The sequence below is a fragment of the Aeromonas sp. Y318-3 genome (assembly GCF_027706185.1).
GTDB lineage: Bacteria > Pseudomonadota > Gammaproteobacteria > Enterobacterales > Aeromonadaceae > Aeromonas > Aeromonas veronii.
On record NZ_JAPDCN010000018.1, the window covers coordinates 1 to 56,920 of the forward strand.

The 56,920-nt window shown below is 59.0% G+C and carries 53 protein-coding genes and 1 tRNA gene (1 of these 54 cut by a window edge); 20 read left to right on the plus strand and 34 right to left on the minus strand.

Annotated features, from left to right (window positions below; translation table 11 throughout):
* Position 1 precedes the first annotated feature (1 nt).
* Both OKB77_RS19755 and orn read right to left on the minus strand, forming a co-directional pair.
* A tRNA-Gly gene (locus tag OKB77_RS19755) sits at positions 2-74 on the minus strand.
* Positions 75-252: 178 nt separating this feature from the next.
* Entirely contained in the window at positions 253-798 is a 546-nt protein-coding gene (gene orn, locus OKB77_RS19760; protein WP_042080584.1) for an oligoribonuclease, read from the minus strand.
* A gap of 91 nt (positions 799-889) precedes the next feature.
* Between orn and rsgA the strand changes: the two genes are divergently transcribed.
* From rsgA to OKB77_RS19785, 5 genes are read left to right on the plus strand one after another with little or no spacing between them, the layout of a single operon-like run.
* Positions 890-1,924 carry a small ribosomal subunit biogenesis GTPase RsgA gene (gene rsgA / locus OKB77_RS19765; RefSeq protein WP_041202348.1) on the plus strand — a complete coding sequence of 345 codons (1,035 nt, stop codon included), beginning with the start codon at positions 890-892 and terminating at the stop codon, positions 1,922-1,924.
* Between the two features lie 28 nt (positions 1,925-1,952).
* Entirely contained in the window at positions 1,953-2,825 is an 873-nt protein-coding gene (gene asd, locus OKB77_RS19770) for an archaetidylserine decarboxylase (protein ID WP_265776352.1), read from the plus strand.
* The gene (locus OKB77_RS19775) at positions 2,822-3,091 is read left to right on the plus strand and encodes a VF530 family DNA-binding protein (protein WP_005338981.1); all 270 of its coding nucleotides are present in this window, start codon (positions 2,822-2,824) and stop codon (positions 3,089-3,091) included. Before asd ends, OKB77_RS19775 begins: the two co-directional genes overlap by 4 nt.
* Positions 3,081-3,332: a DUF2960 domain-containing protein gene (locus OKB77_RS19780; RefSeq protein ID WP_265776351.1), complete on the plus strand. Its 252-nt coding sequence runs from the start codon at positions 3,081-3,083 to the stop codon at positions 3,330-3,332. Before OKB77_RS19775 ends, OKB77_RS19780 begins: the two co-directional genes overlap by 11 nt.
* Positions 3,333-3,334: 2 nt before the next feature.
* Positions 3,335-3,724: a hypothetical protein gene (locus OKB77_RS19785; protein WP_265776350.1), complete on the plus strand. Its 390-nt coding sequence runs from the start codon at positions 3,335-3,337 to the stop codon at positions 3,722-3,724.
* A gap of 85 nt (positions 3,725-3,809) precedes the next feature.
* On the opposite strand, the gene OKB77_RS19790 is transcribed toward OKB77_RS19785, so the two are convergent.
* The 5 genes from OKB77_RS19790 to gpt all read right to left on the minus strand — a co-directional run bounded on the left by OKB77_RS19790 (position 3,810) and on the right by gpt (position 8,743).
* Entirely contained in the window at positions 3,810-5,063 is a 1,254-nt protein-coding gene (locus OKB77_RS19790) for a glutamate-5-semialdehyde dehydrogenase (RefSeq protein WP_265776349.1), read from the minus strand.
* Between the two features lie 34 nt (positions 5,064-5,097).
* Positions 5,098-6,201 (minus strand): glutamate 5-kinase, encoded by a 1,104-nt coding sequence (gene proB / locus OKB77_RS19795; protein WP_005338991.1) that lies wholly within the window; start codon positions 6,199-6,201, stop codon positions 5,098-5,100.
* Between the two features lie 178 nt (positions 6,202-6,379).
* On the minus strand, positions 6,380-6,772 hold the full coding sequence (gene crl / locus OKB77_RS19800; protein WP_005339003.1) for a sigma factor-binding protein Crl: 393 nt from the start codon (positions 6,770-6,772) through the stop codon (positions 6,380-6,382).
* A 62-nt stretch (positions 6,773-6,834) separates the two neighbouring features.
* Positions 6,835-8,103 carry an esterase FrsA gene (frsA, locus tag OKB77_RS19805; protein WP_005349360.1) on the minus strand — a complete coding sequence of 423 codons (1,269 nt, stop codon included), beginning with the start codon at positions 8,101-8,103 and terminating at the stop codon, positions 6,835-6,837.
* A gap of 172 nt (positions 8,104-8,275) precedes the next feature.
* Complete coding sequence (gpt, locus tag OKB77_RS19810) at positions 8,276-8,743, minus strand: xanthine phosphoribosyltransferase (protein ID WP_005339007.1); 468 nt, start codon at positions 8,741-8,743, stop codon at positions 8,276-8,278.
* 947 nt (positions 8,744-9,690) lie between these two features.
* Between gpt and OKB77_RS19815 the strand changes: the two genes are divergently transcribed.
* Positions 9,691-11,142 (plus strand): aminoacyl-histidine dipeptidase, encoded by a 1,452-nt coding sequence (locus OKB77_RS19815; RefSeq protein WP_201952622.1) that lies wholly within the window; start codon positions 9,691-9,693, stop codon positions 11,140-11,142.
* A gap of 81 nt (positions 11,143-11,223) precedes the next feature.
* On the opposite strand, the gene djlA is transcribed toward OKB77_RS19815, so the two are convergent.
* Genes djlA through OKB77_RS19830 form a run of 3 tightly spaced genes read right to left on the minus strand, consistent with a single transcriptional unit; the run spans position 11,224 to position 13,752 of the window.
* Positions 11,224-12,057, minus strand: a complete 834-nt coding sequence (djlA, locus tag OKB77_RS19820) for a co-chaperone DjlA (RefSeq protein ID WP_108542563.1) — start codon at positions 12,055-12,057, stop codon at positions 11,224-11,226.
* 19 nt (positions 12,058-12,076) lie between these two features.
* A complete protein-coding gene (gene murU, locus OKB77_RS19825) occupies positions 12,077-12,745 on the minus strand; it encodes an N-acetylmuramate alpha-1-phosphate uridylyltransferase MurU (RefSeq protein ID WP_265776348.1) in 669 nt (222 codons plus the stop codon).
* Positions 12,742-13,752: an aminoglycoside phosphotransferase family protein gene (locus OKB77_RS19830; RefSeq protein ID WP_265776347.1), complete on the minus strand. Its 1,011-nt coding sequence runs from the start codon at positions 13,750-13,752 to the stop codon at positions 12,742-12,744. The genes murU and OKB77_RS19830 overlap by 4 nt, the downstream gene beginning before the upstream one ends.
* A gap of 174 nt (positions 13,753-13,926) precedes the next feature.
* Between OKB77_RS19830 and lptD the strand changes: the two genes are divergently transcribed.
* Genes lptD through OKB77_RS19860 form a run of 6 tightly spaced genes read left to right on the plus strand, consistent with a single transcriptional unit; the run spans position 13,927 to position 20,688 of the window.
* Complete coding sequence (lptD, locus tag OKB77_RS19835; protein WP_005358345.1) at positions 13,927-16,371, plus strand: LPS assembly protein LptD; 2,445 nt, start codon at positions 13,927-13,929, stop codon at positions 16,369-16,371.
* Between the two features lie 26 nt (positions 16,372-16,397).
* On the plus strand, positions 16,398-17,696 hold the full coding sequence (gene surA, locus OKB77_RS19840; RefSeq protein ID WP_069526625.1) for a peptidylprolyl isomerase SurA: 1,299 nt from the start codon (positions 16,398-16,400) through the stop codon (positions 17,694-17,696).
* Positions 17,696-18,691, plus strand: coding sequence for a 4-hydroxythreonine-4-phosphate dehydrogenase PdxA (pdxA, locus tag OKB77_RS19845; RefSeq protein ID WP_150390304.1), 996 nt, complete (start codon positions 17,696-17,698; stop codon positions 18,689-18,691). Before surA ends, pdxA begins: the two co-directional genes overlap by 1 nt.
* Positions 18,681-19,493, plus strand: a complete 813-nt coding sequence (gene rsmA / locus OKB77_RS19850; protein WP_005339016.1) for a 16S rRNA (adenine(1518)-N(6)/adenine(1519)-N(6))-dimethyltransferase RsmA — start codon at positions 18,681-18,683, stop codon at positions 19,491-19,493. Before pdxA ends, rsmA begins: the two co-directional genes overlap by 11 nt.
* Positions 19,494-19,497: 4 nt before the next feature.
* Positions 19,498-19,860, plus strand: coding sequence for a Co2+/Mg2+ efflux protein ApaG (apaG, locus tag OKB77_RS19855; RefSeq protein WP_100654475.1), 363 nt, complete (start codon positions 19,498-19,500; stop codon positions 19,858-19,860).
* Positions 19,861-19,866: 6 nt separating this feature from the next.
* Positions 19,867-20,688: a symmetrical bis(5'-nucleosyl)-tetraphosphatase gene (locus OKB77_RS19860; protein ID WP_005358331.1), complete on the plus strand. Its 822-nt coding sequence runs from the start codon at positions 19,867-19,869 to the stop codon at positions 20,686-20,688.
* Positions 20,689-20,806: 118 nt separating this feature from the next.
* On the opposite strand, the gene OKB77_RS19865 is transcribed toward OKB77_RS19860, so the two are convergent.
* The 3 genes from OKB77_RS19865 to OKB77_RS19875 form a co-directional block, all read right to left on the minus strand.
* Entirely contained in the window at positions 20,807-21,307 is a 501-nt protein-coding gene (locus tag OKB77_RS19865; RefSeq protein ID WP_100646706.1) for a 2TM domain-containing protein, read from the minus strand.
* A 123-nt stretch (positions 21,308-21,430) separates the two neighbouring features.
* Positions 21,431-21,877, minus strand: coding sequence for a bleomycin resistance protein (locus tag OKB77_RS19870; RefSeq protein WP_190973212.1), 447 nt, complete (start codon positions 21,875-21,877; stop codon positions 21,431-21,433).
* A 3-nt stretch (positions 21,878-21,880) separates the two neighbouring features.
* Entirely contained in the window at positions 21,881-22,870 is a 990-nt protein-coding gene (locus OKB77_RS19875; RefSeq protein WP_150390301.1) for a luciferase-like monooxygenase, read from the minus strand.
* 305 nt (positions 22,871-23,175) lie between these two features.
* Here OKB77_RS19875 and OKB77_RS19880 point away from each other — a divergent pair, with 305 nt between their 5' ends.
* A complete protein-coding gene (locus OKB77_RS19880) occupies positions 23,176-23,514 on the plus strand; it encodes a hypothetical protein (protein WP_064338714.1) in 339 nt (112 codons plus the stop codon).
* A gap of 84 nt (positions 23,515-23,598) precedes the next feature.
* On the opposite strand, the gene OKB77_RS19885 is transcribed toward OKB77_RS19880, so the two are convergent.
* From OKB77_RS19885 to rplU, 4 genes are all read right to left on the minus strand, one after another.
* Positions 23,599-24,969: a YjiH family protein gene (locus OKB77_RS19885; protein ID WP_064338715.1), complete on the minus strand. Its 1,371-nt coding sequence runs from the start codon at positions 24,967-24,969 to the stop codon at positions 23,599-23,601.
* A gap of 366 nt (positions 24,970-25,335) precedes the next feature.
* A complete protein-coding gene (gene cgtA / locus OKB77_RS19890) occupies positions 25,336-26,538 on the minus strand; it encodes an Obg family GTPase CgtA (RefSeq protein WP_064338716.1) in 1,203 nt (400 codons plus the stop codon).
* A gap of 200 nt (positions 26,539-26,738) precedes the next feature.
* Complete coding sequence (rpmA, locus tag OKB77_RS19895; RefSeq protein ID WP_005339028.1) at positions 26,739-26,996, minus strand: 50S ribosomal protein L27; 258 nt, start codon at positions 26,994-26,996, stop codon at positions 26,739-26,741.
* 17 nt (positions 26,997-27,013) lie between these two features.
* The gene (gene rplU / locus OKB77_RS19900; protein ID WP_005304210.1) at positions 27,014-27,325 is read right to left on the minus strand and encodes a 50S ribosomal protein L21; all 312 of its coding nucleotides are present in this window, start codon (positions 27,323-27,325) and stop codon (positions 27,014-27,016) included.
* A gap of 242 nt (positions 27,326-27,567) precedes the next feature.
* Between rplU and ispB the strand changes: the two genes are divergently transcribed.
* Entirely contained in the window at positions 27,568-28,539 is a 972-nt protein-coding gene (ispB, locus tag OKB77_RS19905) for an octaprenyl diphosphate synthase (protein WP_265776346.1), read from the plus strand.
* Between the two features lie 81 nt (positions 28,540-28,620).
* Here ispB and OKB77_RS19910 read toward each other — a convergent pair whose 3' ends face one another.
* The 10 genes from OKB77_RS19910 to OKB77_RS19955 form a co-directional block, all read right to left on the minus strand.
* Entirely contained in the window at positions 28,621-28,809 is a 189-nt protein-coding gene (locus OKB77_RS19910; RefSeq protein ID WP_005339036.1) for a DUF2065 domain-containing protein, read from the minus strand.
* 105 nt (positions 28,810-28,914) lie between these two features.
* Complete coding sequence (gene hflC / locus OKB77_RS19915; protein ID WP_005339038.1) at positions 28,915-29,799, minus strand: protease modulator HflC; 885 nt, start codon at positions 29,797-29,799, stop codon at positions 28,915-28,917.
* A gap of 3 nt (positions 29,800-29,802) precedes the next feature.
* The gene (gene hflK, locus OKB77_RS19920; protein ID WP_005341060.1) at positions 29,803-30,954 is read right to left on the minus strand and encodes an FtsH protease activity modulator HflK; all 1,152 of its coding nucleotides are present in this window, start codon (positions 30,952-30,954) and stop codon (positions 29,803-29,805) included.
* A 91-nt stretch (positions 30,955-31,045) separates the two neighbouring features.
* Positions 31,046-32,332 carry a ribosome rescue GTPase HflX gene (hflX, locus tag OKB77_RS19925; RefSeq protein WP_236563159.1) on the minus strand — a complete coding sequence of 429 codons (1,287 nt, stop codon included), beginning with the start codon at positions 32,330-32,332 and terminating at the stop codon, positions 31,046-31,048.
* Positions 32,333-32,395: 63 nt separating this feature from the next.
* The gene (hfq, locus tag OKB77_RS19930; protein ID WP_005339045.1) at positions 32,396-32,659 is read right to left on the minus strand and encodes an RNA chaperone Hfq; all 264 of its coding nucleotides are present in this window, start codon (positions 32,657-32,659) and stop codon (positions 32,396-32,398) included.
* A 70-nt stretch (positions 32,660-32,729) separates the two neighbouring features.
* Entirely contained in the window at positions 32,730-33,659 is a 930-nt protein-coding gene (gene miaA / locus OKB77_RS19935) for a tRNA (adenosine(37)-N6)-dimethylallyltransferase MiaA (RefSeq protein WP_265776345.1), read from the minus strand.
* Positions 33,649-35,520, minus strand: a complete 1,872-nt coding sequence (mutL, locus tag OKB77_RS19940; protein WP_270818281.1) for a DNA mismatch repair endonuclease MutL — start codon at positions 35,518-35,520, stop codon at positions 33,649-33,651. The genes miaA and mutL overlap by 11 nt, the downstream gene beginning before the upstream one ends.
* Before the next feature lie 283 nt (positions 35,521-35,803).
* Positions 35,804-37,492: an N-acetylmuramoyl-L-alanine amidase gene (locus tag OKB77_RS19945; protein ID WP_234915415.1), complete on the minus strand. Its 1,689-nt coding sequence runs from the start codon at positions 37,490-37,492 to the stop codon at positions 35,804-35,806.
* Between the two features lie 23 nt (positions 37,493-37,515).
* Positions 37,516-37,989, minus strand: a complete 474-nt coding sequence (gene tsaE / locus OKB77_RS19950; RefSeq protein ID WP_005339056.1) for a tRNA (adenosine(37)-N6)-threonylcarbamoyltransferase complex ATPase subunit type 1 TsaE — start codon at positions 37,987-37,989, stop codon at positions 37,516-37,518.
* Between the two features lie 10 nt (positions 37,990-37,999).
* Complete coding sequence (locus tag OKB77_RS19955; RefSeq protein ID WP_199415549.1) at positions 38,000-39,511, minus strand: NAD(P)H-hydrate dehydratase; 1,512 nt, start codon at positions 39,509-39,511, stop codon at positions 38,000-38,002.
* A gap of 60 nt (positions 39,512-39,571) precedes the next feature.
* Between OKB77_RS19955 and queG the strand changes: the two genes are divergently transcribed.
* Complete coding sequence (gene queG, locus OKB77_RS19960; protein WP_064338721.1) at positions 39,572-40,726, plus strand: tRNA epoxyqueuosine(34) reductase QueG; 1,155 nt, start codon at positions 39,572-39,574, stop codon at positions 40,724-40,726.
* Positions 40,727-40,837: 111 nt separating this feature from the next.
* Entirely contained in the window at positions 40,838-41,578 is a 741-nt protein-coding gene (gene ppgK, locus OKB77_RS19965) for a polyphosphate--glucose phosphotransferase (RefSeq protein WP_005339062.1), read from the plus strand.
* 104 nt (positions 41,579-41,682) lie between these two features.
* Here ppgK and OKB77_RS19970 read toward each other — a convergent pair whose 3' ends face one another.
* Positions 41,683-42,138, minus strand: a complete 456-nt coding sequence (locus OKB77_RS19970; protein ID WP_164537645.1) for a hypothetical protein — start codon at positions 42,136-42,138, stop codon at positions 41,683-41,685.
* Positions 42,139-42,643: 505 nt separating this feature from the next.
* Between OKB77_RS19970 and metN the strand changes: the two genes are divergently transcribed.
* The 4 genes from metN (at position 42,644) to rfaH (ending at position 45,744) form a co-directional block, all read left to right on the plus strand.
* Positions 42,644-43,687 carry a methionine ABC transporter ATP-binding protein MetN gene (gene metN, locus OKB77_RS19975; RefSeq protein WP_265776340.1) on the plus strand — a complete coding sequence of 348 codons (1,044 nt, stop codon included), beginning with the start codon at positions 42,644-42,646 and terminating at the stop codon, positions 43,685-43,687.
* Positions 43,668-44,321, plus strand: coding sequence for a methionine ABC transporter permease (locus tag OKB77_RS19980; protein WP_005339070.1), 654 nt, complete (start codon positions 43,668-43,670; stop codon positions 44,319-44,321). The genes metN and OKB77_RS19980 overlap by 20 nt, the downstream gene beginning before the upstream one ends.
* 25 nt (positions 44,322-44,346) lie before the next feature.
* Complete coding sequence (metQ, locus tag OKB77_RS19985; RefSeq protein ID WP_005339072.1) at positions 44,347-45,147, plus strand: methionine ABC transporter substrate-binding lipoprotein MetQ; 801 nt, start codon at positions 44,347-44,349, stop codon at positions 45,145-45,147.
* A gap of 96 nt (positions 45,148-45,243) precedes the next feature.
* Complete coding sequence (gene rfaH / locus OKB77_RS19990; RefSeq protein ID WP_005339074.1) at positions 45,244-45,744, plus strand: transcription/translation regulatory transformer protein RfaH; 501 nt, start codon at positions 45,244-45,246, stop codon at positions 45,742-45,744.
* Between the two features lie 59 nt (positions 45,745-45,803).
* On the opposite strand, the gene OKB77_RS19995 is transcribed toward rfaH, so the two are convergent.
* From OKB77_RS19995 to arcB, 6 genes are all read right to left on the minus strand, one after another.
* Entirely contained in the window at positions 45,804-47,780 is a 1,977-nt protein-coding gene (locus tag OKB77_RS19995) for a HAMP domain-containing methyl-accepting chemotaxis protein (RefSeq protein ID WP_265776339.1), read from the minus strand.
* Between the two features lie 39 nt (positions 47,781-47,819).
* Positions 47,820-49,031 (minus strand): EAL domain-containing response regulator, encoded by a 1,212-nt coding sequence (locus OKB77_RS20000; protein ID WP_265776338.1) that lies wholly within the window; start codon positions 49,029-49,031, stop codon positions 47,820-47,822.
* Positions 49,012-53,253 (minus strand): ATP-binding protein, encoded by a 4,242-nt coding sequence (locus OKB77_RS20005; RefSeq protein WP_270818262.1) that lies wholly within the window; start codon positions 53,251-53,253, stop codon positions 49,012-49,014. Before OKB77_RS20005 ends, OKB77_RS20000 begins: the two co-directional genes overlap by 20 nt.
* 223 nt (positions 53,254-53,476) lie before the next feature.
* Entirely contained in the window at positions 53,477-53,680 is a 204-nt protein-coding gene (locus OKB77_RS20010) for a hypothetical protein (RefSeq protein WP_005349248.1), read from the minus strand.
* A 315-nt stretch (positions 53,681-53,995) separates the two neighbouring features.
* The gene (dgt, locus tag OKB77_RS20015; protein WP_265776336.1) at positions 53,996-55,360 is read right to left on the minus strand and encodes a dGTPase; all 1,365 of its coding nucleotides are present in this window, start codon (positions 55,358-55,360) and stop codon (positions 53,996-53,998) included.
* 51 nt (positions 55,361-55,411) lie between these two features.
* On the minus strand, positions 55,412-56,920 hold the 3' portion of the coding sequence (gene arcB, locus OKB77_RS20020; protein ID WP_265776335.1) for an aerobic respiration two-component sensor histidine kinase ArcB. 804 nt of this gene lie beyond the right edge of the window; the window shows 1,509 of its 2,313 coding nt (coding positions 805-2,313); the start codon falls outside the window, past its right edge — the gene reads right to left on this strand; it ends in the stop codon at positions 55,412-55,414.

The following is a 56,920-nucleotide window of genomic DNA, read 5'->3' on the forward strand; positions in this document are numbered from 1 at the left end:
GAGCGGGAAACGAGACTCGAACTCGCGACCCCGACCTTGGCAAGGTCGTGCTCTACCAACTGAGCTATTCCCGCAACTACCTTAAAACAGGCCGTACAGCATTTGGTTGCTTGCGCTACTGTACGGGAGCCGAATTATAAGAGCAGTCATTCCAATTGCAAGGGCTTTTTTGTCTGGTTGCGCGCGTTCGCTCAAAAGCTGGCCGAACTGTCGATTTTAGCAGCCAGCGCATGACAAACCCTTGCCGGGGAATCAGATCTTGAAGACGTGGCTGCGATAGAACTGCAGCTCGGCGATGGATTCGCGGATATCGTCCAGCGCCTGGTGGGTGCCGCTCTTCTTGAACTGATCCAGCAGTTCCGGCTGCCAGCGGCGTACCAACTCCTTGATGGTACTGACGTCAACGTTGCGGTAGTGGAAGAAGGCTTCCAGCTCGGCCATGTGCTTGACCATGAAGCGGCGATCCTGACCGATGCTGTTGCCGCACAGCGGGCTGGTGCGCTCCGGCACCCACTGGCGAATGAACTCGAGGGTCTCGGCAATGGCTTTCGCCTCGTCGTGCTGACTCGCCTTGACCCGGGCCACCAGACCGCTCTTGGTATGGGTGTTGACGTTCCAGTCGTCCATCTTGGCCAGCTCTTCATCACTCTGATGAATGGCGATGACCGGCCCTTCGGCCAGTACGTTCAGATCCTTGTCGGTGACTATGGTGGCAATCTCCAGTACCACGTTCTCTTCGGGGTCGAGACCCGTCATCTCCATGTCGATCCATACCAGGTTCTGCGCGCTGACTGTCATGATTGCTCTCTCTATTGGGAGGAATGGCGGAATTTTGCCAATTTGCATGTATCATACTGGCTTTGGATCTGTTCATAAACTGGCGAATCGAGTGGCAAAGAAAGCAAAACTCAATCTGGGTCAACAAAGGCGCGTCCAGGCCAACCGCGAACGGCGGCTGCAAAAAGATCACACCACAGTGGTGGATGACACCCTGTTTGGCCCCGCCATCGAAGGGGTGGTGATCAGTCGTTTTGGTCAGCACGCAGACGTGGAAGCGGTCGATGGCACCATTCACCGCAGCAACCTGCGGCGCAGCAGCATCAGCAGTCTGGTCTGTGGCGACAAGGTGGTGTGGCGTCCCGGCCTCAATGCCGCGACAGCGGGCGTCATCGAGGCGGTGCATCCGCGCCACTCGGTACTGACCCGGCCGGACTTCTACGACGGTGTCAAACCCATCGCCGCCAATATCGACCAGATCATCATCGTCTCGGCGGTGATGCCCGAGTTCTCCACCAACATCGTCGACCGCTATCTGGTGGCCGCCGAGGATGTGGAGATCCGCCCCCTCATCGTGCTGAACAAGGTCGACATGCTCGATGATGCCGCCAGAGCGCGCATCGAAAGCCAGCTCGAAACCTACCGCAAACTCAATTACGAGGTGCTGCTGGTGAGCTGCGAGAGCGGCGAAGGGCTGGATGAACTCAAGGCAGCCCTGACCGACAAGATCAGCATCTTCGTTGGCCAGTCCGGGGTGGGCAAGTCGTCGCTCACCAACGCCCTGATGCCGGGGCTGGATGTACTCACCGGCGAGATCTCCGAAAACTCGGGGCTCGGCCAGCACACCACCACCACGGCGCGGCTCTACCACTTCCCGAGCGGTGGCGATCTCATCGACTCCCCGGGGATCCGCGAGTTCGCCCTCTGGCATCTGGAGGCCGACCGCATCACCTGGTGCTTCGTCGAGTTTCGCGACTATCTGGGTGGCTGCAAGTTCCGCGACTGTACCCACAAGGACGATCCCGGCTGTGCCCTGCGCGCCGCGGTCGACGCGGGCGCCATCAGCGCCGATCGCTTCCACAACTATCACCGCATCCTGGAAACCATGCAGGAAGCCCGTCACGGTCGCCAACAGGCGCGCCTGTGACCCTAATAAACCTACGTTGATGATGAACATGAGCATTACTGACAACCTGAAAATTGCCGGTCAATACTGTCTGCCCAAGCACGCCCTCTCCCGTCTGATCGGCAAGTTTGCCGCCGCCGAAGCGGGCAACATCACCACTAGGGTGATCGAGGCCTTTATCAAGCAGTATCAGGTCGACATGAGTGAGGCGCTGCACGAGAGTCCAGCCCACTACAAGAGCTTCAACGAATTCTTCACTCGCGAGCTCAAGCCCGGTATCCGCCCCGTGGTAGAAGATGCCCTGACCCTGGCGCTGCCGGTGGATGGCACCGTCAGCCAGCTCGGTCCGATCCAGCAGGGCCGCATCATTCAGGCCAAGGGCCACGACTACAGCGCCCGCGAGCTGCTGGGCGGCTATGAGGATCTGGTGGCGCCATTCAAGGATGGCGACTTCGCCACCATCTATCTGGCGCCCAAGGATTACCACCGCATCCACATGCCGCTGGACGGCGTGCTGGAGAGCATGGTGTTCGTGCCGGGGGATCTCTTCTCCGTCAACCCGCTCACCGCCGAGAACGTGCCTAACCTGTTTGCCCGCAACGAGCGTGTGGTGGCCACCTTCCGCACCCCGCACGGCCCCATGGCGCTGGTGCTGGTCGGTGCCACTATCGTGGCCAGCATCGAAACCATCTGGGCTGGCAGCATTGCGCCAACCAAAGAGAAGAAGGTGGTGCGCTGGGACTACAGGGGCGACGAGGCCATTACCCTGCAGAAAGGCGCCGAGATGGGCCTGTTCAAGCTGGGCAGCACCGTGGTCTGCCTGTTTGGCCCGGGCATGCTGGCCGGTTTCGAGCCGCATCTGGCCAACGGGGTCACTACCCGCATGGGTCAGCCCTTTGCCAAGCTGGCGGAGCAGGCATGAGCGAGCAACCGAACGCCTCGCAGAAGAACAACCCGCTGCACGGGCTGACGCTGGAAGCCATCGTCACCGCGCTGGTCGAATACTACGGCTGGGAAGAGCTGGGGCAGCAGATCAATATCCGCTGCTTCACCGATAATCCCAGCATCAAGTCCAGCCTGAAGTTCTTGCGCAAGACCCCCTGGGCTCGGGAGAAGGTCGAAAGCCTCTACCTCTACGTCCAGCGCAAGCAAGCCAAATCGAAGAAGGAAGGGCAAGATGGCCTTTAAGATTACCTACACCTATAAAAAACAGGCCAAAGAGATCGGCTACGCGAACGACAAGTTCCGCAGCATCTACGACGCCATCGCCGCTGCCGAAGGGCTGGATCTCACCAGTTTTCACGCCATGGAGGCCCAGCTGGCTCAGGTTTGTCGCCGTGACAAAAAGAGCGTGAAGGATTATCAGGAGAACTACTTCAAAGAGTTGGGATTCTCCAACATCGTCATCGAACGGGAGCTTCAGGAGTAACCATGCGCACCTTGACTCTGATGGCCGCTTCTCTGCTGCTGGCGGCATGCAGTACACCGGAACAACATCTGGTGGGCAGCGATCGCGACAGTCACGGCTGTATCGGCAGTGCGGGCTATCAGTGGTCAGCGCTGACTGGCAAATGTGTGCGCCTGTTTGAAGAGGGTGTACGGCTCAATCCGACCGATGCCAGCCAGAACAGCAGCGCCTTCGTGATGTTCAATGCCGACCAGACGCAGGCCGAATTGCATCTGCCAAGCGGCGAGCAGCACCTGCTGACCCGTCAAGGTGCGGAGGGCAACTGGTCGTGGCAGGGCAGCGGCTACACCCTCTTCATCTGGAAGGGTTATGTGCTCAAGCACGGTGACAAGGTGCTCTATCACGGGGAATAACCCGAGCGCCTGATATCTTCACGATATCCACCAAATAAAATGCCGACCCAAGAGTCGGCATTTTTGTATCTGACACAACAGGTTATCAGGCACGGCTGAGGTAATCGGCCTGTCCCACCCACTTGTAGCTGGTGAGCTCGGTCAGCCCCATGGGGCCGCGAGCGTGCAGCATCTGGGTCGAGACCGCCACCTCGGCCCCCAGCCCAAACTGGCCACCATCGGTGAAACGGGTCGAGGCGTTGACATAGACCGCCGCCGAACCGGCCCCATTGACGAAACGTTCGGCGTTGGCCAGATCGTTGGTCAGGATGGCATCGGAGTGACCGGCGTTATGCTCGCGCATATGGGCCAGTGCCTCGTTCACATCCGCCACCAACTTGACCCCCAGGGTCAGCCCGAGCCACTCGGTATCGAAATCCTCCGGCCCCGCCTCGCACAGGTTATCGGCACCCGCCAGCAGCGCCATGGCGTTGGGCGCGGCCACCAGCGTCACCTTGCGCTCGTTCATCAGCATCACCAGCTGCGGCAGGAAGGTGGCTGCCACCTTCTCGTGTACCAGCAGGGTATCGAGGGCATTGCAGGCGGAGGGGCGTTGCACCTTGGCGTTGTCGATGACCGCCAGAGAGCGCACCAGATCTGCACTCTCGTCGACGAAAATATGGCTGATACCGAACCCGCCGATGATGACCGGAATGGAGCTGTTCTCCTTGCACATCTTGTGCAGGCCCGCGCCACCACGGGGGATGATCATGTCCACATAGCGGTCTAGGCGCAGCAACTCGCCAACCAGCGCCCGATCCGGGTTGTCGATGTACTGCACCGCCGCCTCGGGCAGACCGGAGGCCGCCAAGGCATGCTGGATCACCCGCACCAGCTCCAGATTGGAGTGGAAGGTCTCGCGCCCACCACGCAGGATGCTGGCGTTGCCGGTCTTGAGGCAGAGGCTGGCGATGTCGATGGTGACGTTGGGACGCGCCTCGTAGATGACGCCGATAACCCCGATGGGCACCCGACGACGGGAGAGGCGCAGGCCATTCTCCAGCACCCGGCTATCCATTTCGGCGCCGACCGGATCATCCAGCGTGATTACCTTGCGTACATCCGCCACGATACCGGCCAGCCGGGCCGGATTGAGCAGCAAGCGATCCAGCATCGCCTCTGACAAGCCCGCCTCACGGCCGGCTGCGATATCTTTCGCGTTGGCAGCGAGGATCTGCTCACTGCGCGCCTCCAGCTCGTCGGCTATGGCGGCCAGCGCCCGGTTCTTCTGCGCCGTGCTGACGGTCGCCAGCTGATAGGCGGCTTCACGGGCCGCCTGCCCCATTTTCTCCAGACTCATCTCATTTCCCTTTGTTCATGCCGTGCCGCCCTGATTAGAGCAGCACCATGTCGTCTCGATGGATAGCCACAGAGCCGTAGCCATAGCCCAATACCTGCTCAATCTGATCCGAGTGGACGCCGCGCAGCTTATCCAGCTCCAGATGGTCGTAACGGCAGATGCCGCGGGCCAGCTCGGCGCCCTTGGGATCAAGAATGCGTACCACATCGCCCCGAATAAAGTCGCCCTTGACCGCTACGATCCCCTTGGGCAGCAGGCTGGAGCCTTTATCCTTCATGGCGGCGACAGCCCCCTGATCCACATGCACTTCGCCGTGAGGGGGCGGGCCTGCCAGGATCCAGCTCTTGCGCCCTTCCAGCGGGGAGGCCAGCGCCGGGAAGAGGGTACCGATACGCTCGCCCTTGGCGAGACGGCCGATCACCTCCGGCATCTGGCCGGTCGCGATCACCACATTGACGCCGGCGCGACGGGCCACATCGGCCGCCTGCAGCTTGGTGGCCATGCCGCCGGTACCGAGGCCACTGACACTGTCACCCGCCAGCGAGCGCAGGGTATCGTCGATGGTCTGCACCTCTTCAATAAGCTGGGCATCCGGATTGGTGCGCGGATCGGCGGTAAACAGCCCCTTCTGGTCGGTTAGCAGGATCAGCAGATCCGCATCCGCCAGGATAGCGGCGCGGGCGGAGAGGTTGTCGTTGTCACCTACCTTGATCTCGGCGGTCGCCACCGCATCGTTTTCGTTGATGACCGGAATAATGCGGTGATCGAGCAGGGTGCGCATGGTGTCGCGGGCGTTGAGGTAGCGCTCCCGATCTTCCAGATCGGCGCGGGTCAGCAGCATCTGGCCGATATGCAGACCGTAGAGGTTGAACAGATCCTGCCATACCCGAATAAGCTGGGTCTGACCAACCGCTGCCAGCATCTGCTTGTTGGGCAGGGTTGGCGCCAGTGGCGGGTGACCCAGATGTTCACGCCCGGCGGCGATAGCCCCTGATGTGACGACCACGACCCGATGGCCGTGACGGTGCAAGGCCGCACACTGTCTGACCAGCTCGACCATATGGGCACGATTGAGCTGGGAAGACCCCCCTGTGAGCACGCTGGTGCCCAACTTGACGACTATGGTTCTGTTTTCCATGGGAGCATAAAGGCTAAAAAGTAAGGAATATCTTTATACCCACGGCCATGGTGCCCTGCAAGGCAATTAACGCCGGGGTGAGGAGATGGGGCAAAGCCCGGATGATTGCGGTCGGAAGGGGAGATGGCTGACTGATGGCCCGGCAAACAGCGGGATGCTGCTCGCCGGACATCAGGGATCAAGCGGCGGTCACGGTCAACTCATTGGTGACCTGATCCGCTGGCGCTAACTGACACTCCAGAGCCGTCAGTTTGTCGCTGATGAGCTTGTAGAAACGGTTGAGGGTCCGCTCCACTTCTACCTGGTGCTTCTTGGGGATCGGTTTGTCCAGCCACTCACCATCAGCATTGTAGAAACCGAGCTGATAGTGGTAACGGAAGTGGTGATCGTCCTGTTCCAGCACCAGCCACCAGCCCCAGAACTCCCGCTTGTCCGGCGCAGGCTTGGCGCTGACACAGACCGACAGGCAGTCGAAACGATAACGCCCCTCTTCGCAGAGATCTTCGCGCAAATAGGGGCCAATGGCAGCAAACTGCCTCAGCAGTCGCTTGTAGGTCACTCTTTCAGACATGTTAACCTCCCTGTTAAACAAGCCGCGCCACCTCGGGATGGCGTCAGTTCTTTAGCGCAATGTCAGGTACACAAATGCTGTTTCAGCCACTCGACGATTTCGTCCAGCGCCTTGTCATACACCTCCAGCAAAGGCTGTTTGTCGAATACGATGGCCTTGCCGTTACGACTGGCCGCCGCCAATGCCCGTACATCCTGCTCGGGACAAATAAAATCTCGCTTGTGTCCAATACTCAATATCGGCACCGATGTGCGAGTCCCCAGTAATCCTTGCGTTTTAAGTGAAAAAACCTGGCACTTGGTACGCATGCCGTCCCACTGCGCCGCATCAGCCCCCAACCGGTTGGCCAGACTGTCCCGCATCATGCGCGGGCACTTGGCAAACAGCTCCTGATTGGTAAACACCTGATTGACCCCGGCGCCGACACAGACCACGGTGCGCAGCTTGAACGGTTCGATAAAGGCTAGTCTGGCTGCGATATTGCCCGCCAGACGCATCCCCACCATGGCGATACGCTGATGATCGACCCAGGCCACTTCGGAGAGGTAATGGAGCACCGCCTGATGGAGACGGCTGGTATCTTGCACCAGCGGCCAATGCTCGGCATAGCCAACCCCGGGCATATCGAGGGAGAGCATGCCGATACCGTTGGGCTCGAGCCGTTTGAGATAGAAGTTGAGGAAATCGAGCTGCAGGGAGTCGATCCCGCCGCTGATGATCACCAGCGGCACCGGTTTTTCGGTCGTCGGCAGGTGGAGATAACCCTGAATATGCTTGCCGCGAAAAGGCACCTGGATCTCTTTGAGCGGCACCTTGAACAGGCGACCTGCCTCGCGATAGGCCATGTTGCCAAGCAGCTGGGCTTGATCCGCCAGCTCGTCATCCTTGAGATGGGGATAGCTGGCGATGGAGTAGTAGCGCACCGCCTTGAGCAGCTGTTTCAAGGCGCCAGAAGGATCACCCTTCTCGCGCAGTTCGCGGCCCTGCTTGAAATAGTTACCAGCCACCTGACTCCACTCGTAGATCCAGTTGCCGGGCACATAGCCCTTGATGGTATCGAGATAGCAATCGTGGGTGCGCTCGCCGGTCGCCATGGCGATACGGGCCAGGGTCTGCTCCACTTCGATGGGATCAGCCCCCTGCCAGGTCCAGGAGGGGCGGCGCAGCAGGCGATACCAGCTCTTTGACATGGAGCCGTCGATAAACATCTCGTCTGACTCGGCTTGCGCCAGATCAGCCGCACTGGAGTTGGAGATCTCGGATGTTTCCAATACCTTCTTGACGCGGGTAAAGAGCTGTTCGGTCAGGTTCAGGTCTTCGTTCAAGTCCAAGATAGTGTCCCATTCATATCAGGCAATAGCTCATCTTAACCACTTTTACTGCCCATCAGCCACCCTGCAACAGATTGATACACAAAAAAACAGGGCTCCAAATTGGAGCCCTGTGAAACCATTATTGCCGGTCGCGACCAATGGACGCAGCGAGCGTCACATCCCGATCCCGTTACTTTTCGTCGCAGATCGGTGTGGCGAACTCCAGTGCCATATCCCACGGCTGTTCGATCCAGGTATCCTGCGGGATCGCCACTTCGAAATCGTCCAGCAGCGCTTCGCCCATCGGCTTGGCGAAAATCGCGATGAACTTGGCTTTCGGGTAGAGCTCGCGGATCGCCTTGGCGGTAGTGCCGGTGTCCACCAGATCTTCCACCACCAGCCAGCCTTCGCCATCACCAGCGGTGGTGGCAGCCTTCACGACCACCAGCTCGCGCTGGCTGTCATGGTCATAGCTGGAGATGCAGAGGGTTTCCACATTACGAATGCCAAGTTCACGGGCCATCAGGGCTGCGGGCACCAGACCACCACGGCTGACCGCAATGATACCTTTCCACTGGCTGACAGGCAGCTGACGACGGGCCAGACGGCGAGCTTCACGTTGCAGGTTGTCCCACGACACATAGAACTTTTTCGGCATGTTATCGATCTCGAATAGTTATTTAAAAACAATCACTTAAAATAAAAACATCCGCAATTATCCCTGCGAATGCCAGTAAATGGCGGCCCTTGCCCGACTGAATTCAGATTGCACTACGGCTGCCTCAGGGCTAAGCCTCGGCAGCAAATCTGATAACAATGGAAGCAAGATGGGCTTATCCGGCGATCGGTTAGATGATGTGTCCAAACCGCGGACAGGCTGTTGGGCCGATATGATAGCACCGTTTGCAGAGAAAATGCCTGGCAAACGTATGCCAAAAACAGGAAAAATCGGCATCCCCCTCTCCATTCGGCACATCTAGAGCGCCAAACGACTAACCTGCCGTCCCTGCTGCCGAGTCCTAATGGGCTGTACGGCAAATCGCAGATAAAAAAATAGCAGGGGGAGGATTTACCTCGCGCACCTGCTGCTTTCTCGCCTCTGCCTGGTTGGGCAGCTCGTCTTAGCGACGAGTGACGAAGGGGTTAGGGTAGCTGAAACCCTGGGTATACAAAGAAGGGGCAAACCAATAGGTTGAGTTGCTGCCTGGCATATTGAAACTCCTGATTGCTTAACAAGTTACGTACCTTTAATGCGGGCTCAAATCCTTGAACGAACACTCGGTTCCATGGAGGCGCACTTGCTTTGCTTCGGTTCCCTGGAGGCTTTCATCGTCATCCTGACGGGTGGCGAACCACGGGAGCTAATTTACCAGTCGGTGCATTAAATTCAATGTTTTTGTGAGATCGGTCACATATTTTCTTTTCTATCGGTCAGCGTCGTCCGAACCTGACGATCGTACTGCCTGGTTGCCATCAGCCAGCACAAGCTGCCTGCGATTTGCGCTGATTGCTCACATTTTTGTGTGATTGACTGTATTATCGTTATCCTCTTCCCCGGCCCGCTGATGGGGCCCTGTTAATTCCGTGCTGGTAAGGAGTCCCGACGTGGCACAGCTTAGCTCTCTCTCTCCCAAACTGATTTGGCATTTCTTCGAACAGATCTGCTCCATTCCCCACCCTTCCAAACATGAAGCCAAACTGAGCGCCTGGATCATCCAATGGGCTCAAGGGGAAGGTCTGGCGGTCAAGCAGGACAAGGTCGGCAACATCATCATCAAGAAACCGGCCACCCCGGGGATGGAAAACCGCAAAGCCGTGGTACTGCAGGCCCACATCGACATGGTGCCGCAGGCCAACGCCGACACCAAACACGACTTCGCCAACGATCCCATCGATGCCTATGTCGATGGCGAGTGGGTCACTGCCCGTGGCACCACCCTGGGTGCCGACAACGGCATCGGCATGGCCGGTTGCCTGGCTGTGCTGGCTGACAAGACCATCAAGCACGGTCCGCTGGAAGTGCTGCTGACCACAGACGAAGAGACCGGCATGACCGGCGCATTCGGTCTGGAAGCGGGCTGGCTGGAGGGCGAAATTCTGCTCAACACCGACTCCGAAGAGGATGGCGAGGTCTACATGGGCTGCGCTGGCGGTGTGGATGCCAATATCCGCTTCCCGCTCGAGCTGGTTGATGCTGCTGAAGGTGAAGCGTTCGAGCTGGCGGTCAAAGGGCTGCGTGGCGGCCACTCCGGTTGCGATATCCATCGCGGCCGTGGCAACGCCAACAAGCTGCTGGTGCGTCTGCTCAAAGCAGCAGAGCCGCTGGGTGTTCGTCTGGCCGAGATCCACGGCGGCACTCTGCGCAACGCCATCCCGCGCGAAGCCCGTGCCACCCTGCTGGTGCCTGCTGCCAGCGTAAACGAGTTCAAGGCGCTGGTTGACCGCTACACCGGGATCTACCAGACCGAACTGGCCGCCACCGAGCCAAACCTGACCGTGCTGGTCAACAGCGCCGCCAAACCGGCCAAGCTGATGAGCGTCTCCCTGCAGCAGCGCCTGCTGGATGCCCTGATGGCCTGCCCGAATGGCGTGATGCGCATGAGCGATGCCATGCCCGGCGTGACCGAAACCTCGACCAACCTGGGGGTCATCAAGACTCAGGATGGCGAAGTGTACGTCCAGTGCCTGATCCGCTCCCTGATTGACTCCGGCCGCGAGAGCATCGAGCAGATGACCCGCTCCCTGTTCACCTTGGCAGGCGCCAGCTGCGAATTCACCGGTGCCTACCCGGGTTGGGCGCCGAACGTGGACTCCCCCGTCATGGCGCTGGTACGCAACAGCTACCAGACCCTGTTCGGCACCATGCCCAACGTCATGGTGATCCACGCCGGTCTCGAGTGCGGTCTGTTCAAGAGCGCCTATCCGGAGTGGGACATGGTCTCCTTCGGCCCGACCATCCGCGGTGCCCACTCCCCTGACGAGAAGGTACATATCCCGGCGGTCGAACGTTTCTGGCAACTGCTGGTGCACGTACTGGAAGCGATTCCGGCCAAATAATCCAGCCTACGCCACACGGCAAAACAAAGCCCCGCACTGCTGCGGGGCTTTTTGTTGTCTGTTCCAACCTGACGTTGGCACTTACCGGATGCCGCGGGCCTCGCGGATCCACTCCCAGGCTTGCTGGATCTCCTGGGTCTTCTCCTTGGCCATCTCCATCATCTCCGGCGGCAACCCCTTGGCAGCCAGCTTGTCCGGGTGATGTTTGCTCATCTCCTTGCGGTAGGCGCGCTTGATATCCTGATCGCTGTCGCTCTCGCTCACACCCAGCAGCTGGTAGGCATTCTTGAGGCGATCCGCAGAGGGTGCCGCCTGCCGATACTGCTGACCACCGGAATGGCCCCCCTGATACTGGCCATGAGCCTGATTGAAGAAGTTCATCTGCGCCTCGGCCATTGCCAGAATGCGAGCCAGCTCGATGCGGCTGAAACCCAGCTCGTCGGCAATGGTGTGCAGAATGGCGCGCTCGCCCTCCTCTACCCGACCATCTGCAAAGGCCGCCTGCAGTTGTACCTCGAGGAAGAAGCGCAGAATATCGCGCTGCCCCAGACTGGCACGGCGGAACTCGGCCAGGGTTTCGCGCAGCGGGAAGTCGGCCTCTTTACCGAGACGAAACGACTCCTGCGCCCGGGCACGCTGCTCCCCCACCAGCCGCATCCGATCCATCAGGTTGGAGGCAACCCGGATCTCCTGCTCGGTCACCTGGCCGCTGGACTTGGCGATGTGACCCATCACCGAGAAGGTGGCATGGAAAAAGACTGCTTGCTGCTCCTGACTCGGGCCGCGACGAAACGCCCCCTGCAACCCCATGCCACGGTCGAAACGGTGGCCGATCCAGAGGCCAATCAGGGCGCCGATGATATTGCCGAGCAGAAAACCGAAGAAGGCGCCCAGCACCTTACCCCAAATACGCATGGTTCAAGACCTCTTGAAGTTAATGAGTGCGGGCCTGGAGCTGGTCATCCAGCTCGCGCAGACGGTCGACCGTGCCGATATCACGCCACTCGCCAGCGAGCAGGCTGCCGCCCACCCGCCCTTGCGCCATCCAGTCACGCAGCAGGGGCGCCAGCTTGCGGGCGCCGCCCGCGAGACCGGCAAAGGCCGCCGGATCATATAGTCCGACCCCGCTGAAGGTAAACGCTGGCGTATCCACGACTCGCCCTTCTTGCAGGGCAAAATCCCCGTTCGGGTGCTGGGGCGGATTGGGCACCAGCCAAAGGTGGGCCAAATCATCGCCAAGGGGCTGACTGACCAGAGTGTGATAATCGAGATCGAGCCAGGTATCGCCGTTGATCACCAAAAAGGCTTCAGAGCCCAGCAGCGGCAGCGCCTGCACAATGCCGCCCGCGGTCTCCAGTGCGCTCTCCTCGGCTGACCAGTAGATGGTCACGCCAAGCGCACGGCCATCACCAAGGTTCTCAACCAGCTTGTGGCCAAGCCAGGCGTGGTTGATGACCAACTCGGTCACGCCAGCGGCTTTGAGTTTTTCGATGTGATGAACGATGAGCGGCTTGCCCCCCACCGCCAGTAGCGGCTTGGGCAGCAGGTCAGTCAGCGGGCGCATCCGCTCGCCACGGCCAGCGGCCAGGATCATCGCCTTCATGATTTAACTCCTGCATTGGCGATCCCCGGCAACACCACCTGCTCCAACCACTGACCAAAACGGGCCAATACCGGATAGGCACCACCATGAGTGCGACAGACATCCACCACGTAGCCGAGGGTACGGGGAATATCCTTGAGATAGCCGGACTTGCCGTCGCGATGATAGAGCCGGGTAAAGATTCCGGCCGCTTTGAGGTGGCGTTGCATGCCGGTCAGGTCGGCATCACGACGGAAACTGGCATAATCGAGCTCGCCAAGCAGACCCGCCTGTTGCAGGGTGGCAAAGCCGTGGCGCATCCCTTCATCGATCACCTCGTCCGGCCAGCGCACGTAGCAATCTTTCAGCAGGGAGACCAGGTCATAGCTCAGGGGCCCGATGACCATGTCCTGAAAATCGATGATGGCCAGCCGGCTGCTCTCGGGGGTATCCCCGCCACACACCATCAGGTTGCGACTGTGGAAATCCCGATGCATCACCCCCTGCGGCTGGGCCAGATTGCAGGCGGTGAGGCAGGCAAAGGTCTCGTCCAGCAGTTGCTGCTCTTCATGGCTCAGGCGCAGTTGCAGATGATGGCCCAGCAGCCACTCGGGGAAAATGCTGTTCTCCCGCGCCATAAAAGCCGCATCGAAGGGTTCAAGCGCCAGTTCAACTGCCCCCAGGCGGGGCAGCAAATCAATCGCCTTGCCATACCAGGCCAGCACGTTTTGCTCGTTCAGGCAGCTGATCAGCTGAGTATCGCCCAGATCGCTGACCGCCAGCAGCCCCTGTTCGTAGTCCACCGCCTTCACCTCTGGCGCCAACAGCTGACGCGCCAGCAAGGCGGCCGCGTTACGAACAAACTCATGATTCTTTTCGGTTTTCGGATTGGCATCCACCCACACCAGACCACCACCACGAGAGTAGCGGCGGAAGCTGGCATCACCGGAAATGAGGGTCAACTGAAGATTGGCATCACCGGAAATACGGCGTGCCCACTGCAATAGCAGGGAATCGCGATCGTGCATAAGTAGAGGACCAAGGTGGAAAGCAGCACTTGGCTGTTAGCCCTGGCCGCAATAATGCTTTATCATTGCCGGCTAACATAAAGCAATGACATGCAATGTCAACTCGATGAAACCTGTCGTAAAATGCATGCCTTGGATCAACCGTATCTATCACGGATTGCACGAGTCTTTCACATGACAAAATGGACACTGGGGTACCGCTATCCCATCGCCCTGACTATCAGCCTGGCCCCCGCACTCACCCCTATGATGGTGCAGGCGGCCCCGTTCGAAGCGCCGCCAGCCACCGGCATTCTCGATAGTCTCTGCTATGACTATGTTCCCAAGATAGAGAAGCCTGCATCGGATCAGGATGCCAACGCACAGCCGGTCGAGGTTGATGCTGACCGTCTCGAGGCCAAACAGGGCGGCACCGCCGTCTATGAAGGTGACGTCAAGGTTCGTCAGGGTGTTCGCAAGTTTGACTCCGACTATGCCCAGCTCGACCAGAAGAGCCGGGATGTCATCGCCATCGGCAACATCTATTACAACGACGGTCAGGTGACCGTCACCAGCGACAAGACCCTCAAATCCAACCTGGATACCAAGAACTCCGAACTGGAAGAGGGCAAGTATCAGGTGCATGGCTCACCGGTGCGCGGCTTTGCCAAGCGCGTGGTGATGACCAACAACAACCAGAACATCACCATGGAGGGGGCCCAGTACACCACCTGTCCCCCCGGTCAGGAAGTGTGGACCCTCAAGGCGGGCAGTATCGACATCGACCAGAAAGAGGTGTTCGGCGAAGCCTGGAACGCCAGTCTCTGGCTTTACGACTATCCGGTGTTCTACTTCCCCTATATCAACTTCCCCATCAAGGATGAGCGGAAGACCGGTCTGCTCTACCCGGGCTACAAGCAGAGCTCCAGCAACGGCATGGATATCACCCAGCCCTTCTACTGGAACATTGCCCCCAACTATGATGCCACCATCACCTCCCGTTTTATGGACAAACGTGGCCTGATGGAGCAGGTGGAGTTTCGCTACATGCCGGACCCCGCCCACACCGGCACCCTCTATTTTGAAAATCTGGCGGATGACAAGCAGTACAGCCCGAGCAATCCGAGTCTGGCTGGCTTGTCCGATGGCCATCGCTACCTGATGAACGTCCGTCACGGCTCCGCCCTGATGGATGGCAGCCTGCGTTTTGGTATCGACTACACCCAGGTGCGCGACAAGGACTACAACTACTTCAACGACTTCAGCCCGCAAGTGGGCACTCAGGTCGACAGTCAGTTGCAGCAATCCTTTACCGCCGGCTACTACCAGCACAACTGGAACCTCACCTCCGAGGTGCGCCGCTACCAGATCCTGAGCCCATATGCGTTGCTGCCCCACGAGATGCTGCCGCGTATCGACTACAACTACTATCAGCAAGGCAAGTGGTTCGATCTGGCCTGGAACAGTGAACTGACCAAGTTTGGCTATGACAGTGGCAGTGCCGCCACTCTGCAAGCAGGTGAGCGCTATACCGCCACCCGCCTGCATCTGGCGCCAACCCTGACCGTGCCCCTGGTGGATGCACCGGGTTACTACCTGACCAGTCAGTACAAGCTGATGTTTACCTCCTACAACCAGGAGGTACCCGATAATCTGGTTAGCCAGGACCGCAGCCGCTTCACCGATGCAGACAGCAAACAGCTGACCCTGAAAGAGGGCACCATTACCCGTACTCTGCCCTCCTTCCGCCTCAAGGGGGGCGTCAACTTCGATCGGCCGCTCGACTGGTATGATGGCAAGGGCACCCAAACCTTGGAACCCGAGTTCCAGTACCTCTATATCCCTTACAAAAATCAGGACGAGATCGGGATCTACGACTCCACCACCACCCGTCAGGACTACTACAGCCTGTTCAGTGACCGCCGCTTTGCCGGTCTCGACCGCATCAGCGATGCCAATCGGGTCACCGTTGGCCTGACCAGCCGGGTCTATGACAATGTGGGTGATGAACGGTTGCGTCTGGCGGTGGCCCAGGCCTTCGAAATGACACCACCCAAGGTGCGCCTCTACCCTTCAAATCCGGAAAGCACCAACGCCCGCTCCCTGCTCTCGTTCGAGGGGGATGCCCGGATCACCGATGAGTGGTTTGCCCACGCGGGGACCCAATACGATACCTCCGAGGGTGAATTTACGGCTGGCAACGGTGCAGTCGAGTACCGGACCGGCAAGCTGACCACTCAGGTCAACTATCGCTACATCAAGGATGGCAACCTGGACTATCGCTATCCGACCAACACGGCACTGGCAGAAGATCTGAGCCAGGCGGGTCTGGTGATGATGGCGCCGATCGCCGATCAGTGGCAGATGTATGGCGGTTACTACCGTGACATCAAGCAGGATGTGAACATTGACCGCAAGATCGGTGTCAAATACGACTCCTGCTGCTGGAGCATCAACATGAGCCTGGAGTGGCACAATCAGCCGGACAACGTCACCCTGAAGCCCACTTCGGAAAAAGTCATTGGTCTGCAGTTTGAAATGAAGGGACTTGGCAGCGTGGGTACCGGTGGCCGCAGCGTCACCCTGGATACCGAGCTGTTGCCCTATGTTCGCCCGTTTAATCTGAAAGGCCAGCAATGATGCTGGCCCAGCCTTGAGAGATGGATATGAAAAAGACCCTGATTGCCCTGCTGACCGCGGGAATGTTCGGTGCCATGAGCCAGGCCGCACTGGCTGCGCCCGAGCTGATGGACAAGGTGCTGGCCGTGGTCAACAAGGACGTGGTGCTGTCCAGCCAACAGGACGCACTGGTCAACAAGGTAAAACTCTCCGCTCAGGAGAGCGGCCAGTCCCTGCCTGACGATGCCACCCTGCGCAAACAGGCGCTGGACCGGCTGATCCAGGAGAGCCTGCAGCTGCAACTGGCGGAGCGCCAGGGGCTGAAGATCAGCGACACACAGCTGGAACAGGCTATTCAGGGCATCGCCGCCGACAACAAGATGACCCTGGATCAGCTGCGGGCCCAGCTCGCTCGTGAAGGGATGACCTATGCCCAATATCGGGAAGAGGTTCGCCGCGAGATCCTGATGAACGAGGTGCGCCGCAACCAGGTGCGCCGCCGTATCAACATCTCCGAGCAGGAGGTGAAGCAGGTGGTGGAGATCCTGAAGAAACAGGGTCAACAGCAGAACGAATACCACGTTGGCCATATCCAGATTGCCCTGCCGGACAACCCCACTGCCGCCCAGCTGGATGCCGCCAAGAGCAAGATCGAGCGCATTCTGACCGCCCTCAAGCAAGGTGCCGACTTCCGCAAACTGGCCATTGCCGAGAGTAACGGTCCCAAGGCGCTGGAAGGGGGCGACTGGGGCTGGATGAGCCCGCAAGAGATGCCGACCCTGATGGCGGAAGCGGTACAGGGTGCCAAGAAGGGCGACATCGTCGGCCCGCTGCGCTCCGGTGCCGGCCTGCACATCGTCAAGGTGTTCGACACCAAGGGTCAGCAGCAAGTGATGCAGACCGAGGTGAAGGCCCGTCATATCCTGATCAAGCCCTCCATCATCCTGAGCGAAGAGAAAGCCAAAGGGATGCTGGATGGCATTCTGCACGACATCAAGAGCGGCAAGGCAAGCTTCGCCAGCATGGCGGAGAAGTACTCCGAAGATCCGGGCTCTGCGGTGCAGGGTGGCGAACTGGGCTGGTCTGATCCCAACGTCTATGTCCCCGAGTTCCGCGACATGGTCAACCGTCTGCAACCGGGCCAGATCAGTGCCCCGTTCCGTACCAGCCATGGCTGGCACATCGTGCAGGTGGAAGATCGCCGCAGCCAGGATGCGACCGACAAGGCTCAGGAGCAGCGCGCCTACCAGCTGATCTACAACCGTCGCTTCGTGGAAGAGTCCCAGGCGTGGCTGGATGAGCTGCGTGACGAAGCCTACATCCAGATCGAAGGAGCCGGTAGCTGATGAGCTGCCGTCGCCTTGCCGTTACCCCGGGCGAACCGGCCGGGATCGGCCCGGATCTGGTGCTGCAGATTGCCCAGCAGGATTGGCCCCACCAGTTGGTGGTGATCGCCGATCCGACGCTGCTGCGCGAGCGGGCAACCCTGCTTGGGCTGCCCATCGAGCTTGAGCCCTACGATGCCTCCGCCCCTGCCCGCCCCCAGCGGGCGGGCACCCTGACCGTCTGTCCGGTCTCCCTCGGCGCCCCCGTGGTACCGGGCGAGCTGAACGAAGGCAATGGCGCCTATGTACTGGCTACCCTGCAGCGTGCCTGCGATGGCAACATGAGCGGCGAATTTGCAGCCGTGGTGACCGGGCCGGTGCACAAGGGGATCATCAACCAGGCCGGGGTCTCGTTCAGCGGCCACACCGAGTTCTTTGCCCAGCAATCCAACACTGCAGATGTGGTGATGATGCTGGCAACCGAGGGGCTGCGGGTCGCACTGGCGACCACCCATATTCCGCTGGCCTATGTGGCGATGGCCATCACCGAGGATCGCCTCGGCAAGGTGATCCGGATCCTCAATGAGGATCTCGCCACCAAGTTTGGCATCGCCAAACCCCGTATTTACGTCTGCGGCCTCAACCCCCACGCCGGGGAAGGTGGCCATCTCGGACGTGAAGAGATTGACGTGATCGAACCCGCCCTGGCCACCCTGCGCCAGGAAGGGATCGATCTGGTCGGCCCGTTGCCGGCCGACACCCTGTTCCAGGAGAAATACCTCAAGGATGCGGATGCGGTACTCGCCATGTACCACGACCAGGGGCTGCCAGTGCTCAAATACAAGGGCTTCGGCAGTTCGGTCAATATCACCCTGGGGCTTCCCTTCATCCGCACTTCGGTGGATCACGGCACCGCGCTGGATCTGGCAGGCAAGGGCCTGGCCGATCCGGGCAGCCTTGTCACCGCGATTAACCACGCCATCAAGATGGTAGAGAAAAAAAGATATGAGCAGTAAGGTGCACATGGGCCACACGGCCCGTAAGCGTTTCGGTCAGAACTTCTTGCACGACCGGTATGTGATCGATCAGATCGTCGCCGCCATCAACCCGCAGCCGGGTCAGAATCTGGTGGAGATCGGTCCGGGTCTGGCCGCGCTGACCGAGCCGGTCGCCGCCCAGATGGACAAAATGACCGTGGTCGAGCTTGACCGGGACCTGGCAGCTCGCCTGCGCGAGCACCCGACCCTCAAAGACAAGCTGACCGTCATCGAAGCGGATGCCATGCGTTTCGACTTCGGCACCCTGATGGGTGAAGGCAAGGGGCCGCTGCGCATCTTCGGCAACCTGCCCTACAACATCTCCACCCCGCTCATCTTCCACCTGTGCGAATTTGCCGACCGGGTTGAAGACATGCACTTCATGCTGCAAAAGGAAGTGGTCCTGCGTCTGGCAGCAGGCCCGGGCAGCAAGGCTTATGGCCGCCTGAGCGTGATGACCCAGTACTACTGCCAGGTAGTGCCTGTGCTGGAAGTGGGCCCGGGTGCCTTCAAACCGGCGCCAAAGGTGGACTCTGCCGTAGTTCGCCTGATCCCGCACAAGAATCCGACCATAGTCGCAAAAGACATTCGTTGTCTGAATCGCGTCTGTACCGAGGGCTTTGGCCAGCGTCGCAAGACCATCCGCAACAGCTTCTCCAACTTCATCACCGACGCCCAGCTGACCGAGCTTGGTATCGATGGCAACCTGCGCCCGGAGAATCTCTCCCTCGAGCAGTTTGTCATGATCGCCAACTGGCTGGCGGATCAGCAACAGGCCTGATCCTGTGGCACTTCCGCACATCGAGATCCGCCCATACCCCGTGTATGTGGCGGGTTCCAAAGACCCTTACCAGTTTCACTATCTGATCGAGATTGAGAATCTGGGGCCCGGCCCGGTGCAACTGCTGCATCGGCGCTGGCTCATCACCGATGCCAATGGCAAGATGCTGGAAGTGGCAGGCCCGGGCGTGGTCGGGGAACAACCCGTCATTGCCGAAGGTGAGACCTACCGCTACCAGAGCGGCGTGCCGTTGGCGACCCCGCTTGGGGTGATGGAAGGGAGCTATACCCTGCAAGATGGCTCTGGTCAGCAGTTCGAGGCGCACATCGCCCCCTTCACGCTGGCCATCCCCAATATTATCAACTGAGGTTTCATGGCGAACTGTTTTGTCGGTGACATCCAGGGCTGTTACGACGACTTGCGCCGTCTGCTGGATCTTGCCGCGTTCGATCCCGAAAATGACGTGCTCTGGCTCTGCGGCGATCTGGTCGCCCGCGGCCCGGACTCCCTCAATACCCTGCGTTTTGTCAAAGGGCTGGGCAACCGTGCCGTCACCGTGCTCGGCAACCACGACCTGCACCTGCTGGCGGTCGCCGATGGCGTTGCACCGCTCAAGAAGAAAGACAAGCTGCAAAGCCTGATGGATGCCCCGGATCGGGATGAACTGCTGGAGTGGCTGCGCCACCGCCCGCTACTGGCCGAACATCCGGATCTGCCCATCATGATGGTGCATGCCGGGATCTCCCCCGCATGGGATGTCCGCACCGCGCGCAACTGCGCCCGCGAGGTAGAGAGCCTGCTGCGCGGTGACCAATACAGCTGGCTGCTGCACAACATGTATGGCGACCAGCCCGATGGCTGGAAAGATGATCTGGTCGGGATCGACCGCTACCGCTACATCATCAACACCTTCACCCGGATGCGCTTCTGCTATTTCGACGGTCGTCTCGACTTCAAATGCAAGAAGGGGCCCAAGGAGTCGACCCCGGGGCTGCGTCCCTGGTTCGAACAGCGCGAACACCACGTGGATGACCCCATTCTGGTGTTCGGCCACTGGGCGGCCCTGATGGGCAACACCGGCAAGAGCGATATCAAGGCGCTCGATACCGGCTGCGTCTGGGGCAACAGCCTCACCCTGTGGCGCTACGAAGATGATGCCCTGATCGCCACCCCCTGCCCGGTTCACGCCAGCTAGGGGGGACGCAGCAATCTGGCGGTCGCTGCCGCACGGATTGCCACAACCCGCTCCAATAACAAAGCCCGGCAATCTGCCGGGCTTGCTGTTTAGGTTCCCTGTTTTCCGGCGAATGAAGTTACAACTTGCGCCCCAGCCGCTTCTCGATCTGGCGCCGCTCCCACTCCGGGCCAAACAGTTTGAAGGGCTGAAACACCCGAACAGCATGGGACGCCAACCCCAGTCCCCACCCCAGCGCCGGCCACCAGGCCCAGATGTACTCCGGATTGCTCAGGTAGTTGATGACAAACAGCCCGCAGATCACCACCACGTAGCTGGCAACATGGTGATAGAAGCCCTTGAGCGCCTCCACATAGCGCATTGCCGCCCGCTCCTTTGCCGATACCTGCACCGCATCCTGCCCCATAGTGTCACTTCCTCTCATCTCGCGCTCCTGTTGCTCTGACCCATCCAGTTGAGCCACATCGAGTTCAAAGACGGCGGCCAGGGCCTTGAGAGATTCCAGTCCGGGTTGCTGCCCCTGCTCGATCCGCTGGATAGTGCGGACACTCAAACCAGTCAACGTTGCCAACTGATCCTGAGACCAACCCCGTTGCAATCTCAACTTCCTGACGATCATCTCGAACTCCTTGTGGTAATTGACAGGGCCAGCATAGGGCTTACGCCGCGAAAGGTGACACGACAGATAGCCGACATACATCTGACAGTCCTTTAAAATCAGATGTTTAAGATTTTGATCTTGTCAGCCAGCCGCTCGTTCCCCCAGAGATTGCACAAACCGTAACAGATAACCATCGGGATCCTGCAGCAAAAATTCGCGCTGCCCGGCCAGCATCTCGCCCACTGGATACCAGACCTCAGTGGGCTGCCGGAAAAGTGCAATCTCGGCGGCCTGCAATCGGTCGAGTAGCGGCTGGATCTCGGTCAGCTCCATCTGCAGATTGATCCCCCTACCGAACGGTGGCTCCAGCGCCCCGACCTGCCAACCCGCCGGATGTACCTGCTCCAGCATCAGTTGTACCTGTTGCTGTTCAAGATAAGCAAAAGGAGGGTCATCGCGCCGATAGCGGACCGAGAAGCCCAACAAACCGGTATAGAAAACCAGAGATCGAGCCAGATCGGTAACCGACAGCTCCGGTACCATGGGATTCCAATACACCTCATCCACCGCGACAGTAGGGTTCGTCATGGCTTACAGGCTCTGCATCAGCTCGGCGGCAATTTCAAAGGAGCGCAGCCGGGCCTGATGATCGACGATGGGCCCATTGAACATCAGCTCATCGGCGCGGGTTTCCGCCAGCAGCGCCTTGAGGCCATGACGAACCTGCTCCGGGTTGCCCACTAGCGAGCGGGCCAAGGTCTGCTCCATCGCAATCAGCTCACGGGGCGCCCACTCGTCGCCAAGCTGGACGACCGGCGCGGGCAGCTTGCCCGCATCACCGCGATGAAGGCGCAAGAACTGCTGCTGCACGGTAGTGAACTGGAAGCGGGCCTCCCGCTCGCTGTCGGCGGCGATCATGTTGATGCAGACCACCGCATGGGGCTTGGGCCAGCGCGCAGAGGGGCGATACTGGCTGCGGTAGATCTCCAGCGCCTGCAGCAGCATGGCGGGCGCGAAATGGGAGGCAAAACCGAACGGCAAGCCCATCACCGCCGCCAGTTGCGCGCTGTAAAGGCTGGAACCCAGCAGCCAGATAGGCAGATGCAGCCCCTGGCCGGGCACCGCCTGCACGGCGCCAATATCGTCGCCAAAGTAGCTCATCAGCTCACGCACATCGGCTGGGAAATCATCCACCTCGCCACTGCGCATACGTCGCAGCGCCCGCATGGTGCGCTGATCAGTACCGGGGGCGCGACCAAGGCCCAAATCGATGCGGTCGGGATAGAGCGAAGCCAAGGTGCCAAACTGCTCGGCAATCACCAGCGGCGAGTGGTTCGGCAGCATGATGCCACCCGCCCCGATCCGCAGAGTGGTGGTGGCTTCGGCCAGATGACCGATCAGCACCGAGGTGGCGGCACTGGCAATGCCCGGCATGTTGTGATGTTCGGCCAGCCAGTAGCGCTGGTAACCCCAACCCTCGGCATGGCAGGCAAGATCCCGCGAACGGTGAAATGACTCGGCAGGCACGGAACCTTCGGCAACAGGCACCAGATCGAGCACGGAATAGGGGATGGCAGACATGGGTCACTCCATTGATTTACAGGCCAGTAACAAGTGGGGCAATGTAGCACGGGATACCTGAATGAATCACTATCTCCTGCCACACTCTGCCTGCCAAGTGGCAGCAATCGAACGGAACAAATCTCAGGCAAGTATTGTTTGAATGCTCATCCTGCTGGCCGCGCAAGCCCGGGGGTGGATCATATTTTCTTACATTTGCGGGCTGGCCTGAGCGCCCCCGGCTGGTTATAACGGTGCCCCTATAGCGAAGGGGGAGCAATAGACTCCCCCTCACTCTTTGTCACACCACACTGTTCAGGTTATCTATGTCAAAACATCTCGTTCTGATGGGGGCGCTGACGCTCTCCGGCTGCGCCCTGTTGTCTCCCCCCGCCCCCACCGTCACCCCGCTGCACCTTGCCGATACCAGCCAGCGCGGCTTCTACATCGAGTGCAGCAGCATGAAAGCCTGCTTCCAGCAGGCCAACCAGACCTGCCCGCAAGGTTACAAGGAAACCGACCGCCGCCAGCAGACGCTCTACAGCACCCAGTATCTGGGGGGAAGCTATGACAAGGAGAAGAAAATCTACCAAGCTGCCAAGCCCTATAGCATCGCCAACACAATCCACTCGCTGACCATCCAGTGTCCCGTCACTACAGGCTGAGCCAACCGAAGGGGTACTCTCTCCCGTTACTGCGAAAAAGAAAACGGTCAACCGAGGTTGACCGTTTTTCACTGCGCTGCGCCCTTAGAACAGCAGGTGTGCCACCCCGGCAATAACCGGCAAGGTAACCAGAGTGCGCAGCAGGAAGATAACGAACAGCTCCCACAACTTGACCGGGATCTTGCTGCCCAGCAGCAGGGCGCCCACTTCCGACATATAGATCAGCTGGGTTACCGACATGGCGGCAATCACGAAGCGGGTCATGTCACTCTCGATGGTCGAGGCCAGCACCGCCGGAATGAACATGTCGGCAAAACCGACCATGATGGTCTTGGAAGCCGCTTCTGCCTCCGGCAGTTGCAGCAGCTCCAGCAAGGGGACAAACGGGGCGCCAAGCCAGTTGAAGATAGGGGTATGTTCGGCCAGCATCAGGGCGCAGGTACCGATCGCCATCACCACCGGCAGCACGCCAAACACCATATCCAGTGCATTCTTCACCCCTTCCCGCGCGACGGCGCCGAGATCAGTCATGCTGTCAGCCTTGGTCAGGGCACGCTCGAAACCATAGCTCATCACGCTGTGCTGGTGCGGCACTGCTTCCTGCTTGCGGCACAGGGGGGTGCCATCGGCATAGATGTCCTTCTTCCAGCAGAGCGGTGGCAGACGCGGCACCACGATGGCCGCAACCACGCCCGCCAGACAGACGGTCAGGTAGAAGGGAACGAACATGTGCTCCAGCTTCACCTGGGAGATCACCACCAGACAGAAGGTGATGGAGACCGCAGAGAAAGTGGTGCCAATCACCGCGGCTTCACGCTGGGTATAGAACTTCCCTTCGTACTGCTTGCTGGTCAGCAGGATGCCAACGCTGCCATCGCCAAGCCAGGAGGCAAAGCAGTCCACAGCCGAACGACCCGGCAACCGGAACACCGGACGCATGATGCGGGTCATCATGGTGCCGACAAATTCCAGCAGTCCGAAATCGAGCAGCAACGGCAGCAGCAGGCCGGCAAAAATGAAGACCGAGAACAGCACCGGCAGCAGATCGTTGAGCACCAGTCCACCGGTTGCGCCGGAGTAAAGCACCTCTGGCCCCACCTGGAAGAAGGTCAGCAGCACGAAGATACCGCCCAATACCCGCACGCAGGCCCAGAAAGGGGAGACATTGAACAAGCTGTTGAGGAAAGGACGACGCACCAGAATCGCTGGCTTGAACAGCCAGGCAATCAGCGTCATCAGCATGGTGGTGGTGATCACCGCACTGACCATGGCGACCAGATAATCGGCAAAAACGCGCTGTACCAGCTTGGCCAGCACGGCCACCGGGATGGTGACGTTACCGTCATAGACGACTGGCGTCATGAACAGCAGGATCCCGATAAGTGACGGAACCAGAAACATCAACAAATTACGGCGAGTATTGACCGCAGGTGCTTCGAGACTCTTTTCCAACATGATATGACTGCCCTAATGTTACTTTTCCCTAGCCCGGCCAACCTGCGTATTCATGCATTAACCGGCAAAACGGGCGCAAGAATACTCTAAAAAAATGCACAAACAAGCCCTTAAGGCAGAAATCTGCGCATAAATATTTCCACAGGTAAACCTTTCATCAAAACAATAAGATACAGCGGCGCATATCGATTCAATCGCCATCGCCAGATAATTGTTTCGTTATTGTTAATTTTGGTGGGCAGTATAATCGGTTATCAGTAGCAGGCAATAAGTGACATCACAAATATACCTAATGAGTTGCTGCTCGATAGACATAAAAAAACCGGAGCCTGTTCAGGCTCCGGTTTTCAATGAGAGTGACGGGGATCAGTCACGGACGTAGATGACTTCAACGCCATCATCTTCGTCGTCATCCCAATCGTCATCATCAAGCCCTTCATCGAAGGCAAGAGAGGCAGCCAGTGCTTCCGCTTCAGCCTTGGCCAGCTGGTTCTTGTGGTAGTCGTCCCACTTGAACTCCACCTTCTCGATGGCATCTTTGGCATCTTCCGCCAGCTGACGGGGCATGGTATCCAGCAGATCCAGAATGTCGTAGCAGACCTTCTTGGTGCCTTCCTTGCTGATGGCAGTGATGGCATAGACCGGACCTTCGTGGTTCAGGGCCGCCTTGACGCGATCCATCACCTCCTGGGCTTCCTCTTCCAGAATCAGGTCCATCTTGTTGAACACCAACCAGCGCGGCTTGCCAGCCAGTTCCGGGCTGTACTTCTCCAGCTCCTTGACGATGGTCACGGCATTTTCAGCAGGATCGGAGCCATCAACCGGGCTGATATCCACCAGGTGGATCAGCACGCGGCAACGCTCGAGGTGTTTCAGGAAGCGGATACCCAGGCCTGCGCCTTCGGCAGCGCCTTCGATCAGACCCGGGATATCGGCGATCACGAAGGAGCGGGAGTTCTCACCACGCACCACACCCAAGTTCGGTACCAGGGTAGTGAAGGGGTAATCAGCCACTTTCGGGCGAGCCGCAGAAACGGCGCGAATAAAGGTAGACTTGCCGGCGTTGGGCAGACCCAGCATGCCGACATCGGCCAGCAGCAGCAGCTCCAGCTTCAGGGTACGCACTTCACCCGGAGTACCGTTACTCTTCTGGCGGGGAGCACGGTTGACGGAGCTCTTGAAGCGGGTGTTGCCCAGACCGTGGAAACCACCTTTGGCAACCAGCAGCTTCTGCTCGTGGTGGGTCAGGTCCCCCAGCAGTTCACCGGTATCTTCATCGGTCGCACGGGTACCGACCGGCACACGCAGGATCTTGTCCTTGCCGCGGCGACCGGTACAGTTGGCGCTCTGGCCATTCTCACCGCGCTCGGCAGCATGGAAACGCTCGAAACGGTAGTCGATCAGGGTATTGAGGTTCTCGTCGGCGATCAGATATACGTCACCACCGTCACCGCCGTCACCGCCGTCCGGACCACCGTTGGGAATATATTTTTCACGGCGAAAGCTTACACAACCGTTACCACCGTCACCGGCATCGACTCGAATCTGGACTTCATCAACAAACTTCATAGGTAACCGTCACCTTAATTCGAAAAACCGATACGCAATTATAGTGGTACAGACCCCTGCGGGCGATACGCATCTTGCCAATCATGCCCGTCAGAGCCAAAGTCAGCTGCGTTCCGTTTTTTCGTCAACGACATCAGAAAGACGTCAGAAAAACAAAAGCCCCGCCTGTTGGCGGGGCTTCGGATCCTTGCGGTCCGTAATTACTCAGCAACGATGCTAACGTACTTACGATTCAGCGGACCTTTAACTTCGAACAGGATTTTACCAGTCGCGGTAGCGAACAGGGTGTGATCCTTGCCCAGACCAACGTTGGTGCCAGCGTGGAACTTGGTACCACGTTGACGAACGATGATGCTGCCAGCCAGAACTGTTTCGCCGCCGAAACGCTTCACGCCCAGGCGTTTAGCTTCAGAATCGCGACCGTTGCGGGATGAACCGCCAGCTTTTTTGTGTGCCATTTATCGGACTCCTCTAATTAAGCGCTGATGCCAGTGATTTTGACTTCAGTGAACCACTGACGGTGGCCCGCTTGCTTACGATGGTGCTTACGACGACGGAACTTGACGATAGTCACTTTCTCGCCACGGCCGTGAGCCACAACTTCAGCTACAACCTTGCCACCTTCAACGAAAGGAGCACCTACTTTAAAAGTGTCGCCTGCAGCAACCATCAGAACTTCGTTGAAGTCGATGGTAGCGCCAGTCTCAACGTTCAGCTTTTCCAGACGAACGATTTGACCTTCGGCCACACGGTGTTGTTTTCCGCCGCTTTGGAATACCGCGTACATTTGATTAACTCCGTAAAGGCATGTCTTTTGCTCAAGGCTAGACATGCGCAAAAACCTATAACAATGGGCGGGCATTCTACGCAAATCGATCTGCTCAGGCAAGGCCAATTTAGCAAAAAGTTTATTTTGTGCGCATATCTGCCGCCGTGGATAAACGCCTAACTGTAACCCATTGTGAAATCGTGTAGAATCCCTGCCATTACTAAAATCGCAGTTATTGCTGCTGTCACGTTACGAGACTTATGGACCAACAGACTATCCGTGCGCTCTGTGCCGCCGACATGACGGCGGTCAATGAACTGATCCTGGCCCGACTCCAGTCCGACGTTAGTCTGATTAATCAGCTGGGTTTCTACATTGTCAGCGCCGGCGGGAAACGGATGCGCCCCATGCTGACCGTGATGGCTGCGCGTGCGCTGGGCTATGAGGGTGAGGATCACCTGAAACTGGCCGCCATCATCGAATTCATTCACACCTCTACCCTGCTGCATGACGACGTGGTCGACGAATCCGACCTGCGCCGCGGCCGGGAGACCGCCAACGCCATGTTTGGCAATGCCGCCAGCGTGCTGGTCGGTGACTACCTCTATAGCCGCTCCTTTCAGATGATGGCCGAACTCTCCAACCTGCGGGTGATGGAGATCCTCTCGGATGCCACCAACACCATCGCCGAAGGGGAAGTGTTGCAGCTGATGAACTGCAACGATCCGGATACCACCGAAGAGAGCTACATGACGGTCATCTACTGCAAGACCGCCAAGCTGTTCGAGGCCGCCACTCGCCTTGCAGCCGTGCTGACTCATCAGCCCGAGCCCGTCGAGCAGGCCATGACCGATTACGGCAAGTATCTGGGCACCGCGTTCCAAATCATCGATGACGTGATGGACTACTGCTCCCAGAGCGAAGAGATGGGCAAGAACGTCGGCGACGATCTGGCCGAAGGCAAACCGACCCTGCCGCTGCTGCGCGCCATGGAAGTGGGCACGCAGGAAGAGCGCCAGCTGGTGCGCGATGCCATCGAGCACCGCAACGGCATGGAGCATCTTGAGCAGATCCTCGGCATTCTCGACCGCACTGGCGCGCTGGAGTACTCGCGCATGCGTGCCAGGCAAGAGGCCGACAAGGCCATTGCCGCCCTCGCCATTCTGCCGGACTCCCCGCACAAGCTCGCGCTGGAAACACTGGCCCACATGGCCGTGCAGCGCAGTGCCTGAGTAAACGACATGCATGAAAAAAGAGGCCGTTGGCCTCTTTTTTATTGTCTGCTATCTGCTGGACAGTGCATTGCGCCAGACTCAGCGACTCAGCATCCAAAGGATCACGCTACCCGCCACCACTAGCGAACCGCCGATACGGCGCAACTGCTCCGGTGGCTGATCGCTCAGCAGCCGTAACATCTGCTGCCATGCCCTGGGCATCAACAACGGGCCGAGCCCCTCGAACAACAACAGCAATCCCAACCCCATCAGCATGGATGTCAGCATCCGACCTCCTTCAATGCAACCAGCCCCCTAGGTTTACGGCTGGCGTTGGCACCAAAAACAAAAGGGTCTGACAATGCAGACCCTTTGAATGTGACCTCGTGGCGATTACTGCTTGGTGCCGTGAGGAGACTTGAGGTAACGGAAGAACTCGCTGTCCGGCTTGAGCACCATCAGGTCGTTGCCACCGGCAAAGCTCTTGCGATAGGCCTCCATGCTACGCACGAAGCTGAAAAACTCGGGGTCTTTCTTGTAGCTGTCGGCATAGATCTTGGCGGCTTCCGCATCCCCTTCACCGCGCAGCTGGCGAGCGTTACTCTCGGCGTCGGCGATCATGACGGTCACCTTGCGGTCGATATCGGCACGCAGGATTTCAGCCTTCTCGCGACCCTGAGAGCGGTGCTCACGGGCGACTGCGGTACGTTCGGCACGCATCCGCTGGTAGATGGAGTTGGAGACTTCCACCGGCAGGTTGATCTGCTTGATCCGCACATCCACCACCTTGATACCGAGCTCGGAGGAGCGCGCCATCTTCTTCAGGGCATCTTCCATCACGGTACTGCGCTCACCGGAGACGATGTCCTTGATGGTACGGTTACCAATCTCGGAACGCAGACCGTTGTTGATCTTGCGCTTGAGCAGATCTTCAGCCTGCAGCTTGTTGCCACCACCGGTTGCCAGGTAGTACTTGGAGAAGTCCTCAATCTTCCACTTCACGTAGGAGTCGATGATCAGGTCTTTCTTCTCGGAGGTGACAAAACGGTCGGCCTGGCTGTCAATGGTCTGGATGCGGGCATCCATCTTGCGAACCTGGTCGATGAGCGGCACCTTGAAGTGCAGGCCCGGCTCATAGAGGCGGGGTTCACCGGAGTCAACCCGCTTCACCTTGCCAAACTGCACCACAATCCCCTTCTGACCTTCATCAACGATAAAGACAGAGGAGAAGCAGACCATGGCCGCGACAGCGATTGCACCAATAGCTAGCTTTTTCATCTATCAGTTTCTCCCTGAGCTGAAGCGGTCACCGCTACGCAGCGGCATTGTCGGGGTAGAGTTGGCACCCTCGTTGGAAACGGGGACCTGCTCTGTGACCGGGGCGGCAGTAGCACGATCAGACTGGGTTACCTTCGGCTTGCCAGACAGCTTGTCAAGCGGCAGGTAGATCATGCTGTTGTTGCCAGCCGGCATGTCGACCACCACCTTGTTAGCCTGCTGATAGAGCTCTTCCATGGTTTCCAGATAGATACGCTCACGGGTCAGCTCGGGGGCAGCCAGATACTGGGGCAGCAGCTCGTTGAAGCGAGCAACTTCACCCTGGGCTTTCAACACGATCTGGGATTTGTAAGCTTCCGCTTCCTGCTCCAGACGCTTCACCTGACCACGGGCCTTGGGCTCCACTTCACGGGCATAGGCTTCTGCTTCACGAATGAAGCGCTGTTCATCTTCCTGAGCGGAGATGGCGTCATCAAAGGCGTCTTTCACCTCTTCCGGCGGACGCGCCGGCAGGAAGTTGACGTCGACGATCTGCAGACCCATCTGGTAAGGCTCGATGATGCCATCGATCACCTGCCAGGTCTCCTGACGCACCTTCTCACGACCGGTAGTCAGGACGTCATCCATCCGGGTATGACCCACCACGTAGCGCAGGGCGCTATCGGTGGCCTGACCCAGACTCTCGTCGGCATTGGTCACGCTGAACAGATACTGCTCGGGATTGACCACACGGTATTGCACGTCCATCTCGACCCGTACCACGTTCTCATCCTGAGTCAGCATGAAACCGGAGGCAGGCAGGGAACGCACGGACTCGACGTCCACCGGGATCACCTGATCGATAAAGGTCGGCTTCCAGCGCAGGCCCGGCTCGACAATATGGGAAAACTTGCCAAACCGCAGCACGGCACCACGCTCCGCTTCGCGAATGGTGTAGAAGCCGCTGACGACCCACACCACCACAGCCACAACCAACGCGATGGAGATACCAAAGCGACCTACATCGCCGCCAGATTTGCCGCCACCAAACAAGCCACCGAAACGGCGACTCACTTTGCGCAGCATTTCATCCAGATCAGGGGGTCCCTGATTCTTGCCGTTATTCCCCCAAGGGTCACGGTCTTTGCCGTTGTTACCAGGCTCATTCCAAGCCATCAGCGTCTCCATTAATACATGCGGATGGATATCATCTCTATCGGGCCGTCATACGTCGCGAAGCCCCTAAGGGTTCATCTTCATCAACGAATCAATGCCTGATAAAGCGTTGTAAACTCTCACCTTCCTGTTTCACGAGGCGGTTCCAGTCGGCCACTTGCAAGCGGACTTCCAGCACGAAATCACCCTCCTCGCTAAAACCTTCCTGCTCAATCCCTTTCAGCTGATAGAGCGCACTGCGCAATCTCGCGGCAGAAGGAGGCAACTGCAGGGTGTGATGCACCATGGAGCCAGCCAGCAATTCGGTCAGCGCCGTAAACAGATGCTCACAACCTTCACCAGTCTGGGCCGACAACCAGACGCGCAACGGGCGCCCCTCGTCATCTCGCTCCAGACCTGCCGGACGATCCGCCAGCTTGTCGATCTTGTTGCAGATCATCAGCTGGGGTCGGTCATCGGCTTCAATCTCGGCCAATACCTGCTGCACGGAGTCGATATTCTCCTGCATCTGCTCATCGGCACAGTCCACCACATGCAGCAGCAGATCCGCTTCACGGGTCTCCTGCAGGGTCGCCTTGAAGGCCGCGACCAGATCATGGGGCAAGTGCCGAATAAATCCAACTGTATCCGCCAAAATCACATCACCCACATCCCGGATCACCAGTTTACGCAGGGTGGGATCCAGAGTTGCGAACAATTGGTCGGCAGCATACACGCTGGCAGCTGTAAGTTGGTTGAACAAAGTGGACTTTCCGGCGTTGGTATAACCAACCAGTGACACCGTCGGCACTTCGTTGCGGTTGCGGGCGCGGCGTCCCTGCTCCCGCTGCTTGGCCACCTTGTCGAGCCGACGCAAAATCGCCTTGATGCGTTCGCGCAGCAGACGTCGGTCAGTTTCAAGCTGGGTTTCACCCGGGCCACGCAGACCGATCCCGCCCTTTTGACGCTCAAGGTGGGTCCAGCCTCGCACCAGACGAGTGGAAAGATGGCGCAACTGGGCCAGTTCGACCTGCAGTTTACCTTCATGGGTACGGGCGCGCTGGGCAAAGATATCGAGGATCAGGCCGGTTCGGTCCACCACCCGGCACTGGAACAGACGCTCCAGGTTGCGCTCCTGGGCGGGGGTCAGGGCATGGTTGAAGATCACCACGTCCGCCGCCAGCATCTGGACTTGGGACGCGATCTCTTCAGCCTTGCCACTGCCGACAAAAAATTTGGCACTGGGCGCGCTGCGACTGGTGGTAATTACCCCCAGCGCATTGACTCCGGCCGAGCTCACCAACATCTTGAGCTCTTCCAGATCCTCCCGCTCACCCTCATCACTGAAGTTGACATGCACCAGAACGGCCTGTTCGCCAGCTTCATAACGGTCAAACAAGCGCTTGCTCCTTAACAGGAATCATGATGAATCTGAGTTGGCGAGTCGACTCGCCCAGGGATATCACGCCTCGGCATCACCCTGTTCATCAGCCGCGCCACCCGGAGTGGGCTGGTGATGATTGACGGCACGGGCCGGTACCACGGTAGAGATGGCGTGCTTGTAGACCATCTGGCTCACGGTGTTCTTCAGCAAAATGACAAACTGGTCAAACGATTCGATCTGACCCTGCAGTTTGATGCCGTTTACCAAATAGATAGAAACAGGAATCCGCTCACGGCGCAGCGCATTCAAAAACGGGTCTTGGAGAGATTGCCCCTTAGCCATCTTCTTTTCCTTATAGTTTGTTGTTTTTAAACACCGGATATCAATATAACAACCTGATTATACAGGAGTGTCAAGCCACTCCGGCACGGGCGACGACCCTTGCCAGATTGCCAGACTCACCAGATTCCAACCAGGTCACATCAGACCAACCGCGCAACCAGGTCATTTGACGCTTGGCCAACTGGCGGGTGGCAACAATTCCGCGATAGCGCATCTCATCATACTCCACTTCCCCCGCCAGGTAGTCCCACATTTGGCGATAACCCACACAGCGAATGGAGGGGAGATCCGGGTGCAGATCGCCGCGCGCCATCAGTGCACGAACCTCCTGTTCAAAGCCACCTTGCAGCATCTTGTCAAAGCGCTGTTCGATACGCTGATGCAGCACAGCACGATCGCTCGGGGCGATGGCAAACTGCAGCACCCGATAGGGCAAGCCCTCCCCCTGCACCTGCGTCAGCTCGGTAAGGGTCTTGCCGCTGATGCGGTAGACCTCCAGCGCCCGGGAGAGCCGCTGCGGGTCATTGGGGTGGATCCGCGCCCCGGCCACAGGGTCAATGCGCACCAGCTCGTCATGCAGCGCCTGCCAACCGAGGCGGGCTGCCTCTTCCTCAATCCCGGCACGAATGGCGGGATCGGCGGAGGGCAGCGGGGACAATCCCTCCAGCAGCGCCTTAAAATAGAGCATGGTGCCGCCCACCAGCAGCGGAATGCGGCCACGGTCGGCGATCTCTTTCATCTCCCGCAGCGCATCCTTGCAAAAATCGGCAGCCGAATAGCTCATGGCGGGGTCAAGAATGTCGATCAGCCGGTGCGGGGCACGTGCCAGTTCATCGGCGGTCGGCTTGGCCGTACCTATATCCATGCCGCGATAGATCAGCGCCGAATCGACGCTGATGATGTCGCAAGGCAATGCCTGGCACAGTTCAATGGCGAGATCCGTCTTGCCGGAGGCCGTCGGCCCCATCAGAAAAATTGCGGTCGGCAAGTCACTCGCCATGTTCAAACTCCTCCAGCACGGTCGCCAGCGAAAGGGGGCGCACCATGCGAATGTCTGCCAGTTGGTCACTGAAATCGGTCACAAGTTCCGTCAGCAGACGACTGGCAGTTGAAAAATCGTATATCTTCTCGCGGCTTATCCCCTGCTCCACCAGCCATTGGCATAATACTTCAGCCTGCTGACCAGCATCACTGTCAGATCCGCCCTCGATAATTTGCAGCAATTCGGGTAACAGACGCACCAGATCGGTCTGGCGCAGCAGAGCCGGCACCCGAGTCAGGATCATGGTGTCGCGTCCCCCACTTTTCAACTCAAGCCCCATCCGTTTCAGCAAACGTTCCTGCTCGGTCACCAGCGCGATCAAATTCTTCGGCAGCTTGAAGGAGACCGGCAGCAACAGCGGCTGGGCCGCCAGCCCCTGACCCCAGGTCTCCAGCAGCCAGTGGCGCAGCAGCACCCGCTCGGCGCGTACCAGCGAGAGCAGCGCCAGCTGATTATCCCGCTCGATCAACAGGTAGGCCTGCTCCACCAGTGTCAGGGCGCGACATCCCCCCTGTTTGGGTGACGGCACTGTGTCGGTGGACTGTGCGGGAGCAGCCTCAGTCGCAGTTGCGATAGGCAGCGTAGTGAGCAGAGCGTCCATGCCGCGCATCGCCTCCCGGCTTGGGGGCTCGGGCGGTTGATAATTGCTGGCTCGGCCAGCCCCACCGCTCCCCTCCCGCACCTGTGCAGGTGCCCGGTAGCTGTGCTCGGCACCGTACCATTCGGGACGTGGCGCCTGACCGGGATATTCAATCTGCGGACTGACCGGCAACTCGACCAGGGTTTCGGCCAGCGGCACATCCTGATGAGCGGCGCTGACTCCTTCGCGGCGCAGCGCAGTAAACAGCGCCTGAAAGATAAAGTCGTGGATCAGTCGCGCCTGATGGAAGCGCACCTCATGCTTGGCCGGGTGGACGTTGACATCCACCTGACGGGGATCCAGCTCGATATAGAGCACATAAGCGGCGAAGCGGTCGGGAGGCAGCAGCTCGTCATAGGCCTGACGAATGGCGTGGTTGATGAGCTTGTCGCGCATCATCCGGCCGTTGACATAGGTGTATTGCAGATCGTTTTGTGGTCTTGCCCCCTCCGGAGTCGCCAACCAGCCCCACAACCGCACGTCGCTATGCTCGCTCTCCACCGCCAGCGCATGGTGCATGAAGGGGGTGCCGCAAACGGCGGCGAGGCGACGCTCCTGCTCCGGCACGGTATTGGCGGCCTTGTACTGGCGCACCACCTTGCCATTGTGGCGCAGGATCAGGGTGGCATCGAAGCGGGAGAGCGCGATGCGGCGCACCAGCTCGTCGATATGGGCAAACTCGGTCTTTTCGCTGCGCATGAACTTGCGCCGCGCGGGGGTATTGAAGAAGAGATCCACCACCTCCACCGTGGTGCCCACCGGATGGGCCGCCGGCTTGATGGTGACGCTCATCTCCCGCCCTTCCGCCTGGGCTTGCCAGGCTTCGGACTGATCTGCAGTACGGGAGGTGAAGGTGAGACGGGAGACCGAGCTGATGGAGGCGAGCGCCTCGCCACGAAAACCCAGGCTGTTGATCCCTTCCAGATCGTCCAGTGTGGCCACCTTGGAGGTCGCATGACGCGACAACGCCAGCACCAGCTCATCTTTGGCGACGCCACAGCCGTTGTCACGGATGCGGATCAGCTTGGCGCCCCCCTTGTCGATGTCGATCTCGACCCTGTCGGCCCCCGCATCCAGGCTGTTCTCCACCAGCTCTTTCACCACAGAAGAGGGCCGCTCCACCACCTCTCCGGCTGCAATCTGGTTGGCCAGAATGGGTGGCAAAATACGGATCGGCATCATTTACTCCTGAATTTCAATCTTGCAGATAGAGAGCCGTTCCACTACCTCTCCACCAACCGGAATCTGGTTGACCAGAATAGGGGGCGATATACGGATCGGCATCATTTACTCCTGAATTTCAATCTTGCGGATAGAGAGCCGTTCCACCACCTCTCCACCAACCGGAATCTGGTTGGCCAGGATAGGGGGCAATATATGGATCGGCATCATTTACTCCTGAATTTCAATCTTGCTGATGGTATTCGCTAACAGCGGGAGCGGCATCGCCCGCTCCCGTGCGTCAGTTTTGCGGAATGTAGAGCACCTGCCCTACCTGAATATTCCGCGACTTGAGCTTGTTGATCTCTACCAGCCGAGCCTGACTCACCCCATGTTTCTCGGCAAGGCGGGAGAGACTCTCGCCCCGCTTGACCACATGGCGGATCATCTGCGACTTGTCGTCACTGCGAACGGGGGCGGCAGCGCGGCTCTGCCCCTGCTGGGGGATATAGATGGTCTGACCAATCTGAATATCCCGGCTGCGCAGCTGGTTGATCTCCACCAGAGTGGACTGACTTACCCCATGCTTCTCGGCAAGGCGAGAGAGGCTCTCGCCCCGTTTGACCACATGGCGGAGCATCCGCGATTTGTCATAGTCCCCCACACTGCTGACCGGTGCACCGCTCTCTTGCGCTGCCGCCGAGTAAGGCTTGATCACCCCGGCTCCCGAGCCGGTCGCTGTGCCGCTATCGCGGGCAGTAGCGGGCATCTTGTTGGTCACCACCAGCTGCGACTGTGCCTGCCTGGGCTGGCTCACCGGCTGCCGAGCTACCGGTGCAGGGCGAGTAGCAGCAGGTTGGCTCACCTGCCCCTTGCCGGTCAGCATGGCCCCCTTGGTCGGGTGGGCTCGGTAGTAGTTGCGGATCCCCTCGAAGATGGCGCGGGCCAGCTGGTCCTGATAGCTGGCGGTAGCCAGCAGCTTCTCTTCCGCATGGTTGGAGATAAAACCGGTCTCCACCAGCACGGATGGAATATCCGGCGCCTTCAGCACCGCCAGACTGGCGTGTTCCGGCGCCTTCTTGTGCAGTCGGGCGACCTTGCCCATGGAGCGCAGGATTTGGCGGCTGACGTCATACCCTTCGGCACGGGACTTGTCCATGGAGAGGTCGAGGAAGGTCTGCGCCAGATAGGGATTGGGATCGGATTCCGCCAACACCTTGCCGACACCGCCCAGCAGCTCGCCCTGCTTCTCTTGCTTCTCCAGCCAGCTACCCATCTCGCGGTTGGCACGGTTGGTCGACAAGACCCAGACCGAGGCACCACGGGGAGTGGAGTTGTGGAAGCTGTCCGCATGGACCGATACCAGCAGATCCGCCTTGGCCTTGCGGGCAATCTCGGAGCGCTTGTTGAGGTCGACGAAGTAGTCGCCACGACGGGTCATCACGGCGCGCATCCCCGGCTCGCGGTCGATCAGTGCCGCCAGCTTCTGGGAGACCGCCAGCGTGACCCGCTTCTCGTAGGTGCGGCGCGGGCCGATGGAGCCCGGGTCTTCCCCGCCATGGCCCGGGTCGATGGCGATCACCACCCCCTTGCCCTTGCCACCGACAGGCGTGGACTGCACCGCAGCCGCCGAGCGCTTCTCTTCATAAGGAAGGTCGATGACCAGACGGTGGCCATAGGGCCCGGCTGGCGCCAGCGGAAAGACCACCGGCTTGATGGCGGAGCTGAGATCCATCACCAGCCGCAGACCGCCCTTCTCCAGCGGAGTGCTCTGGCGGATCTTGCGCACCAGTTCGCTGTTGTTCTCGATCCGCGCCAGATTGGCGGCGTTGCTCGCCCCTTTCAGATCGATCACCAGCCGATCCGGGCCGGTGAGGGTGAAATAGTTGAAGTTGGGGGCGCTGCTCATATCGAGCACCACCCGGGTGTTATCCGGTGATGGCCAGATTCGTACGCTCTTGAGCTGATTCGCCCAAGAGGGTAACGCCATCAAAGAGAGAGCAATAACAAGGATCAAGCGCACGTAGATGACAACCGTTCCAGAATGGCTTCGCCAATAGCAGTGCGAGCCTCTATCAGAACCTCGCGCTGCTCGCCTACATAGGTGAGGGTAATTTCCAGGTCGGGAGCCGGTAACCAGCCCTCGCCCTTCTCGGACCACTCCACCAGACAGAGAGTGTTGGCGGCAAAATAGTCCCGAATGCCCATGAATTCCAGCTCTTCCGGATCAGCCAGGCGATAGAGATCAAAATGGTAGACCTGCCAGCCATCGAGCTCATAGGGTTCGACCAGGGTGTAAGTCGGGCTCTTTACCTTGCCCTGATGGCCAAGGCCCTGCACCCAGCCGCGGGTCAGGGTGGTTTTACCGGCGCCAAGTGTGCCATGCAAAAACACTGTGGTCGCCTGCTGGCAGGCCTGTGCCAGACGGCCACCCAGTGCCACGGTTGCTGCCTCGTCCGGCAGTGTCATCATCAACTGTTTTGCCATGTTCTTCTTTTTAACTTGTAATGGTGTCGGGATTAACCAGTTTGCGGATCAGCGGCAGCAGATCTGACGCCAGCATGCCCCGTTCGCCGTCAGCGGCGGCCTGATCTGCAGCCTCGCCGTGGATCACGGCGCCCAGCCAGCTTGCCATGGTGGCAGACCAGCCCTGGGCCAAAAGGGCGGCGATTATACCAGATAACAGATCGCCCATGCCGCCACTTGCCATGCCGGGATTGCCTTCACAACAGAGAGCGACCCGCTCGCCGTCATAAATAAGTGTTCCCGCCCCTTTTAACAACACCACACCGCCATAACGCCGCTGCAGCGCCTGCACGGCGGCAAACCGGTCGGTTTCAATCTCGGCAATGGAGCATCCCAGCAAGCGCGCAGCTTCACCGGGATGGGGCGTGAGCACCCAATTATCCTGATGGCGGGGAGATTGCGCCAGCCAATTCAATCCATCGGCGTCCAAAACCAGTGGCAGCCGTTCGGTGAGATAACGGGTGATTTGTGCTCTTCCCCACTCATCCTGACCGAACCCGGGGCCAATGACCCGCACCGACGCCCACCCCTCGTCATCAGCGGTAGTGAGACTCATCAGTTCGGGTTGATAGAGGCTGACCGGTGGATGATCCGGATGCTGACACACCCGCACCAGCCCGGCCCCCGCCCGCAGGCAGGCGCGGGCCGCCAGCACGATGGCCCCCTGCATGCCGCGATTGCCCCCCACCAGCAGTACCTTGCCATAAGAGCCCTTGTGGGAAGCGCGCGGGCGCGGGGTCAACTGCGTGCTGAGCAGTGGATAATCGATACGCCAGGCGGCGGGCAGCATAGTGTCATCAGGCGTCACGCCAAGGGGATCACAATCGAGCTGACCGACACAATCCACCCCGTCGCCGGTGAGCATCCCTTGCTTGATACCGATAAAGGTGAGGGTGCGAGTAGCCTGCACCACGGACCCCATGGCACGGCCGGTATCGCCGTTGAGGCCGGAGGGGAGATCCACCGCCAGCACGGGCACAGCCAAGCCATTGATTGTTGCGACGATCTTTGTCAGTAGTGGCGAGAGGGAGGTGTTGACGCCGGTGCCAAGCAGGGCATCGACCACCAGATCCGGGGTGGAGTGCTGGTCCTTATCAAATTGCTCGGCCAGCCAGACCCGGCCACCGGCCGCCAGCCACTCATCGGCGGCCCGTCTGGCATCCCCCTTCAGCTGGTCGGGTGCCCTGGCGGCAATCACCACCACCTCGATGCCAATCTGGCGGGCAAGGCGGGCCAGCACATAGCCATCACCGCCGTTATTACCGGGGCCGACGAAGATCCACCAGCAGCGACTGTCGGGCCAATGCAGGGTGGCATAGGTGCGCAGCGCGGCACCGGCTCGCTCCATCAGGGCATAGAGAGGTTGCCCCTCACGCGCGGCCCAGTTGCGCTCCAGTGCGCGGATCTGTTCAGTCTGCCACAGCCCCTGTGGTAAACTGCCCCCCTCTTTTGTGCCCAACGCGCCCCTGATGATCTCTACCATGACGGCTCCCGCCTCTTATCAATCGACCCACGCCAGCAAACACCGGCCAGGCCAAGCCGCATGAGCGCACCTGACTTCCACCAGCTGGCTCACGATATCAAGCTCTGGGCACGAGAGCTAGGATTTGACCAGGCGGGCATCACCGACACCGATCTGCGTATCGAAGAGCCGAGATTGCAGGCCTGGCTGGATGCGGGCTATCACGGCAGCATGGATTACATGGCGCGCCACGGCATGATGCGCGCGCGCGCCCACGAGCTGTTGCCGGGCACGGTGCGGGTGTTGTCGGTGCGGATGAACTACCTGCCATTCGAGGCGGGCTTCGCCGCTACCCTGCGCGATCCGACCCTCGGCTACATCAGCCGCTATGCTCTCGGCCGTGACTACCACAAGGTGCTGCGCAACCGGCTCAAACAGCTGGGTGATCGCATCGAAGCGCGCTGCGCCGAGCTGTTTCAAGGCACTGAAGAGACCTTGGGTGAGTGGCGCCCCTTCGTTGACTCCGCCCCCATCCTCGAGCGGCCACTGGCGGCCAAGGCGGGCCTCGGCTGGGTTGGCAAACACTCACTGCTGCTCAACGAATCGGCTGGCTCCTTCTTCTTTCTCGGTGAGCTGTTGCTCAACCTGCCGCTGCCGCTCGACCAGCCCGTGGAGAAGGAGCAGTGCGGCAAGTGTGTCGCCTGCATCAACATCTGCCCGACCGGCGCCATTGTCGCCCCCTATGTGGTGGATGGCCGCCGCTGCATCTCCTATCTCACCATCGAGAATGATGGCCCTATTCCGGAAGAGTTCCGGCCCCTGATGGGCAACCGCATCTACGGCTGCGACGACTGCCAGCTTATCTGCCCCTGGAATCGCTACGCAGATGCCAGCCCGGAACCCGATTTTAGCCCCCGCCCCAGCCTGCACCGCCCGCCCCTGCTGGCGCTGTGGTGCTGGAGCGAGAGCGATTTTCTCAAGCAGACCGAGGGGAGCCCGATCCGCCGCATCGGCTACCAACGCTGGCGCCGCAATCTGGCGGTCGCCCTTGGCAATGGCCCGGCGACCCCCGAGGTGATAGCCGCCCTGCAACTGGGGCTGACCACCGCCGAGCCCATGGTGGCCGAACATATCGAATGGGCGCTGACCACCCTTGCCCGGCGTCAGGATGAAGAGAACAAGAAGACCCGTTTGCTGATCCGCTGCATCGAAAAAGGTTTGTCGGATCACGCATAAGTGATCTGCCCCTTGCCGGATTGCAGCACTTTTTTCATGCTCTGCCGACCTGCAGTGCCCATAACAGCATGGTCACTGCAAACTGGTCGGCACACAACAAGGACAACACAGATGCATATGTTGGGAGTGGATATTGGAGGCTCAGGGATCAAGGGCTGTCTGGTCGATACCAAAACCGGCGAATTGATTGGCGAGCGCCATCGCATTGCCACACCGCAACCGGCCACCCCGGCCGCCATCGCCCATACCCTCAAGGCGCTGGTCGAACACTTCGACTGGAAAGGACCGGTGGGCTGCGGTTTTCCTGCCACCATCCACAACGGGGTTGCCAAGAGTGCCGCCAACATCGACAAGAGCTGGATCGAAACCGATGCCGAGCATCTGTTTGCCGATGTCACCGGCAAGCCCTGCTATGTGCTGAATGATGCCGATGCAGCCGGTCTGGCCGAGATGCGCTTTGGCGCCGGCAAGGATCGCAAGGGGGTCATCATCCTCATCACGGTCGGTACCGGTATCGGCACCGCCATCTTCGTCAACGGCCATCTGCTGCCCAACACCGAGCTGGGCCATCTGATGCTGGAAGGAATGGTCGCCGAGCACTACTGCTCCGATGCGGCGCGCAAACGGGAAGATCTCTCCTGGAACCGCTGGGGCAAGCGTTTCAACAAGTATCTGGCACGCCTCGAGTTTCTCTTCTCCCCCGACCTCTTCATTCTGGGGGGCGGCAGCGCAGCCAAGCTGGATAAGTTTGTCGATCGCATCGAGACCCGGGCGCCGCTTATTCCGGCGGCCAGCCTCAATCAGGCGGGCATTATCGGGGCCGCCCTCTACGCGGCCGAGCAGCAGGGCTGACCGACGCTCACTGCAAGTCAGCAGATACCAATGGAAAGGGCCCGGCACTGCTGCCGGGCCCTTTTGTTTGGCCGTCATCTTGCGAGTTTGGCGCTTATCACCCGCTACATGTCGTCGAGTCGGTGCACTCCGTGCACCAGTCGGGTCAGGCGGGTCTGCTCCAGCCTGGCCAGATTCTCGAGCAAGGCGGTGGTGGCCGGTGTCGGGCACTCCCGGGCCAGATGACTCAGCTCGCCCACCAGCTGCTCTTCCCAGCGGCATACCTGAGTGACGATATCCTGGGTCTGGACTGATGCCGGCAGCTCGAAGCGGGTAATGGCAGGCAGCATATCCTCGCTGAAACTCTGGTTCAGCCAGGTCTCCCTGACCGCCTCTCCCAGCTGAGCAGCATATTCGTGTAGATGGGCACTGGCCGCATCCTCACGCCCTTGCAGATAGACCAGCAACATCCGGCTGCGTTCGCAGTCCACCTGACTGGTCAAACGCCCGTAACAGAGCCCGAGCTGGTGATGAACCTGTTCAAGATAGTGCAGCAACTCTTTGATCTGTTGGAATCTCATCGCACTGCCCTCCATGCTTGTCGACATCATCAGTATAAAAAACCGGCGCCACCGACCCAATCCCTATCCGAGCCCCCCTTGCGCTGCATCAAGGTTGACGCCGACAAAGTGGCCGCCAGGTGAGCCTGTCACGAATAGGGAACGATTTGTGCAGCAATTTGTGCAACGATGGAGGAACATTAAGCTCGACAGCAGATGTGAACAGAAACGGGCTGGCACACTAATAAAACCAGCATATACCCGATATAAACCATCTTTAATTCGGTTATCTGCCGCAGGGACGAAACAGGATCTGGCAGAGCAACACTACCATCCTGATCGTTATCCGCCTGACAGAAATCCTTATCAGTTTTTTAGACGTCTAGACGTAAAAACATGCGTTGACATGGCCATCCAGACATCTTAGCATCATCCTCCATGATGACAGAGTAACCCAGTGGAACCTCTGCCCAATTTCCCCGCCTGTAGCGCCCTGTGCTTTAAGGCTGTTAGCACGGAAGAATCCATGATTAAGTTGATCGGTCTCAACAAAGTCTACGGTACAGGCAGTGACGCCGTGCACGCCCTGCGTGATGTGAGTCTGCATGTACCCCAAGGCAAAATTTTCGGTGTGATCGGTGCCTCCGGTGCCGGCAAGAGTACCCTCATTCGTTGTGTCAACCTGCTGGAGCGCCCGACAGAGGGTCAAGTCATCGTTGATGGCCAGGATCTGGTCGCCCTGAACGAACGGGATCTGACCCAGGCTCGCCGCCAGATCGGGATGATTTTTCAGCACTTCAACCTGCTTGCCTCCCGCACCGTCTCCGCCAACATCGCCTTTCCGCTGGAGCTGGCGGGCTGGAGCAAAGAGAAGATCCAGCAACGGGTTGCCGAGCTGCTGGCACTGGTCGGGCTGGAAGCCCGTGCCCAGGCCTATCCGTCCGAGCTTTCCGGCGGTCAGAAACAGCGCGTCGCCATTGCCCGCGCACTGGCTCCGGCCCCCAAGGTACTGCTCTGCGACGAGGCCACCTCGGCCCTCGACCCGCAGACCACCCGCTCGATCCTGACCCTGCTCAAGGAGATCAACGTCAAGCTGGGGCTCACCATCCTGCTCATCACCCACGAGATGGATGTGGTGAAAGGGATCTGTGACGAAGTGGCCATCATCAGCGACGGCCGTCTGATCGAACAGGGCGAAGTGGCCTGGTTCTTCAGTAATGCCAAAACCCAGCTGGCGCGTGACTTCATCCACTCAACCATCCATTTGGAGGTACCGCAGGAGTATCAGGATCGGATGAGCAGTGAGCGGGTGCCGAGCAGCTACCCGCTGGTGAAGCTCGGCTTTACCGGCAGCACGGTTGATACGCCGCTGATTTCCGAGGCGAGCCGCCGTTTCAACATCGACATCAGCATTCTTAGCGCAGACATCGAATACGCCGGAGGCGTCAAATTCGGTTTCCTGCTGGCCGAGCTGTTCGGGGATGAGGCCCAGTGCGAGGCGACCCAGCAGTTCCTTATCGACAACCACATTCAGCTGGAGGTAATGGGTTATGTCCGAAGCCATGATTAATCTGCTCATCACGGCCCTGGGCGACACCCTGATCATGGTGTTTGCCTCCGCTCTGTTCGGCTGCCTGCTGGGTCTGCCGCTCGGCGTGGCACTGCATGTGACCAAGGCGGGCCAGATCCTGGCCAACCCCTTGCTCAACCGTACTCTGGGTATGGTGGTCAACGTGGGTCGCTCGGTGCCCTTTATCATCCTGCTGGTCGCGATTATTCCGCTGACCCGGCTGATTGTCGGCACCAGTATCGGCACCATCGCTGCCATCGTGCCGCTGACTGTCGGTTGCATCCCCTTCATCGCCCGTCTGGTGGAAGGGGCCCTGATGGAAGTACCGGACGGCCTGCTGGAAGCTGCCAAGGCGATGGGCGCCAAGCCGCTGCAAATTATCACCAAGGTGCTGCTGCCCGAGGCTCTGCCCGGCATCCTCAACAGTGTCACCATTACCCTCGTCACTCTGGTGAACTACTCGGCCATGGCCGGGGCCATCGGTGGCGGCGGTCTGGGAGATGTGGGTATTCGTTATGGTTATCAGCGCTTTGACCCGACCGTCATGCTGGTGACCGTGGTTATCCTGGTAGTACTGGTTCAACTTATCCAGAGCGCGGGTGAGCGCCTGGTCAACAAATGTGATCATCGTTAATCGTCGATTTCTGACAGGAGGTTTTATGAAATTTGGCATCAAATCCGTTGCGGCTGCCCTGCTGGCTGGTCTGGTTCTGGCCGGTTGCGGTCAAAAAGAAGAGAGCAAGGTTCTGAAAGTGGGCGCTATTGCCGGCCCGGAGACCGAACTGGTTGAAGTGGCTGCCAAGGTAGCCAAAGAGAAATACGGTCTGACAGTCGAGGTGGTCAACTTCTCCGACTACGTCACCCCGAACGTGGCGCTTAACGATGGGAGCATCGACGTCAACGCTTTCCAGCACAAACCCTATCTGGATGCACAAGTGCGTGATCGCGGCTTCAAGCTGGTGCCGGTTGGCAACACCTTCGTCTACCCGATTGCCGGTTACTCCAAGAAGATCAAGGCGCTGAGCGAACTGCAAGATGGCGCCCAGATCGCGGTACCGAACGATCCGACCAACCTGGGCCGCTCCCTGATCCTGCTGGCCAAACAGGGTCTGATCACCCTGAAGGATGGCGCCGGTCTGGAAGCCACCGTGCTGGATATCGCCAGCAACCCGCGTAACTTCAAGATTGTGGAACTGGAAGCAGCCCAACTGCCGCGCTCGCTGGAAGACGTGGACTTGGCCATCATCAACAACACCTTCGCCGGTCAGATTGGTCTGACCCCGACCGAGAACGGCCTGTTTGTTGAGGACAAAGAGTCCCCCTACGTCAACCTGATCGTCGCCCGCGACAACAACAAGGATGACGAGAAGGTCAAACAGTTCGTACAAGCTTTCCAGACCGATGATGTTTACAAGAAAGGTCTCGAGCTGTTCAAAGGTGGCCTGGTAAAAGGTTGGTAATTGCTCACTCGGCAAAAAAGGCCACGCAATGCGTGGCCTTTTTTATTGGCGCCGCTATCATATCCGCGAGCACGGCAACACGAACATACTCATAACATGAAAAAATGGTATCTGGCCTACTGCAAGCCAAAAGAAGAGGCCCGCGCCCGCGCCCACCTCGATGCCCAGGGTATCGAATCCTATTACCCCATGGTGGAGATCGAGAAGCTGCGCCGGGGTAAGCGAGTTCCGGTACGGGAACCCATGTTCCCCAACTATCTGTTTATCTTCGTTGATTTGGAAGAGGTGACACCGGTCACCCTGAAATCAACCCGCGGCATCAGCAGAATCATCCACTTTGGCAGTGAATGGACCCCCATCAGCAGCAAGCTGGTCTATCAGCTGATGAGCCGCGATGACAGCGACGAGGCGAGAGCCAGCTACGCCAGCCTGCCCTGCTCGGGCGACAAGGTGCTGATTGAAGAGGGGCCACTTGCCGGCTTCGAAGCCATCTATATGGAGCCGGATGGAGAGAAACGGGCGATTTTGCTGGTCAGCCTGCTCAACCGGGAGACTACCAGCAGCTTCGACAACCACACCTTCAGACGTCTGGACTAAACCCACGGGCCAGACGGCTCGGTAAATGGCAATAGCAATGGCGGGATGATCCCGCCATCTCATGCATCAAGATCAAAGCGGGCGATGACCGCCTTCAGCTTGCCGGTATCACCAGCCAGTCTGGCTACGATCTCCTCCCCCTGCTGACTGCGCTGACAGGATTGCCGACTGAGCGCGGCAATGTCGTCGACCGTCCCGGATACCTCGGCGGCCACCCGCGACTGCTGCTCGGTTGCCACAGAAATGGCCTCCAGCTGGCCCGACAGCGACTGCACCAGCTGGTTCATGGCACTAAGGGTATCGGTCACCAATCCGACTGCATCCCGCCCTTGCTCTACCAACCGGGTACCGCTGCTGACGGTGCTCACCGTCTGGCGAGTCTGCTGGGAGATGGCCGCAATAGTCTGGCTGATCTCGGCGGTGGATTGATGGGTGCGGGTTGCCAGCTGGCGAACCTCATCGGCCACCACAGCAAAACCACGCCCCTGCTCGCCTGCCCGCGCCGCTTCTATCGCCGCATTGAGTGCCAGCAGATTGGTCTGCTCGGCTATAGTGGCGATCACCTCGGTGATCTGCCCCACCTGTTCACTCTGATGCTCCAGCAGCCTCATGGCTTCGTTGGCCTGTCCAATCATGGCGGCAATCTGCTGCATGGTATCGCTCATTCGTGCCAGCGCGGCCTCTCCCTGACGGGTCTGCTGCCGCACCTGATGGGCACCATCCGCCACACTGGCAATGTTACCAGCCACATCACGGGCGCTAACCGACATCTGATCGATAGCCGCCGCCACCGCATCGACCCGCTGATCCTGCTCCGTCAGATCCGCCACTATGGCTCTGGTAGTGCTGCCCACATCGAGACAGGCCACCTCGACCTGCCCCACAGCCCCCTGCAACTCCCCGACCAGATGATGTAACTGGGCAGACATCCGGTTGATGGAACCGGTCAATTCTCCCAACTCATCCTGCCCTGTGATTGGCAAGGGCTCGGCCGCCAGCCGGCCATCCGCAACCTGCCCCGCCCGGGTCACCAGACAGGTAATGTCACGGGTCAGACGGTGACTAAAGAGCCATGCGACCACCATGCCAAGCACGATGGCGCTGCCGGTAGCCAACAGCAGTGTCTGGTTGATAGCCCTCCCGGCTCCGGTCATCTGCGCCGAAATCAGCTCCACCTCGGCGCGGGTTTTCTCCACCTGCTGGACCAGCTGCTCGCTGAGGCTGGACTGCATCGGCTCGATGTCGGTGGCCATCAGGTAGTTTGCCTGATCCCAATCCGGCGCCTGGCGCTTCTCGATCACCTGCCCCACCAGCTCGGAGAAGGGGGTCGCCATCTCTTCAAACAGCTGCCAGAGGCTCTGCTGGGTGTCGGTAAAGAGCGCGGCTTGCTGTTTCACCTCAGCCACCCGCTGCTGATGAAACTGGAAGTAATCCTGATATTTGCTGCGGTATTCGGGATCGCCTGAGATAAGAAAATCCCGCAGTGCGGAGAGGGAATTGGCGAGGCTGTTGTAGGCATCCCCCACCTGTTTGAGCAGCATGCGGCGATCGCCGGAGAGTTGATCCTGCGGAGTGCCAACTTCTTCATTGGCAAAGGATTGCAACTGATCGAGCGCCGCCTCCGCCAGCGGCCCCGCCTCCTGCAACATCAGGGTGTGAGCGGGCAGATTCTCTTCGCTCTGGGCGATAGTCCACACCTTCTCCTGATGGCTTTTGAAGGTCTCGAGAGACTTGGCGAGCGTCGGACTGAAGGCCTGATGGGCAATGGCCTGCCAGGCCGACTCCCACTCCTGCTTGAGGCGGGAGGCCTGAGCCGGATCCTTGCCGAGGATCAGATATCCACGCAGGGCAGAAACGGTGGCCACCAGCGCCTTCTGGCTCGCCTCATCCCGCTGCAAGGCGGGCAGCGCCTGCTCCAGCAGGGTGTGTTGGGCCTGATTGATCTGGGTCAGCCGGTAATAGACCAGCGTGGAGGAGAGCAGGATCAGCAGGTTGATAAAACCGAAGCTGAGCAGCAACTTGCTTGAGATTTTCATGAACATCCTTGTTCAAACGGAGGGATCCAGCCAACAGAATCAGATAGATATCAGTGTAGGCAATCTATCTTGCCAAGTCCGGTGCCAATTAGCCAATTCACTGCGCGGCATAGGGCGGGCAGAGAAAAATCCCTGACAGAGGTCGCAACCGAGTTGGGCCAGCACTCGCCAGGTTGCCTCATCCTCTACCCCTTCCGCCACCGACTTCAGCCCCAGCTTGCGGGCCAACTCGATACTGGACTCGATGATAGCCAAACGTGACGGATCGGCATGGCAGCGATCGACGAAAGAGCGATCCAGCTTGAGTTCGGTGAACGGCAACAGTGCCAGCTGCTGCATCGAGGAGTAGCCGGTACCAAAATCATCGATGGAGAGGCCAAAGCCATGCATCCTTAGCCGGGTCAGCACCTCCAGAGATTTGCCCAGATCCTGCACGAATGCGCTCTCGGTCACCTCCAGAGTGATAAGCTCCGGATTGATACTCCAGCGCTTGCACTGATCAATCAATAAGTTGCAAAGATCCCCTTCAATGAGTGAGGTGGTGGAGAGGTTCATCGACAGATTGAGTGACAACCCGGTTTCCTCCCATAAATGACCATCACTCAGAGATTTGCTGATGATCACCTCGGTCAACGGATCGATAAGCCCGTTGCTCTCCGCCAGTGAAATAAAACGCCCGGGCGGGATCAGGCCAAACTCGGGGTGTTGCCAGCGAGCCAACGCCTCCATCCCGACCCATTCGCCGGATGCAAAACTCACCTTGGGCTGATACCAGGGCAGCAGTTGATCTTGTTCGATCGCCCGACGCAACTCATCGAGTCCTATTCTGTGCCCCTCTTCCTCCCTGAGGGGTTCCTGCCGGGGTGACCAAGCCTGGATAAGCCGCTGGAGCTGCTGCGGCGTTGGGGGTTTCTCTATGCGACCGAGCACCTGCAGGCCATAAGCGGTACTCATACGCAATACGGCTTCGACCACATCCCCCTCAAGCGCGCTGGAGAGGATAATGCCGCCCTGAAAACCACCCAGCGACAGGCGGCGCAACAGCGCCATGCCATCCATTCCGGGCATTCGCAGATCGCAAAACAGGATATCGACGTTGTGTTGCTGGCTAAGCGCCAACGCCTCGATACCATCAACCGCTTCCAGCAGATTCTGGTAACCCAGGCTGCGGATCTGGTGCAGCAGCGCCTTGCGCTGAAATCCATGGTCTTCCACGACCATGATGACCAACTCATGTTGTGCTTTTTTCATCGAGCCATAATCCAATGTCGTGGGCAATCGCCGTCATCAACCTCTGCACTGTGCTGACCAGATCGTCGAGCTCGTCGAGCCGCTTCAATCGCGCTGCCGATTCCAGCATGGCAGCCTGGCTGGCAAGCTCCTCCAACCCGACCATTCGGGCAGCCCCCTTGATCCGGTGGGCTGTCTCTACCAAAGCGCTGGCATCATGACAAATAAGCGCTGCCATCATGGCCTCGCCATCCTGCCGGTTGGAATCGAGATACTCCACCGCCATGGCTCGCGCGGTCAGCTCGTCACCAAACAGCGCCAACCAGCGCTCAGCCTGCATGCCTGTAGCCCCAACAACGGGCGCAACCGCGCTTCTGGTTGGCGTCTTCTCTGCCAGCCAATGGGCCAGCATCTGGCGCAAGATATCCAGCGGGTAGGGCTTCAGTAACATGTCACTCATGCCAGCCTCTACCATACGAGCACTCGCCTCTTCCGACGTATCTGCCGTTACCCCTATGATGGGGGCCGTCACTCCCGCAGCCCGCAGCGCCTTGGTCAGAGCATAACCATCCATCACCGGCATATGGCAATCAGTCAACAGCAGGGAGAATTGCTGTCCCTGCCAGGCCCGCAGAGCCTTCTCGCCATCTTCCACAACCTGAGCCTCGATACCAAGAATGGCCAACTGCCGTGCCAACAAGGCACGATTGACCGGATGATCATCGGCCACCAATACTTTGCCACCCAGCTTCTCTGCAAGCGCAGGGAGGATTGGTGTGACCCGCTCCTGTAGCAATTCGTGGCAGCTCTCCAGCAGAAGATCCGGATAGAGAGGAGATAGACCCAGGCGCCACCATTTCTGTTCACCAATTCGACCCCGTAACGCCTCATCGGGTGACGCTATGATCCCCTTCAGCGCAGAGTGTTGCAGCCAGCTTTGCCATTCCCCCCCCAGCGCTTGCTCAAGCCACCGTTGATCGGCCAACAGCAACCCTTCCAGTGAGCGACTGAGCTCACTGGCCCCCAAGTACCTGAGCTTGGCCCCCTGCCGCACCATGGCCGCTTCGAGGTTGGTGTCATCGCTGAAAAACCACCATTCTGTGTCTGCCAGAGCAGGGGGATCCCACTGCGGATTGGTTAGCGGCACGGTGAAGCGGAAGCAGGAGCCCTCTCCTGCCTTGCTGGTCAGTGTCAGTGCCCCCCCCATTTTGCATACCAGCTGCTCACAGATTGCCAACCCCAGTCCGGTGCCACCAAAACGACGGTTGATATCTGACTCCACCTGCTCAAAAGGCGTGAACAGCAGCGCCTGCTTCTCTTCGGCAATCCCGATACCGGTGTCACTGACACTGATGGTCAGTTGCTCACTCAGATAGCTGACCCGGATAGTAATACCCCCTTGTTCGGTAAACTTCACCGCATTGTTGAGCAGGTTTGAGATGACCTGACCAATACGCACCCCATCGATGTCGGCCCAATCCGGCACATGATGCTCCCACTCCAGCACCACGTGGAGCCCCTTGTTATGAGCCAGTGTCGCATGGCCACGAATGGCATCGCAGATCACCGTTTGCAACCGGCTGCTCTGGTAATTCAACTGCAACTGACCCGCTTCTATCTTGGAGAAATCGAGGATGTCATTGACCAGATAGAGCAGGTTATTGGTCGAGGTGACCACATTGCGCACCATAAAACGCTGGTCGTCGTTAAGCTCGCTCATTTGCAGCAATTCGAGCATGCCATGCATGCCTGAGATGGGTGTTCGTAGTTCATGGCTCATGGTTGCCAAAAAGCGGCTGCGAGCCTGCATCGCCTGCTCGGCATAGGCGCGAGCTTCGCGCAGCTCATATTCCTGTTGCTTGAGGGCAGTGATGTCCTGAATCACCCCGTTAAGGATCAGTGCCTGCTGCTCCTGTCTGACAAAGTTGCCACGCACTTGCAGATAGCGATCTCCATCAGGTCGCTCCACCTTGACCTCCAGGTCGAGGGGAGCCAGAGTCTCGGCATGATTGGCCACCTTACTGACAAAATCCTGCAGCGCCTCTTCGGTAAAGCCGAACACCTCACCACCCGATTCGGCATTGAACAGCTCCTGCCGGGAAGCCCCGAGGATCTCGCTGGCCCCCTGAGAAGCATACAAAAACCGCCCCTTGCCGGGTCCTTGCCACAAATACTGATAGACCACCCCAGGCATGCTGTCGGTAATCTGGGTAAGGCGATTTTCAGCCTGACGGGCGCGCTCCTCCGCCTCCTTGATCCGGCTGACATCGGTCAATACTGTCAACACCCCCAGCATATTGCCATCGGGATCGCGATAAGGGCGTTTGGCATAGATAACATGGCAGGGCGTACCATCAGCTCGCAGGTTACTGCCTGCACCCTCCAGATCCTGTCCGGTCTGCCACACCAAACGCTCTTCTTCCAACACACTGTTTCTGAGAGTCTCTGGCATGTTTTGCAGCTCCTCACTGCTACTGCCAGCACCAAGGAAAGCATCGCGGTAGGCCTGATTGCACAAGGTGATCCGCTGCTCGCTATCACGTAGCGCCACCATGGTTGGCAGTGAGTTGAGCAAGGTCTGCACAAACAGCAACTGTTCGTTCAGCTTGTCCTCTGCGATTTTGCGCTGCGCAATCTGGCGACGCAAACTGCGAGCCCAGAACATCACCAGCAAACCGCTGACGAGCAAGGCGCCCCCCCCTATGGCCAACCATTTGTAAATCAGGGTGTAATCAGACTCGATATTGACCGACACATTGAGCCAGCGTCGTTCCAGCAGTTGCCACTCCTCATCCGTTATGGTCAGCAACAACTTGTCCATGATGTGGAGCAACTCGGGCTGAGCATTATCGACGGCCATACTGATAGGTACGGAAAATTCGGGGGAACTCAGCACTACCTGATACTTATCATTGAAACCCTTCATCGCCTGCTGTCCCAGATTGGTCATGGTCAACAGCACATATTCGGCTCGCCCAGTATCAAGCAAGGTCAGTAAATCGGCATCTTTGCCTACTTCGATAATATTGGCGCCCAGCGCGTGAATGAGAGAGGCTTCGTAAGAGCCCGTCACACCACCAATCAGACGCCCTTTCAGCTCGACCAACGACTTCAGCGGACGAGCACCGTGTCTGGCTACGACATAGCTGTCGAACTTCAGATAGGAGGAGGTAAAAGAGGCAAAGGACTGACGATCCTTGAGCGGTGTCATCAAGAGAATAAGGTCCACTTTATGCTGTTTCAGCAGTTTAAGTGACTCCTGCCAGGTATTTGTCGACACCAGCTCAAAGCGGATTCCGGAGCGCAGACTCAATAACTTCATCAGGTCTGCCGTATAGCCATGCAATTCACCTTCGTCATCGATTTCGCTGATGCCGGCAAATCCGGGGGCAACGGCGAACTTGATCACCTTGTTTCTCTGCTTCAGCCAACTAGCCTCATCTGGTTCCAACAACAGACCAGCGTTGGCGCGCTCATCTTCCTGATGCAACCTTAGTCGTGAGTCTGCAACGGGTATCCGTTGATATGCCTGCCAAAGCTTCTCACTCAGTTCTGGCTGGCGGGAGCTGGTCGCCATCGTCAGCGTGCTGCCAGAAAGCCACCCAGGAGCGACAACCCCCATTGATGCTGGCATTCTCTCCATCTTAAGGGTAACAATTGGACCCAACTCAAGATATGCATCGACAGCGCCCAGCTTGACCATATAGGTCGCCTCAGTGCGGCTCTCCAGCTCAGTTACATCAGAGATCCCCAAACGAGCCAATTCATTACAACTGCCAAACCCGCGAATACAGACCCAGCGTAACTTGCGCGCCTGCTCCAGGGTCAATTGCTGATCCGGAGTATGCATTAAAATGGAGCGGGCAAATGAACCGATACTGCCGATATGGTTTATCCCCTTCAGCTCAAGAGCATTACGTTCGACTCCGATTAATGCATCGATCTGGCCGCCTTGGAGAGCAATCTGGGCATCTACGTAGGAGTTGTAGGAGATATAGCGCAGGGACACGCCCATTTCGGCTGCAATGCGCGAGGCCAACTCCTTGAGTGGACCGGCATAACGCTGGTTGGGGAGTTGATAGATGAAAGGGGGATAACCACCACGGGGTACCCCGACCAGCAGCTCCTTTTGTGCGGAGATTTCGTTACTTGTGCTCTCATCTTGCGGCTGGGGAGCCGCAACAGCCAACATGCCTGAAAACAACAGCAAAATGGGAAGAAAAAGCTGACGAAGGAGTGGCATAAGGTCTTGTCCTGATGAGTAAAACAGATAGGGCTGCCACCTCTAATCTTGCAGATCCTGACGACGCAAGGCGAGAAAACAATCACAGCTGTTACAAAGAGGGCGGAGAGGATAATACTGAGTCACCAACATGTGAACCTGGAATCAACCATAAGATGGAAAAATGGCAAGCATGCAGCCTGCCATTTCACTAGCGAGGGGGATCTTATTCTCCCCTTCGCGATCAGGTTATTCGATTCCCGAGGCGGAAGCCGGTTTGATACTCCCGCTCGCGAACGAGGGCGATTTGACCCTGATATCCTTCCAGCCCGATATCCCTGAGCAGGGCGGGCGACAGATTGACCTGCACGAGACGACGCTCGACCCGGGCAATCCTTCTCTGGACCAGGGATTCAACACTGCGCAGTAAAACCAGTTCGATAGACATGACATTCTCCAGTTGAACATGCGGTTCTCCCGGAGAAAGTGGATATCACCCTGCGGGACGAACCGCGGGTGATAAAAAGACAGGGGTTACCTGTTTACGCCACGCGGTAAAAGAGCACGAGATTTCACGCCGCACGCAGTGCCGCGAGAGAATGCAATATTAAGCATCAGATGTTGCATATTCGTCTCCTTACCGGATAAAAGTTGAACAGGTTGCAGAAGTCTAAAAAATATCCGAATTTAAAACAAGCCTCTTGCGACTCCTTTTTAAACGTTTTTACGGCATTTTATGCTGCCCGACAGGGAGCTTGGGGCATCAGATCCCCGAGAGTAGCCGGTACTCTTCCAGTACATAGGTATCCGTCATGCCGCTGACATAATCGAGCAGCAGCCGCACCCGGTAATACCACTCCTGCTCGTTCTGGCAGGCAAAGCGCGGATCCGGGGTGGCGATCGCCAATCGATAGGCCTTGAGATGGCGGGCCGAGAGACGGTGATAGAGGCGGCGCGCAAAGAAAAGCGTCTGACTCCCCTCCCCGGCCAGCAGACGGGCAAACTGTGGCGCTGGCAGCGACAACAGGCAGGCATAACTGGTCAGCACCCCGCGCAGCGCCGCATACCCCTCCAGCTCAAGCGCTTCCACCTCGGGGCGCATAAAGACCAGCTCGCGGGCCACCCGTTTGAGGATATCGAGCACCCGCGCCGCCGGCGCCTGACCGTGCAGCAGCGCTTGCGGATAGGATCCCTGCAAAATGGCCTGATGTTCGCTGACATAGCTTTGTGCCGCCAGCGCCACCAGATCCCGGGTCAGTTGCTGGCGAAAATGGGGGAAAAAGCCCCGACCACTGGCAAGCGCGTCATCCAGCAAGGTGCCCATGTAGTCACTCTGGTCAGCAGCTCGCAGCGCCGCCAGCAGTTCACCCTGAGTCAGGATCCTCCGATCTACCGCATCTTCCAGATCGGCGATGCAGTAGGAGATGTCATCGGCCGCCTCCATGATGTAAACCAGCGGATGACGGCAGCCGGGGGCCAATCCCAGGCTCTGACCGAGGGCCCGGTAGAGCGGCTGCTCGCTAAAGAAGATACCCCGCTTGCTGCTCCAGCCATGATGTTGGCCATAGCTCACCCCGGGTTGCGGCTGCTGCGGGTATTTGCAGAGCGCCGCCAGTTGCCCGAGCGTCAGATTGAGCTCGTGCAGACTGTGCACCAGCCGCAAGCTCTGGGCGTTGCCATCAAACAGTTGCAGATCCTGACGCAGCTCAGCCCACTGGGTCGAGGGGGGCTGCGCCAGCGCCTGCTGATAGAGGGGATCCAGCATCTCGCCGAGCCACTGGCTCATCACCTGCTCGCCAAAGTGGCCAAACGGCGGGTTGCCCACGTCATGAAGCAGGCAGGACATCTCCACCAGATTGATAAAGGCCCCTTCGCAGACCATCCCGACTGGCAAGGCGGCCAGAATACGACGGCTGATCTGGCGACCGGTCTCCTGCACCTCCAGCGAGTGGGTGAGGCGGCTGCGCACCGAGGCCTTCACATCGAGCGGAAAGACCTGGGTCTTCTGCTGCAACCGGCGTACCGGTGCCGCCTGCACGATACGGGCGCGATCCTGCTCGGTCGCCTCCAGCAGATCCTCGTCTCCCCAAGGGTGGATGCGCGCAGGGGTAATCAAACGGCTATACATCTCGCAGCTCCTTGCCAGCAGCTTCCATCAGACTCAAGACAACCTCCAGCCTCAAGACAGCAACCAGCGCCGCAGACGGGCGATATCGCCGGGATATTCGCGGCGCAGCGTCTCAATCCAGTCTTCCACGTTTTCCCACCAGGCGGGGTGATCCGGGCTCTGGATCAGCTGGGCCGTCTGCTGCAGTCGACGCAGGCCAATGGAGCCTGCCGCCCCTTTTATCTTGTGTGCCTCTTCCACCACCCCCGCTTGATCCCGGGCGATCATATTGGAGTCGAGCACTGCCATGTAGTCCGGCATCATCTTCTCGAACAGATCAACGCTGGAGAGCAGCACCTGCTTTCCCACGGTATCGGCGTAATCGGTGAGGAAGGGGATATCCAGCAGGGCATCCTGATTACCCGCATCAGCCTGCTCGTCCGCTTCATCCTCGGCCAGATCGGCAAACAGGTGACCAATCACCTCCCGCACCGCTTTGGAGCCAAGCGGCTTGTTAATGACATCCTGCATGCCGTGATCCCGGTAGTACTGGCGATCGCCGGTGGAGTTGGCGGTGAGCGCCACCATGGGTGGCAGGCTGTCGCCATAACGCTCCAGCAGGGTTTTCGCCACATCGAAGCCGGTCATGTCCGGCAGCTGGATATCGAGCAAAATGAGGTCGAAATCATCCGGGTTGGCCATCGCCAACGCCTGGGTGCCGTCCCGTGCCACCTGCACCTGATGACCCAGCTTGCCCAGCAGGGCGCAGGCCACCGTCACGTTAAGCTCCACATCCTCCACCAGCAGGATATCGAGGGAGGGCATCTCCTCCTCCTGCTCTGGCAACACAGGCTCGGCGCAAGCTACCTCCAGCTCGGCGGTAAAGCAGGAACCTTCGCCCGGATCGCTGTCCACATAGAGCTGGCCGCCCATCGCCTGCACCAGCTGACGGGAGACCGCGAGGCCAATGCCGGTGCCGGTGGCGTGCTTCTTGCCCTGCACCTGATAGTACATGGCGAAGATCTTCTCCTGCTGGGCGCGCGGGATGCCGATGCCGGTATCCTCCACCTCGAAGTGCAGGGCCAGCTTGCCCGGCTCATCGGCGGAATGGGAGAGACAACGCACGGTGACTCCCCCCTCATCGGTAAACTTGACCGCGTTGCCCACCAGATTCCACAGCACCTGACGCAGGCGGGTACCGTCAGCCATCACAAATTGCGGCATGTCGCCATCGCGATCGAAATGGAGATAGAGCCCCTTCTGCTCCGCCTGAATGCGCGACAGGGTCTCCAGCTCGTCGAGGAAGGCGGGCAGGTCGATACGGGTCGGCGCAATTTCGAGGCGACGGCGATCCAGTTTGTCCAAATCGATGATATCGTTGAAAATATTGCCAAGGGTCACCGCACTCAGGTGAATGGTCTTGAGCTGCTGATGCTGCTTGGGATCGAGGGGGGTGTCCATCAGCATCCGGCTTAAGCCCACGATGCCGTTGAGCGGAGTACGCAGCTCGTGACTGATGGTCGAGATGAAGGTGGTCTTGTCGCGGCTCGCCTTCTCCAGCTTGTCCTGGTACTGCTTGCG

What these genes read in the sequence shown, in the direction of transcription:
- orn (WP_042080584.1), bottom strand. Translation starts at nt 798, where the DNA reads ATGACAGTCAGCGCGCAGAACCTGGTATGGATCGACATGGAGATGACG.
- asd (WP_265776352.1), top strand. Translation starts at nt 1,953, where the DNA reads ATGAGCATTACTGACAACCTGAAAATTGCCGGTCAATACTGTCTGCCC.
- OKB77_RS19775 (WP_005338981.1), top strand. Translation starts at nt 2,822, where the DNA reads ATGAGCGAGCAACCGAACGCCTCGCAGAAGAACAACCCGCTGCACGGG.
- OKB77_RS19780 (WP_265776351.1), top strand. Translation starts at nt 3,081, where the DNA reads ATGGCCTTTAAGATTACCTACACCTATAAAAAACAGGCCAAAGAGATC.
- OKB77_RS19785 (WP_265776350.1), top strand. Translation starts at nt 3,335, where the DNA reads ATGCGCACCTTGACTCTGATGGCCGCTTCTCTGCTGCTGGCGGCATGC.
- OKB77_RS19790 (WP_265776349.1), bottom strand. Translation starts at nt 5,063, where the DNA reads ATGAGTCTGGAGAAAATGGGGCAGGCGGCCCGTGAAGCCGCCTATCAG.
- proB (WP_005338991.1), bottom strand. Translation starts at nt 6,201, where the DNA reads ATGGAAAACAGAACCATAGTCGTCAAGTTGGGCACCAGCGTGCTCACA.
- crl (WP_005339003.1), bottom strand. Translation starts at nt 6,772, where the DNA reads ATGTCTGAAAGAGTGACCTACAAGCGACTGCTGAGGCAGTTTGCTGCC.
- gpt (WP_005339007.1), bottom strand. Translation starts at nt 8,743, where the DNA reads ATGCCGAAAAAGTTCTATGTGTCGTGGGACAACCTGCAACGTGAAGCT.
- djlA (WP_108542563.1), bottom strand. Translation starts at nt 12,057, where the DNA reads ATGCGTATTTGGGGTAAGGTGCTGGGCGCCTTCTTCGGTTTTCTGCTC.
- murU (WP_265776348.1), bottom strand. Translation starts at nt 12,745, where the DNA reads ATGAAGGCGATGATCCTGGCCGCTGGCCGTGGCGAGCGGATGCGCCCG.
- OKB77_RS19830 (WP_265776347.1), bottom strand. Translation starts at nt 13,752, where the DNA reads ATGCACGATCGCGATTCCCTGCTATTGCAGTGGGCACGCCGTATTTCC.
- lptD (WP_005358345.1), top strand. Translation starts at nt 13,927, where the DNA reads ATGACAAAATGGACACTGGGGTACCGCTATCCCATCGCCCTGACTATC.
- surA (WP_069526625.1), top strand. Translation starts at nt 16,398, where the DNA reads ATGAAAAAGACCCTGATTGCCCTGCTGACCGCGGGAATGTTCGGTGCC.
- pdxA (WP_150390304.1), top strand. Translation starts at nt 17,696, where the DNA reads ATGAGCTGCCGTCGCCTTGCCGTTACCCCGGGCGAACCGGCCGGGATC.
- rsmA (WP_005339016.1), top strand. Translation starts at nt 18,681, where the DNA reads ATGAGCAGTAAGGTGCACATGGGCCACACGGCCCGTAAGCGTTTCGGT.
- OKB77_RS19860 (WP_005358331.1), top strand. Translation starts at nt 19,867, where the DNA reads ATGGCGAACTGTTTTGTCGGTGACATCCAGGGCTGTTACGACGACTTG.
- OKB77_RS19865 (WP_100646706.1), bottom strand. Translation starts at nt 21,307, where the DNA reads ATGATCGTCAGGAAGTTGAGATTGCAACGGGGTTGGTCTCAGGATCAG.
- OKB77_RS19870 (WP_190973212.1), bottom strand. Translation starts at nt 21,877, where the DNA reads ATGACGAACCCTACTGTCGCGGTGGATGAGGTGTATTGGAATCCCATG.
- OKB77_RS19875 (WP_150390301.1), bottom strand. Translation starts at nt 22,870, where the DNA reads ATGTCTGCCATCCCCTATTCCGTGCTCGATCTGGTGCCTGTTGCCGAA.
- OKB77_RS19880 (WP_064338714.1), top strand. Translation starts at nt 23,176, where the DNA reads ATGTCAAAACATCTCGTTCTGATGGGGGCGCTGACGCTCTCCGGCTGC.
- OKB77_RS19885 (WP_064338715.1), bottom strand. Translation starts at nt 24,969, where the DNA reads ATGTTGGAAAAGAGTCTCGAAGCACCTGCGGTCAATACTCGCCGTAAT.
- cgtA (WP_064338716.1), bottom strand. Translation starts at nt 26,538, where the DNA reads ATGAAGTTTGTTGATGAAGTCCAGATTCGAGTCGATGCCGGTGACGGT.
- rpmA (WP_005339028.1), bottom strand. Translation starts at nt 26,996, where the DNA reads ATGGCACACAAAAAAGCTGGCGGTTCATCCCGCAACGGTCGCGATTCT.
- rplU (WP_005304210.1), bottom strand. Translation starts at nt 27,325, where the DNA reads ATGTACGCGGTATTCCAAAGCGGCGGAAAACAACACCGTGTGGCCGAA.
- ispB (WP_265776346.1), top strand. Translation starts at nt 27,568, where the DNA reads ATGGACCAACAGACTATCCGTGCGCTCTGTGCCGCCGACATGACGGCG.
- OKB77_RS19910 (WP_005339036.1), bottom strand. Translation starts at nt 28,809, where the DNA reads ATGCTGACATCCATGCTGATGGGGTTGGGATTGCTGTTGTTGTTCGAG.
- hflC (WP_005339038.1), bottom strand. Translation starts at nt 29,799, where the DNA reads ATGAAAAAGCTAGCTATTGGTGCAATCGCTGTCGCGGCCATGGTCTGC.
- hflK (WP_005341060.1), bottom strand. Translation starts at nt 30,954, where the DNA reads ATGGCTTGGAATGAGCCTGGTAACAACGGCAAAGACCGTGACCCTTGG.
- hfq (WP_005339045.1), bottom strand. Translation starts at nt 32,659, where the DNA reads ATGGCTAAGGGGCAATCTCTCCAAGACCCGTTTTTGAATGCGCTGCGC.
- miaA (WP_265776345.1), bottom strand. Translation starts at nt 33,659, where the DNA reads ATGGCGAGTGACTTGCCGACCGCAATTTTTCTGATGGGGCCGACGGCC.
- mutL (WP_270818281.1), bottom strand. Translation starts at nt 35,520, where the DNA reads ATGCCGATCCGTATTTTGCCACCCATTCTGGCCAACCAGATTGCAGCC.
- OKB77_RS19945 (WP_234915415.1), bottom strand. Translation starts at nt 37,492, where the DNA reads ATGGCGTTACCCTCTTGGGCGAATCAGCTCAAGAGCGTACGAATCTGG.
- tsaE (WP_005339056.1), bottom strand. Translation starts at nt 37,989, where the DNA reads ATGGCAAAACAGTTGATGATGACACTGCCGGACGAGGCAGCAACCGTG.
- OKB77_RS19955 (WP_199415549.1), bottom strand. Translation starts at nt 39,511, where the DNA reads ATGGTAGAGATCATCAGGGGCGCGTTGGGCACAAAAGAGGGGGGCAGT.
- queG (WP_064338721.1), top strand. Translation starts at nt 39,572, where the DNA reads ATGAGCGCACCTGACTTCCACCAGCTGGCTCACGATATCAAGCTCTGG.
- ppgK (WP_005339062.1), top strand. Translation starts at nt 40,838, where the DNA reads ATGCATATGTTGGGAGTGGATATTGGAGGCTCAGGGATCAAGGGCTGT.
- OKB77_RS19970 (WP_164537645.1), bottom strand. Translation starts at nt 42,138, where the DNA reads ATGAGATTCCAACAGATCAAAGAGTTGCTGCACTATCTTGAACAGGTT.
- metN (WP_265776340.1), top strand. Translation starts at nt 42,644, where the DNA reads ATGATTAAGTTGATCGGTCTCAACAAAGTCTACGGTACAGGCAGTGAC.
- OKB77_RS19980 (WP_005339070.1), top strand. Translation starts at nt 43,668, where the DNA reads ATGTCCGAAGCCATGATTAATCTGCTCATCACGGCCCTGGGCGACACC.
- metQ (WP_005339072.1), top strand. Translation starts at nt 44,347, where the DNA reads ATGAAATTTGGCATCAAATCCGTTGCGGCTGCCCTGCTGGCTGGTCTG.
- rfaH (WP_005339074.1), top strand. Translation starts at nt 45,244, where the DNA reads ATGAAAAAATGGTATCTGGCCTACTGCAAGCCAAAAGAAGAGGCCCGC.
- OKB77_RS19995 (WP_265776339.1), bottom strand. Translation starts at nt 47,780, where the DNA reads ATGAAAATCTCAAGCAAGTTGCTGCTCAGCTTCGGTTTTATCAACCTG.
- OKB77_RS20000 (WP_265776338.1), bottom strand. Translation starts at nt 49,031, where the DNA reads ATGAAAAAAGCACAACATGAGTTGGTCATCATGGTCGTGGAAGACCAT.
- OKB77_RS20005 (WP_270818262.1), bottom strand. Translation starts at nt 53,253, where the DNA reads ATGCCACTCCTTCGTCAGCTTTTTCTTCCCATTTTGCTGTTGTTTTCA.
- OKB77_RS20010 (WP_005349248.1), bottom strand. Translation starts at nt 53,680, where the DNA reads ATGTCTATCGAACTGGTTTTACTGCGCAGTGTTGAATCCCTGGTCCAG.
- dgt (WP_265776336.1), bottom strand. Translation starts at nt 55,360, where the DNA reads ATGTATAGCCGTTTGATTACCCCTGCGCGCATCCACCCTTGGGGAGAC.